This is a genomic window from Tenacibaculum holothuriorum (genome assembly GCF_002120225.1).
In the GTDB taxonomy this organism is placed as follows: Bacteria; Bacteroidota; Bacteroidia; order Flavobacteriales; family Flavobacteriaceae; genus Polaribacter; species Polaribacter holothuriorum.
Map to the genome: position 1 here is coordinate 115343 of NZ_LAPZ01000002.1, position 57671 is coordinate 173013.

At 31.6% G+C, this 57671-nt stretch carries 58 protein-coding genes and 2 tRNA genes (2 of these 60 running past the window's edge); 22 read left to right on the plus strand and 38 right to left on the minus strand.

All coding sequences use genetic code 11. From position 1 onward, the window contains the following. The 3 genes from WH52_RS03335 to WH52_RS03345 all read right to left on the minus strand — a co-directional run. Positions 1–1027, minus strand: partial view of a UvrD-helicase domain-containing protein gene (locus tag WH52_RS03335; RefSeq protein WP_233131512.1) — the start only. The gene continues 2144 nt to the left of window position 1, outside the view; the window shows 1027 of its 3171 coding nt (coding positions 1–1027); the start codon lies at positions 1025–1027; the stop codon falls past the left edge of the window. A gap of 98 nt (positions 1028–1125) precedes the next feature. Then, positions 1126–1962: a ZIP family metal transporter gene (locus WH52_RS03340; protein ID WP_198938367.1), complete on the minus strand. Its 837-nt coding sequence runs from the start codon at positions 1960–1962 to the stop codon at positions 1126–1128. Positions 1963–1990: 28 nt separating this feature from the next. Then, positions 1991–2647 carry a metal-dependent transcriptional regulator gene (locus WH52_RS03345; RefSeq protein WP_086029522.1) on the minus strand — a complete coding sequence of 219 codons (657 nt, stop codon included), beginning with the start codon at positions 2645–2647 and terminating at the stop codon, positions 1991–1993. 159 nt (positions 2648–2806) lie between these two features. Here WH52_RS03345 and WH52_RS03350 point away from each other — a divergent pair, with 159 nt between their 5' ends. The 6 genes from WH52_RS03350 to dusB all read left to right on the plus strand — a co-directional run bounded on the left by WH52_RS03350 (position 2807) and on the right by dusB (position 11516). Further along, positions 2807–5161, plus strand: coding sequence for a TonB-dependent receptor (locus WH52_RS03350; RefSeq protein ID WP_086029523.1), 2355 nt, complete (start codon positions 2807–2809; stop codon positions 5159–5161). Continuing rightward, the gene (locus WH52_RS03355) at positions 5162–5647 is read left to right on the plus strand and encodes a thioredoxin family protein (RefSeq protein ID WP_086029524.1); all 486 of its coding nucleotides are present in this window, start codon (positions 5162–5164) and stop codon (positions 5645–5647) included. Positions 5648–5944: 297 nt separating this feature from the next. Further along, entirely contained in the window at positions 5945–8725 is a 2781-nt protein-coding gene (locus WH52_RS03360; protein WP_086029525.1) for a TonB-dependent receptor, read from the plus strand. A gap of 27 nt (positions 8726–8752) precedes the next feature. Beyond that, positions 8753–9925 carry a multidrug transporter gene (locus WH52_RS03365; protein ID WP_086029526.1) on the plus strand — a complete coding sequence of 391 codons (1173 nt, stop codon included), beginning with the start codon at positions 8753–8755 and terminating at the stop codon, positions 9923–9925. Positions 9926–10042: 117 nt separating this feature from the next. After that, positions 10043–10420 carry a hypothetical protein gene (locus tag WH52_RS03370; protein WP_143592035.1) on the plus strand — a complete coding sequence of 126 codons (378 nt, stop codon included), beginning with the start codon at positions 10043–10045 and terminating at the stop codon, positions 10418–10420. A gap of 94 nt (positions 10421–10514) precedes the next feature. Next, the gene (gene dusB / locus WH52_RS03375; protein WP_086029528.1) at positions 10515–11516 is read left to right on the plus strand and encodes a tRNA dihydrouridine synthase DusB; all 1002 of its coding nucleotides are present in this window, start codon (positions 10515–10517) and stop codon (positions 11514–11516) included. A 4-nt stretch (positions 11517–11520) separates the two neighbouring features. Here the strand turns inward: dusB and WH52_RS03380 are convergent, their stop codons facing one another. From WH52_RS03380 to WH52_RS03405, 6 genes are read right to left on the minus strand one after another with little or no spacing between them, the layout of a single operon-like run. After that, the gene (locus tag WH52_RS03380; protein ID WP_086029529.1) at positions 11521–12720 is read right to left on the minus strand and encodes an ABC transporter permease; all 1200 of its coding nucleotides are present in this window, start codon (positions 12718–12720) and stop codon (positions 11521–11523) included. Positions 12721–12748: 28 nt separating this feature from the next. Then, a complete protein-coding gene (gene rbfA, locus WH52_RS03385) occupies positions 12749–13144 on the minus strand; it encodes a 30S ribosome-binding factor RbfA (RefSeq protein WP_086029530.1) in 396 nt (131 codons plus the stop codon). A gap of 27 nt (positions 13145–13171) precedes the next feature. After that, the gene (locus WH52_RS03390; RefSeq protein ID WP_086029531.1) at positions 13172–13828 is read right to left on the minus strand and encodes a response regulator transcription factor; all 657 of its coding nucleotides are present in this window, start codon (positions 13826–13828) and stop codon (positions 13172–13174) included. 60 nt (positions 13829–13888) lie between these two features. Then, positions 13889–14638, minus strand: a complete 750-nt coding sequence (locus WH52_RS03395) for a sensor histidine kinase (protein WP_086029532.1) — start codon at positions 14636–14638, stop codon at positions 13889–13891. Beyond that, positions 14611–15228: a hypothetical protein gene (locus WH52_RS03400; protein WP_086029533.1), complete on the minus strand. Its 618-nt coding sequence runs from the start codon at positions 15226–15228 to the stop codon at positions 14611–14613. Before WH52_RS03400 ends, WH52_RS03395 begins: the two co-directional genes overlap by 28 nt. A gap of 9 nt (positions 15229–15237) precedes the next feature. Next, positions 15238–15921 carry a hypothetical protein gene (locus tag WH52_RS03405; protein ID WP_086029534.1) on the minus strand — a complete coding sequence of 228 codons (684 nt, stop codon included), beginning with the start codon at positions 15919–15921 and terminating at the stop codon, positions 15238–15240. A gap of 230 nt (positions 15922–16151) precedes the next feature. On the opposite strand from WH52_RS03405, the gene mce reads away from it, so the two are divergent. From mce to truB, 5 genes are all read left to right on the plus strand, one after another. After that, positions 16152–16559 carry a methylmalonyl-CoA epimerase gene (gene mce, locus WH52_RS03410; protein ID WP_086029535.1) on the plus strand — a complete coding sequence of 136 codons (408 nt, stop codon included), beginning with the start codon at positions 16152–16154 and terminating at the stop codon, positions 16557–16559. Positions 16560–16681: 122 nt separating this feature from the next. Continuing rightward, positions 16682–17563 carry a cell division protein FtsX gene (locus tag WH52_RS03415; protein WP_086029536.1) on the plus strand — a complete coding sequence of 294 codons (882 nt, stop codon included), beginning with the start codon at positions 16682–16684 and terminating at the stop codon, positions 17561–17563. Between the two features lies 1 nt (position 17564). After that, positions 17565–17813: a DUF3098 domain-containing protein gene (locus tag WH52_RS03420; protein WP_086029537.1), complete on the plus strand. Its 249-nt coding sequence runs from the start codon at positions 17565–17567 to the stop codon at positions 17811–17813. A 2-nt stretch (positions 17814–17815) separates the two neighbouring features. Then, on the plus strand, positions 17816–18610 hold the full coding sequence (locus WH52_RS03425; RefSeq protein WP_086029538.1) for an undecaprenyl-diphosphate phosphatase: 795 nt from the start codon (positions 17816–17818) through the stop codon (positions 18608–18610). Positions 18611–18638: 28 nt separating this feature from the next. Continuing rightward, positions 18639–19331 (plus strand): tRNA pseudouridine(55) synthase TruB, encoded by a 693-nt coding sequence (truB, locus tag WH52_RS03430; RefSeq protein WP_086029539.1) that lies wholly within the window; start codon positions 18639–18641, stop codon positions 19329–19331. Position 19332: 1 nt separating this feature from the next. Here truB and WH52_RS03435 read toward each other — a convergent pair whose 3' ends face one another. From WH52_RS03435 to WH52_RS03450, 4 genes are all read right to left on the minus strand, one after another. Beyond that, the gene (locus WH52_RS03435; RefSeq protein WP_086029540.1) at positions 19333–20307 is read right to left on the minus strand and encodes a SprB repeat-containing protein; all 975 of its coding nucleotides are present in this window, start codon (positions 20305–20307) and stop codon (positions 19333–19335) included. A 27-nt stretch (positions 20308–20334) separates the two neighbouring features. Then, a complete protein-coding gene (locus tag WH52_RS03440) occupies positions 20335–20814 on the minus strand; it encodes an ABC transporter ATPase (RefSeq protein WP_086029541.1) in 480 nt (159 codons plus the stop codon). A 43-nt stretch (positions 20815–20857) separates the two neighbouring features. Continuing rightward, complete coding sequence (locus tag WH52_RS03445; protein WP_086029542.1) at positions 20858–21451, minus strand: thioredoxin family protein; 594 nt, start codon at positions 21449–21451, stop codon at positions 20858–20860. A gap of 139 nt (positions 21452–21590) precedes the next feature. After that, on the minus strand, positions 21591–22556 hold the full coding sequence (locus tag WH52_RS03450; RefSeq protein WP_086029543.1) for an NAD-dependent epimerase/dehydratase family protein: 966 nt from the start codon (positions 22554–22556) through the stop codon (positions 21591–21593). A gap of 181 nt (positions 22557–22737) precedes the next feature. Here WH52_RS03450 and WH52_RS03455 point away from each other — a divergent pair, with 181 nt between their 5' ends. Beyond that, positions 22738–23373 carry a hypothetical protein gene (locus tag WH52_RS03455; RefSeq protein WP_086029544.1) on the plus strand — a complete coding sequence of 212 codons (636 nt, stop codon included), beginning with the start codon at positions 22738–22740 and terminating at the stop codon, positions 23371–23373. Here the strand turns inward: WH52_RS03455 and WH52_RS03460 are convergent. From WH52_RS03460 to WH52_RS03470, 3 genes are all read right to left on the minus strand, one after another. Then, positions 23370–23798, minus strand: coding sequence for a hypothetical protein (locus WH52_RS03460; protein ID WP_086029545.1), 429 nt, complete (start codon positions 23796–23798; stop codon positions 23370–23372). The two genes, WH52_RS03455 and WH52_RS03460, sit on opposite strands and share 4 nt — an antisense overlap. A 65-nt stretch (positions 23799–23863) precedes the next feature. Further along, positions 23864–24913 carry a zinc metalloprotease gene (locus WH52_RS03465; protein WP_086029880.1) on the minus strand — a complete coding sequence of 350 codons (1050 nt, stop codon included), beginning with the start codon at positions 24911–24913 and terminating at the stop codon, positions 23864–23866. A gap of 393 nt (positions 24914–25306) precedes the next feature. Beyond that, complete coding sequence (locus WH52_RS03470) at positions 25307–26518, minus strand: aminotransferase class V-fold PLP-dependent enzyme (protein ID WP_086029546.1); 1212 nt, start codon at positions 26516–26518, stop codon at positions 25307–25309. 137 nt (positions 26519–26655) lie between these two features. On the opposite strand from WH52_RS03470, the gene WH52_RS03475 reads away from it, so the two are divergent. Continuing rightward, positions 26656–27993: a serine hydrolase domain-containing protein gene (locus tag WH52_RS03475; protein WP_086029547.1), complete on the plus strand. Its 1338-nt coding sequence runs from the start codon at positions 26656–26658 to the stop codon at positions 27991–27993. A 2-nt stretch (positions 27994–27995) separates the two neighbouring features. Then, complete coding sequence (locus tag WH52_RS03480) at positions 27996–28340, plus strand: SdpI family protein (protein WP_086029548.1); 345 nt, start codon at positions 27996–27998, stop codon at positions 28338–28340. Between the two features lies 1 nt (position 28341). Here WH52_RS03480 and WH52_RS03485 read toward each other — a convergent pair whose 3' ends face one another. Continuing rightward, a complete protein-coding gene (locus WH52_RS03485) occupies positions 28342–29019 on the minus strand; it encodes an SCO family protein (RefSeq protein WP_086029549.1) in 678 nt (225 codons plus the stop codon). A gap of 159 nt (positions 29020–29178) precedes the next feature. Between WH52_RS03485 and rseP the strand changes: the two genes are divergently transcribed. Then, positions 29179–30525 (plus strand): RIP metalloprotease RseP, encoded by a 1347-nt coding sequence (gene rseP / locus WH52_RS03490; protein WP_086029550.1) that lies wholly within the window; start codon positions 29179–29181, stop codon positions 30523–30525. Between the two features lie 73 nt (positions 30526–30598). Here rseP and WH52_RS14855 read toward each other — a convergent pair whose 3' ends face one another. From WH52_RS14855 to WH52_RS03505, 4 genes are read right to left on the minus strand one after another with little or no spacing between them, the layout of a single operon-like run. Further along, positions 30599–30775 (minus strand): hypothetical protein, encoded by a 177-nt coding sequence (locus WH52_RS14855; RefSeq protein WP_158091350.1) that lies wholly within the window; start codon positions 30773–30775, stop codon positions 30599–30601. A gap of 12 nt (positions 30776–30787) precedes the next feature. Next, the gene (locus WH52_RS03495) at positions 30788–32596 is read right to left on the minus strand and encodes a GNAT family N-acyltransferase (RefSeq protein WP_086029551.1); all 1809 of its coding nucleotides are present in this window, start codon (positions 32594–32596) and stop codon (positions 30788–30790) included. A 47-nt stretch (positions 32597–32643) separates the two neighbouring features. After that, on the minus strand, positions 32644–33903 hold the full coding sequence (locus WH52_RS03500) for an aspartate kinase (protein ID WP_086029552.1): 1260 nt from the start codon (positions 33901–33903) through the stop codon (positions 32644–32646). Next, positions 33890–34372, minus strand: coding sequence for a GNAT family N-acetyltransferase (locus WH52_RS03505; protein ID WP_086029553.1), 483 nt, complete (start codon positions 34370–34372; stop codon positions 33890–33892). Before WH52_RS03505 ends, WH52_RS03500 begins: the two co-directional genes overlap by 14 nt. 158 nt (positions 34373–34530) lie before the next feature. Between WH52_RS03505 and fbp the strand changes: the two genes are divergently transcribed. Further along, on the plus strand, positions 34531–35568 hold the full coding sequence (gene fbp, locus WH52_RS03510; protein ID WP_086029554.1) for a class 1 fructose-bisphosphatase: 1038 nt from the start codon (positions 34531–34533) through the stop codon (positions 35566–35568). A 119-nt stretch (positions 35569–35687) separates the two neighbouring features. After that, the gene (locus WH52_RS03515) at positions 35688–36296 is read left to right on the plus strand and encodes a superoxide dismutase (protein WP_086029555.1); all 609 of its coding nucleotides are present in this window, start codon (positions 35688–35690) and stop codon (positions 36294–36296) included. Between the two features lie 83 nt (positions 36297–36379). Here WH52_RS03515 and WH52_RS03520 read toward each other — a convergent pair whose 3' ends face one another. From WH52_RS03520 to WH52_RS03530, 3 genes are all read right to left on the minus strand, one after another. Next, complete coding sequence (locus tag WH52_RS03520; RefSeq protein ID WP_086029556.1) at positions 36380–37528, minus strand: cystathionine gamma-synthase; 1149 nt, start codon at positions 37526–37528, stop codon at positions 36380–36382. Between the two features lie 30 nt (positions 37529–37558). Further along, positions 37559–38059, minus strand: coding sequence for a hypothetical protein (locus WH52_RS03525; protein WP_158091351.1), 501 nt, complete (start codon positions 38057–38059; stop codon positions 37559–37561). A gap of 76 nt (positions 38060–38135) precedes the next feature. Continuing rightward, positions 38136–38591 (minus strand): DinB family protein, encoded by a 456-nt coding sequence (locus tag WH52_RS03530; protein ID WP_086029558.1) that lies wholly within the window; start codon positions 38589–38591, stop codon positions 38136–38138. A gap of 42 nt (positions 38592–38633) precedes the next feature. Between WH52_RS03530 and WH52_RS03535 the strand changes: the two genes are divergently transcribed. Beyond that, complete coding sequence (locus WH52_RS03535) at positions 38634–38981, plus strand: arsenate reductase family protein (RefSeq protein WP_086029559.1); 348 nt, start codon at positions 38634–38636, stop codon at positions 38979–38981. 32 nt (positions 38982–39013) lie between these two features. Here WH52_RS03535 and WH52_RS03540 read toward each other — a convergent pair whose 3' ends face one another. From WH52_RS03540 to WH52_RS03550, 3 genes are all read right to left on the minus strand, one after another. Then, positions 39014–39490 (minus strand): DUF4252 domain-containing protein, encoded by a 477-nt coding sequence (locus WH52_RS03540; protein ID WP_086029881.1) that lies wholly within the window; start codon positions 39488–39490, stop codon positions 39014–39016. A 95-nt stretch (positions 39491–39585) separates the two neighbouring features. After that, positions 39586–39656 (minus strand) — tRNA-Gln (locus tag WH52_RS03545). Positions 39657–39747: 91 nt separating this feature from the next. Next, a tRNA-Gln gene (locus tag WH52_RS03550) sits at positions 39748–39818 on the minus strand. Positions 39819–39997: 179 nt separating this feature from the next. On the opposite strand from WH52_RS03550, the gene WH52_RS03555 reads away from it, so the two are divergent. Together WH52_RS03555 and WH52_RS03560 are read left to right on the plus strand one after the other, a co-directional pair. After that, positions 39998–43111 (plus strand): glycosyltransferase family 117 protein, encoded by a 3114-nt coding sequence (locus tag WH52_RS03555; RefSeq protein ID WP_086029560.1) that lies wholly within the window; start codon positions 39998–40000, stop codon positions 43109–43111. Positions 43112–43114: 3 nt separating this feature from the next. After that, positions 43115–43753: a polysaccharide deacetylase family protein gene (locus tag WH52_RS03560; protein ID WP_086029561.1), complete on the plus strand. Its 639-nt coding sequence runs from the start codon at positions 43115–43117 to the stop codon at positions 43751–43753. On the opposite strand, the gene WH52_RS03565 is transcribed toward WH52_RS03560, so the two are convergent. From WH52_RS03565 to WH52_RS03575, 3 genes are all read right to left on the minus strand, one after another. After that, complete coding sequence (locus WH52_RS03565) at positions 43750–44043, minus strand: thioredoxin family protein (RefSeq protein WP_086029562.1); 294 nt, start codon at positions 44041–44043, stop codon at positions 43750–43752. The genes WH52_RS03560 and WH52_RS03565 overlap by 4 nt on opposite strands. A gap of 87 nt (positions 44044–44130) precedes the next feature. Beyond that, on the minus strand, positions 44131–45354 hold the full coding sequence (locus tag WH52_RS03570) for a metallophosphoesterase (RefSeq protein WP_086029563.1): 1224 nt from the start codon (positions 45352–45354) through the stop codon (positions 44131–44133). 69 nt (positions 45355–45423) lie between these two features. Beyond that, on the minus strand, positions 45424–46557 hold the full coding sequence (locus WH52_RS03575) for a serine hydrolase domain-containing protein (RefSeq protein ID WP_086029564.1): 1134 nt from the start codon (positions 46555–46557) through the stop codon (positions 45424–45426). Positions 46558–46720: 163 nt separating this feature from the next. Here WH52_RS03575 and polA point away from each other — a divergent pair, with 163 nt between their 5' ends. After that, positions 46721–49549, plus strand: coding sequence for a DNA polymerase I (gene polA / locus WH52_RS03580; protein ID WP_086029565.1), 2829 nt, complete (start codon positions 46721–46723; stop codon positions 49547–49549). A gap of 318 nt (positions 49550–49867) precedes the next feature. On the opposite strand, the gene WH52_RS03590 is transcribed toward polA, so the two are convergent. The 3 genes from WH52_RS03590 to WH52_RS03600 all read right to left on the minus strand — a co-directional run bounded on the left by WH52_RS03590 (position 49868) and on the right by WH52_RS03600 (position 52483). Beyond that, positions 49868–50446 carry a uracil-DNA glycosylase family protein gene (locus tag WH52_RS03590; RefSeq protein WP_086029567.1) on the minus strand — a complete coding sequence of 193 codons (579 nt, stop codon included), beginning with the start codon at positions 50444–50446 and terminating at the stop codon, positions 49868–49870. A 319-nt stretch (positions 50447–50765) separates the two neighbouring features. Next, complete coding sequence (locus WH52_RS03595; RefSeq protein ID WP_086029568.1) at positions 50766–51128, minus strand: Na(+)-translocating NADH-quinone reductase subunit F; 363 nt, start codon at positions 51126–51128, stop codon at positions 50766–50768. After that, positions 51128–52483 (minus strand): DEAD/DEAH box helicase, encoded by a 1356-nt coding sequence (locus WH52_RS03600; protein ID WP_086029882.1) that lies wholly within the window; start codon positions 52481–52483, stop codon positions 51128–51130. Before WH52_RS03600 ends, WH52_RS03595 begins: the two co-directional genes overlap by 1 nt. A 60-nt stretch (positions 52484–52543) precedes the next feature. Between WH52_RS03600 and WH52_RS03605 the strand changes: the two genes are divergently transcribed. Continuing rightward, a complete protein-coding gene (locus tag WH52_RS03605; protein WP_086029883.1) occupies positions 52544–53002 on the plus strand; it encodes a Na(+)-translocating NADH-quinone reductase subunit F in 459 nt (152 codons plus the stop codon). A 560-nt stretch (positions 53003–53562) separates the two neighbouring features. Here the strand turns inward: WH52_RS03605 and nqrF are convergent. The 5 genes in view from nqrF to WH52_RS03630 are tightly spaced (at most 52 nt apart) and all read right to left on the minus strand, a layout consistent with a single transcriptional unit that may run on beyond the window. After that, a complete protein-coding gene (nqrF, locus tag WH52_RS03610; protein WP_086029569.1) occupies positions 53563–54870 on the minus strand; it encodes an NADH:ubiquinone reductase (Na(+)-transporting) subunit F in 1308 nt (435 codons plus the stop codon). 1 nt (position 54871) lies between these two features. Continuing rightward, positions 54872–55609: an NADH:ubiquinone reductase (Na(+)-transporting) subunit E gene (gene nqrE / locus WH52_RS03615; RefSeq protein WP_086029570.1), complete on the minus strand. Its 738-nt coding sequence runs from the start codon at positions 55607–55609 to the stop codon at positions 54872–54874. A gap of 52 nt (positions 55610–55661) precedes the next feature. Next, entirely contained in the window at positions 55662–56306 is a 645-nt protein-coding gene (locus WH52_RS03620; RefSeq protein WP_086029571.1) for an NADH:ubiquinone reductase (Na(+)-transporting) subunit D, read from the minus strand. 2 nt (positions 56307–56308) lie between these two features. Continuing rightward, positions 56309–57049 (minus strand): Na(+)-translocating NADH-quinone reductase subunit C, encoded by a 741-nt coding sequence (locus WH52_RS03625; protein ID WP_086029572.1) that lies wholly within the window; start codon positions 57047–57049, stop codon positions 56309–56311. Positions 57050–57051: 2 nt separating this feature from the next. Beyond that, positions 57052–57671, minus strand: the 3' portion of a protein-coding gene (locus tag WH52_RS03630; RefSeq protein WP_086029573.1) for an NADH:ubiquinone reductase (Na(+)-transporting) subunit B. It continues 586 nt past the right edge of the window; 620 of the gene's 1206 nt are visible here — the last part of the coding sequence; its start codon lies beyond the right edge, outside the window; its stop codon occupies positions 57052–57054.

Sequence of the window (57671 nt, forward strand, 5' to 3'; positions counted from 1 at the left end):
TTTTTAGCGTTAACTTATTCAATGTATAAACTCCAATAGTTTTTTCACACAACGTTTTTGAAGCTATATATAATTCTTTTAGCTTGTCATAAACATCGTCAATAGTAACCTTTGCTTCAGCACTTGCTTTAGCAGCATATAGCTTTTTATTTTCGTTGAAATTTTTATCTATTCTTCCTTCAAATTTTAAACTATCCGTTTTTAATGAATTAAAGGTTAATAGCTTTTGGAAGTGTTTTGGACATTCTCCGCTATAGGCAAAATCAGATACTTTTAGGTTATTATTTTCTAGTAATCCAAGAGCCTCTTCTCCTATTTTCTTAAAAGATTCATCAATCGTTTTGTTTGCCTGATAGATTTTTTCTTTTAAACTTAAAAATTCTTGTAATGATTTTTCCGAAAGACTTCGAAAGCGCAATGCATCTTCTTCATTCAATAAAATTCTAGAAAACTCATTTAACTCTCTTGAAATATCCCATGACTTATCATCATCAGCCTTATCTAAAGAAAAGTTTACTAATAGCTTGGTGATTTCTTTATCTGTTCCAACTTTTGAAATTAAAACATCTACCGCTTCTCCCAATAAAGAAACCGCATCCATTTCTACTTCAAAATTCAGTGATAACCCTAAATCATATGCAAAACTTTTGATGATTTTATGCGTAAAACTATCAATCGTAGTAATTGAAAATGCTGAATAATTTTGAAGTATCGCGTCTAAAATTTTCTTACTTCTTTCTTGTGCTACTATTCTATCAATTGATGTTTCTTGTAATACCAATTGTAAAATATCGGTAGTTTCTCCTTCTGCAATTGCATTGAGATTTTCTAACACACGCTCTTTCATTTCACCAGCAGCTTTGTTGGTAAACGTAATAGCCAGTATTTTTTGAAAACGAAAAATATCTTCAGATTGTAATAAAACCTTTAGATATTCTTTAACTAAGGTAAACGTTTTTCCGCTACCCGCCGAAGCGTTATAAACTTGAAAAGTGGATGGTTGTTGCACAGAATAAATTTGATGCAAAATACTGTATTTAGATTCAAGAGACAAGAATCTAAAAAATAGAAAAGCAGAATTTCTACAAAGAAACTCTGCTTTTATTTATTTCGACAAATTACTTTCTAACCTAGTCCGACGTCCAAGGTCATCATTACAATAAATCCTCCAATAAAACCCAATGTTGCTATATCGGTATATTTATCTCGTTGTGTTTCTGGAATCACTTCTTCTACCACTACAAAAATCATTGCTCCAGCAGCAAACGCTAAAGCGTACGGTAAAATTGGCGTAAAGAAAGAAACTGCTAATGCTCCTAATACAGCTGCAAATGGTTCTACAATTGCTGATAATTGTCCATACCAAAAACTCTTTCTTCTACTCACTCCTTGTCTACGCAAAGGCATTGCTACCGCAAATCCTTCAGGAAAATTCTGAATCCCAATTCCGATAGCTAAGGAAATTGCAGCAATAATCATTTCAGTTTGCTCTACCCCTACTAAAGTCGAAGCTGCTCCAAACAACACCCCAACAGCTAATCCTTCAGGAATATTGTGTAAGGTAATTGCTAATACCAATAATGTAGTTTTATGCCAATTTGTTTTCACTCCTTCTGCTTCATCTTCCTTAAAATTAATATGCAAGTGAGGTAGCCATTTGTCCATTCCAAATAATGCTAACGCTCCAAGCGCAAAACCAACTGCAGATGGAATTACTTTTACGAACCCTTCTCCTGGGCTATTATCAATTGCTGGTGATAGTAAACTCCAAAAACTTGCCGCTACCATTACTCCTCCCGTAAATCCTAACATACCATCTAACACAGCTCTGTTCATTTTCTTAAAAAAGAAAACCAACGATGCTCCTAAAGCAGTTAATCCCCATGTAAATATAGTAGCATATAAAGCTCCTTGAATTGGATGCTCTTTACAAAACTCCACTATTTGATCAAACAAACTCATTCTTTTATTTTATAATTTAAATTATTTGTTAGCTTTTTTGAATGTATAAATTACTTGCAATCTTTTGAGAGATTGATATTTCTTTATCATCCAATTTTATTTGTAGCGAACCATCAAAAGGCTCAATATTTATTACCTTAATTTTCTTTCCTAAGGCGATTTGTTGTTTGTCTAAAAACTGTAAAAATTCTGAAGAACTATCTTCAACTCCCACACAAATTCCTTCTTCATTAATTCCTAAAGTAGACAATAAGCTTTTTTCTATAATATGTAAGTTCCCTTCTTTATCTGGAATTGGATCTCCATGCGGATCTCTTTTAGGAAAACCTAAAAAAGCATCTAACTCATCAATTAATTTTGGTGACTTAATATGTTCTAATTGTTCAGCAACCTCATGTACTTCATCCCAAAAAAAGTTTAGTTTTTCTACCAAAAAAACTTCCCATAAACGATGTTTCCGAATAATGCCTATCGCGGTTTTTTTACCGAACTCAGTTAAAGTCACCCCCTGGTACTTCTTATAAACCACCACTTCCTTTTCAGAAAGTTTCTTTATCATATCTGTTACAGAAGAAGCTTTTGTTGCTAACTTTTTAGCAATAGCATTCGTGCTAATTCCTTTAGCCACCTCTCTTTCTAAATGATAAATTGCTTTTATATAATTTTCTTCTGACTGACTAAACATCTTTTATTTTTAGACAAGCAAACTTACAAAATTTGTTTCATATAAATAAATTTTTAGTCTTGTCTAAAAATTTATTTACCTTTGTAAAAAATAAAATAATCTTTATATATTATTGCAACTTAGTTGCGATAATATATATTTGTCAGAAAACTTCAAATAATGAGAAAGCAACTAGCTATTTTCACATTTTTATTATTACAAATAACTTATTCTACTTTTAGTCAAACTATCTCTGGAAAAGTCACCTCAAATAACGAACCTGTTCCATTTGCTTTTGTGTATATAAAAGGTGGAACCGATGGATCAACTACCAATGAAGAAGGGGATTATGAGCTAAACATCTCTTCAGGTAAAATTACTATTGAAGTTAGCTCGCAAGGATTTAGAAAAACATCTAAAGAAATTATCGCGAAAGCCGATGAAAAAATCAAACTAAACTTTGAGCTATTCGAAGATGTTTTAGGCTTAGACGAAGTTGTAATTAGCGCAACAAGAAACAGAGTAGAACGTAAAGAAACTCCCGTAGTAGTTTCCACTATAAAACCAAGATTATTAACAGCAACACAATCTGCTTCTATGGCAGACGGATTAAATTATGCTCCTGGTGTTCGCGTGGAAACCAATTGTCAAAATTGTGGATTCACACAAGTTCGTTTAAATGGATTAGACGGTGGTTATACTCAAGTTTTATTAAATAGCAGACCTGTTTTCACTTCCTTAATTGGTGTATATGGTTTGGAGCAAATTCCAACAAATATTATAGAACGCATTGAAGTTGTTCGTAGCGGAGGTTCTGCTTTATATGGTTCAAGCGCTATTGCAGGTACTGTTAACGTTATTACCAAAGACCCAGTTTTAAACACTTGGGAAATTGGCTCAAACTTTGCTTTTGTTGATGGTAAAACTCTTGACAGAACTCTAACTTTCAACACCTCAGTAGTAGCTGATGATTTAAAAAGCGGAATCTCGTTATTTGGAATGAACAGAAACAGAGAAAGTTTTGATGCTAACGGAGATGGTTTTACCGAACTAGTAAAATTAAAAAATACAACTGTTGGTGCTAAAGCCTTTGTAAAGCCAACTGAGAAAAGTAGAATTTCGGTAAACTTAAATTCTATTAAAGAATACAGACGCGGCGGAAACAAATTAAACCTTGCTCCTCAATTTACTGACATTACTGAAGAATTAGACCACGATACATTTATTGGTGGTGCAGACTATGAAGTGTATAGCAAAGATGATTCTAGTAAATTTCAAATTTACACTTCTGCTTCGTACACAGATAGAGGTAGTTATTATGGTGGACTCGGTGGTGGAAGAACCAAACAAGATAGCGTCATAGCTAACAATGCTTTTGGCACCACTAAAGATTTAGCTTGGATAAATGGTTTACAATACACAAAATCATTTAAAAACAAAGACATTTTAACTGTTGGAGCAGAATACAACTATACTTCAACCGAAGATAAAATAGAAGGTTACAACCGTTTAGTTGATCAATCTGTAAAATCATTAGGTATTTACGGGCAATATGAATGGAAACCTTCTGAAAAATTTACTGCTTTAATTGGAGCACGTTTAGACAATGTGAATGTAGACGGAAGTTACACAATCGGTACAATTGCAAGAAATGCCGATGTAAGTCAAACGACTTTATCTCCAAGATTAACGATTTCTTATCAATTTACGGATGCCTTAAAGTTTAGAGGGGGTTACGCAAGAGGTTTTAGAGCACCGCAAGCATTTAATGAAGATGTTCATATTTCTAGTGTAGGTGGTGAACCTCAATTTGTAATTCTTTCGGAAAATTTAAAAACAGAGTTTTCTAATGCTTATACAGGTTCATTAAACTATTCTAAAAACATTAATTTATTACAGTTAGATTTCTTGCTTGAAGGTTTCTATACCACATTAGAAAATCCTTTTACATTAGTAAGTACTGGTTCAACATTACCGAATGGTTCTATTGTTGAAGAAGTAAGAAATGGTTCTGGAGCAAAAGTTTATGGAGCTAATTTTGAATTTGGGATTTCTCCAAATCCGAAGTGGCAATTCCAATTAGGAGGAACACTGCAAACATCTAAATACGACGAGCCTCAGGTTTTATTTGAAACTGATGGAACTCCAGGAGAATCTGACGTTATAGTAAATGAATTTGTTAGAAACCCTAATTTTTACGGCTACCTAAATACTGCATGGATTCCAAGTGAAAAATTCAATGTTGATCTTACGGGAACATATACTGGTGGAATGACCGTTCCTAGAGTAATTAGCGACACTGGATTTCTACAATTAAACGAAGTAGGGAGCTTTTTTGACTTGAATTTAAAACTAGAATCTCATATCGATTTTAATGATAACTTTATGACAACCATTTCTTTGGGTGTAAAAAACATGTTTAATGCTTATCAGGACGATTTTGACACTGGAGCAACAAGAGATTCAGATTACATTTATGGTCCAAGTGCACCAAGAACATTTTTTATTGGTATAAAATTTGGTAAATTTCATTAGATGAAACCTTTTAAAGCGAACATATTATTTCTTTTTTTCTTCGGAAATTTTGCCTTTACAACTATTGCACAGCAAAAACAAAAAGTTAATTGGATTTCCTTTGAACAATTAGACGATTCTTTGGCAGTAAAACCTAAGAAAGTATTCATTTCGTTTTATGCAGATTGGTGTGTTTATTGTAAAAAAATGGATAAGGTAACTTTTAAAAACCCAGATGTAATCAGTGTTTTAAATTCAGAATATTACGCTGTTAAAATGGATTCTGAAACCCAAAAAACTATAGCGTTTGAAGGAAGAACATATACCAATAAACAAATAGGCAAGAGTAGAAATCCAACACACCAAATCCCGTTGTTATTGGCTTCCAGAAAAAACAGAACATTTTCACTACCCGCAACAGTGATTTTAGACAAAACCTTTAAAGTTACGCAACGTCACTTTGAATATTTATCTTCAAAAAAAATGTTGAAAATTTTAAAAAAATAAAACCTCAACATCTAGTTATAGAAATTGTATCTATTTTAAGCTTTTCAGAATTCATTAATGGTTTTCATCATATTAAAGTTCCTTTTCCACTATTAACTTTAATCTCTTTAAACCAAAGCTTAAACACTATAAAACAACAACTAACACGCACTCAATTAACATAAAGTAAACATTGTAATTCTTTGCTTAACACTAAGAAAACACTCTAATAAATTAAGAATAACTTAGCTCTAACATTAGCTTTACAAAGTAATTTGATTTTTGTCACGAATTTAAACAGGAACTCAAATTACAGTAATGAAACAATTATTTTTAATTACTTTTTTATTTATAAGCAGCTTCATATTAGCTCAAAATAAAGGTACAGTTACAGGAATCGTTACCGATAAAGAATTAGACAACGAACCTTTACCTTTTGCCAATGTTTTTATAAAAGGAACTACTATTGGAGGTACAACCGATATGGACGGTAAATATACCTTAGCTGTTCCAGCAGGAACTCACACTATTGTATTTAGTTTTGTGGGTTATCAAACTGTAGAAAAAGCTATCACTGTTACTTCTTCTCAAACACTAACAATAAATCAAGCAATGGGAGCTAACCAAGGTGTAGCCCTAGATGAAGTAGAAATTAAAGCTACTACAAGCAAAGAAAAATCAAGCGCTTTATTACTAGAGCAAAAGAAAGCTACAGTAATTAAAGAAAGTATTGGAGCCGAAGAATTAGCTAAAAAAGGAGTTAGCGATGCAGCTGGAGCAGTAGCAAAAATATCAGGAGTTTCTAAACAAGAAGGCTCAAGCAATGTTTATGTTCGTGGTTTAGGTGACAGATATCTAAACACTACCATGAATGGTTTAACACTACCATCTAATGATGTTAATAAAAAGAATATTGATTTAAATCTATTTCCTTCAGACATTATTCAAAATGTATCAATCAGTAAAACTTATGGCGCTAATTTCTATGGTGACTTTTCTGCTGGTAACGTAAACATAACTTCTAAAGAATACAAAGGAGATGGATTTTTCGACGCTTTTATTTCTACTGGAATAAACTCTAGAGCTGCTGATAAAACCTTTTTAAAGAGTGAAGGCACTGGTCACGTAGGTTTTTATAGAAGATATGAACACAACCCATATGCAGTTATATTATCTCATGGGGTAGACCCAGAAAAAGGAGGCCAACCAATTAACTTAGGTGTTGGGATTGTTGGAGGAAAATCATTTGATTTTAAAGATGATTCTAGATTAAGTCTTTTTTTCACAGCTTCATTTGAAAACAATTACGAATACAGAAAAGGGCAAGCTTTAGATTTCGGTACAGTTATCAACAAAATATTCCCAAATGCCGAAGAGTTTGAGTATTCTACATTAACCACTGTAATGGGAAATGCCTATTATAAAATTAACCAAAACAACAATATAAAATACACATCATTATTTATTAATAGTTCAAAAGACCAAGTTGGAAATTACTTAACTCCTGTTGGAGGCTTTAGAAATGCCCCTAATGATGAAAGCTTGTTTCAAAGAAACATTCAATTCAATCAAGATTTAATTTTCGTAAACCAACTTTTAGGTAACCATACATTAAATGATGATTGGAAATTAAACTGGGGAGTTGGTTTAAACAATGTATTTGCTCACGAACCAGATAGGAAAAGAATTAGTGTTTTAAACTATGAAAACTTGTTAGACAACGACCCAAACACTAATGCTGTTTTCTGGAACAACAATCGCTTCGATAACCAACGTTATTTTCAAAAAATTAGAGATGTTGAGTTCAGTAATTTCATAACAGCTTCTAACTCAATTTCAGAAAATATTAAATTAAACTTCGGTTACAATGCACGTTTAAAGCGCCGTAAGTTTGAAAATATTCGATATGGTTACGATATGTTTAGCAACCCAACAATTACTGACATTAACAACCTAAACTCTATTATTAATACTCAAAATTTAGGTACTGTATTTAACACTTTTGTTTTCAGACCAATTAATCCATCTATTGGATTAAACCAAACTAATTTACCTGGATTATTAGAAAACACTTATACTGGTGATTTATCGGTTATTGCTGGTTTTGTTGATGCACAAATTACACTTAACGATAAATGGACATTTATCCCTGGATTAAGAGTAGAAAACGTTAATCAAAAAATTAATTGGGATGCTATCAACCTTCCACCTAATGAAAACCCAGGAAAAAGAGAAGTTAAAGAAACCTTATTCTTACCAAGTTTAAATGTTAAATATGCTTTAAACGATGATCAAAACCTACGTTTCTCTTTCAGTAAAACAGTTTCTTTTCCTGAATTTAAAGAAATGGCTCCTTTTGTATATGAAGGAGTAACACAAAGAATTGGTGGTAATCCAGATGTACTTGGAGGTAACGGTGGAGCAACTTACTCAGACATCTTCAATATCGATTTAAAATATGAATGGTTTATGAGCAGAGGAGAATTATTAGCTCTTTCAGTTTTCGGAAAACAAATAAACAACCCTATAAACTTAGTTACTGCAAACGATGCTACTGGTACAAAAAGATACTTTAGAACTGGTGATAAAGCTCGTGTCTTAGGAGTTGAATTAGAAGCAAGAAAAGATTTAATTAAAAATGAAGATGAAGAAACGATTCTTTCTGCAAACTTAAACGCTTCTTATATGCATACTGAACAAGATTTAAAAAGTTCATCAGGAATTTATACGACAACACTTAACAGAACAGATAAATTACAAGGAGCTTCACCTTATTTAGTTAATGCCAGCATTAATTATAGTCCGTTACATTTCAAAAACTATAAACCAACTGCTAACCTAGTTTTCTCTTATTTTTCTGACAGAATAGATGCTTTAGGCTCTGGACAATTAGGCAATAATATTGAAAAAAGCGTATCGACTTTAGATTTTGTAATGAAAAATAAGATTGGAGAAAAATTTGAAGTAAACTTTAGCGCAAAAAATATTTTAGACCCAAATATTACTATAGTTAGAGAAATGCAAAATACAACTGATCTTATTTTGTCTCAATACAAAAGAGGCATCAATTTAAACTTACAATTCAAATATAATTTTTAAAAAATAACACCTTAAACAATACTAAAAATGAAAAAGCAATTTTTAATTTTATCTTTAATCACCTTATTCTTTGCTTCTTGCGGAAGCGACGATACTCAAGACATTGTTATTAACATAGATGGAAGTGGAGGAAACAACAACAATGGAGCACAACGAATCTCTGGAACTTACACTACAGATTTAACATTACAAGCAAATAAAGAATATCTATTAAACGGTTCTTTAATCATGGCAGCTGGTACCACTTTAACCATTCAACAAGGTGTTACCGTAAAAGCTTTAGCTGCTGGTTCAGATGTGTATATTGCAATATCTCAAGGAGCAAAAATTGATGCTCAAGGAACATCATCAAGTCCAATTGTATTTACATCAAATGCTTCAACACCTAAAGCAGGAGATTGGGGAGGTTTAATCATTTTAGGAAAAGCTCCTATAAACTCAGTATCTGGAGGAACAGCAACATCTACTTCAGAAATTGCTAGCTTACCATATGGGGGTAATATTGCCAATGATAATTCGGGAACTTTAAAGTATGTTCGAGTTGAATATTCTGGTGGTTCTGCAGATGGTCAATCTGAAAACAATGGATTTTCTTTCTATGGAGTTGGAAACGGAACTACTGTAGAATACATTCAAATGTTTGAAGGAAAAGACGACGGGATTGAATTTTTTGGAGGAACAGTAAACGTGAGCTATGTATCTGTTGTAAATGCTCAAGACGACTCAATCGATTGGACTGAAGGATATACTGGAACAATAAAAGATGCTTATGTTAAACATGGAGCAGATCATGACAAAGGGATTGAAGCTGATGGGTATAATACAGACATAGGTAATAATTCAAACCCAATATTTTTCTCTAAGCCTACAGTAACAAACTTAACCATTATTGGATTAGGTTCTAATTCAGATAATGAAGCTGTACGTTTAAGAGCTGGAACTCAAGGTATATTTGACAATATCTTAATTAAAGGTTTCAAAGAAGGTTTCGATATCGATGGTAACAACACTGCTAACCCAACTGCAACTGGAGTTTTATCTGACGACTTACAAGCTACTAATGTAAAGCTAGATGACGTTACAACAAAAGTTAAAAAAGAATCTGGAGTATCTTACACAGATGCAGATTTCTTAACTGAAAATGCGAATGCTACTGGAACTGAATACGCTACTTGGGGAGCAAATTGGACAAGACAATAAGCAGTTTATAAATTAATTTTTAAAAGCATCTTATAAAATTATTAGATGCTTTTTTGTTTTCATAAGTAATCAACCGTAAACTTTTACGACTTAAAAAACTACAAAAACTACACACTTATGAAAAAATTATCCTTATCACTACTTTTTAGCGTTTCATTCTTGTTGTTTTACAGTTGTTCTACAAGCGAAACAATAGAACCAACTCCAGACCCTGATAATGGAAATGGCAACGGAAATGCAAAAACCACTTATGTAGCAAACGTAAAAACTATTATAGATAATAGTTGTGCTACTGCCAGTTGTCACGATGCAACAAATCCTACAGCAGGCTTACCTTTAACCAACTATACTCAAGTTAAAAATGCAGCTCAAAACGGAAATTTAATTGCTAGAATGAATAGTACCGCTAATCCAATGCCTCAATCAGGACTATTACCCACTGCTACTAGAGCAATTATTGATAAATGGAAAACTGATGGTTTTTTAGAAAATTAATAACATAGCTTCGATTTATTCGAAGCTTTTTTGTTACACAACCCTATGTGTAAACTTTTAAATAAAAAAACTACCTTTGCAGCGAATTTGAGTTATGGTAAAAATAGACAACATAGAACTTCCTGATTTTCCGCTATTATTAGCACCAATGGAAGACGTTAGCGACCCTCCTTTTAGAGCGTTATGTAAAGAAAATGGTGCCGATGTGGTATATACTGAATTTATTTCTTCTGAAGGATTAATTCGTGACGCCGCAAAAAGTGTTATCAAATTAGATATATACGAGCAAGAACGTCCTGTTGGAATTCAAATATTTGGAGCCAACTTAGATTCTATGTTGAAATCGGTAGAAATTGTTGAAAAAACAAATCCAGATATTATCGATATCAATTTTGGATGTCCTGTAAAAAAAGTAGTTTCTAAAGGAGCTGGAGCAGGAATCTTAAAAGATATCGACTTAATGGTTAAGCTTACCGAAGCTATGGTTAAGCACACCAAATTACCAATTACTGTTAAAACTCGTTTAGGTTGGGATCATAACAGTATTCGCATTGTTGAAGTAGCAGAACGTTTACAAGATGTAGGCTGCAAAGCTATTTCTATTCACGGTCGCACAAGAGCTCAAATGTATAAAGGAAATGCCGACTGGAAACCAATTGCTGATGTTAAAAACAATCCAAGAATGCACATTCCTGTTTTTGGAAATGGAGATGTAGACACACCAGAAAAGGCAATGGAAATGCGTAATAAATACGGATTAGATGGTGCTATGATCGGTAGAGCTTCAATCGGATATCCTTGGTTTTTTAACGAAGTAAAGCATTACTTTAAAACAGGTGAAAAACTTCAAAAACCAACTATTGCTGAACGTGTAAATATAGCACGTCGTCATTTAGAAATGTCAATCGACTGGAAAGGTGAACATTTAGGAGTTGTTGAAACAAGAAGACATTATACAAACTATTTTAAAGGCATTCCTCATTTTAAAGAGTATCGTTTAAAGTTAGTTACTTCAGACGATCCAAAAGATGTTTTTGCTGCTTTTAATGAAATTGAAGCTAAATTTGGTAATAGCTTAATTCCTGAAATAGGATAGTAGTTTATTTTTCTATAAAATTTATTGAAATTCTTGAACTTGCAATTTTAGATGCAATGTAACCTAGTACGATTAATGTTCCTGTAACCACAAGCACATTAAAAAATCTAAACTCTACAGGGTACGGAAGATCTACTGCAATTTTAAACCACCCAAATTTTAATTGGAGTAATACTGCTATTATTCCTATGAACAAACCAACCAACATTCCAACAACACTCAACAAAAAACCTTGAAGCACAAATATTTTTTTGATATCTTTTAATGTTGTGCCTAAATTATAAAGCGTTTTTAGGTTTTGTTTTTTATCAATAATCATCATAATTATTGACCCAATTACATTAAACAATGCTATAATTACAATAAGTGTAAATATTAAATACGATATAAAATTTTCTGTATTTACAACTTTAAAGTATAATGCATTTAACTGTGCTCTAGTTTTTACAGTAAACTTATCTCCTAGTTTTTGTTGTAATGAATTAGTAAAATTATCAGCATCTATGCCTTCTTTCAATTTAAGCTCTATGGCGGTAACTTGATTTTCCTTATACTTTAAAAGTTCTTGTGCTAATTCAAGATTTGTAAACACAAATTTGTTTTGAAATTCATCTGAACCTTGATACAAACCAAGAATTTGAGTATTCACTGATCGATAAGCACTTGCAGGATTTATAAATCCCTTTCCTGGTTTTGGAACTAAAATTTGTAATGGTTCGCCATAATTTAGAACTCCAACCGATAATTTATAGGAAAGTCCTCTACCCAAAACCACTGCATTAGAAAACTCTTTATCTAACCAAGTTCCAACACGCAAAGTAGAATCAATAGGAACTACTTCATTATAAAAAGTATCTACTCCTTTTATTTCTGCTATTTGTTGTTTGTCTTTATAACGTAGAAAAACGCGTTCTTCTATAACTTTAGAAGCTGCTACAACATCTTTATTATTAAAAACAACTTGTAAACTATCGGTAACAAAAAATGATTTTCCTTTTGAAGCAGTGATTTTTACATCTGGGTCAGAATTTTCTAACAATGATGCGCTAAACGTTTGTAATCCAGAAAAGCCAGATAATACAATAAACAATGCTAGAGAGCCTACTACAACTCCAAACATAGCTATCATGGTAATTATATTGATAGCATTCGTACTGCTTTTAGAAAACAGGTAACGTTTAGCTATGTATAAAGGAAAATTCAATAGTTAATGAATAAGGTTTTAAAACTCATTAACGTTTTTGTCGTCTTGGTAAAACATCAGGATTTTTTATAGGATCTACATCTCCTCCTTTTAAAGATTTGTCTATTTCTTCGATATAATCTAAGCTATCATCACCAAAAAACAACAACTCTGGCATTCTTCTTAACTGATTACGTGTTCGTTGTGCTAATTCGTGACGAATTAAAGGAGTATTTGATTTTACACCTTCTATTATTTCTTCTCTTTTTTCTGACGGAAAAACACTTAAATATACTTTAGCAACACCTAAATCGGCAGTTACCGATACTTTAGATACTGATATAATTATCCCCTTCATTCCATCTTGTGCAGCACGTTGTAAAACATCAACTAAATCTTGTTGCAATACTCCTGCAATCTTTCTTTGTCTATTCGTTTCTTCCATGCTGCAAATTTAGCAATTATTTTATTGCTAAGCATAGGAATCTAAGGTAACTATCTTGTTCTTTATTGCATACATTACCAAGCCTACTCTATTTCGAACATCGAGCTTTGTAAATAAGCTATCTCGATATCCATCAATTGTTTTAGGACTTAGAAACATTTTCTCTGCAATCTCCTTATAAGTAAGCTCAGAACACGCTAATCGCATAAATTTCAACTCATTATCTTTGAAATGAATATTGTTTCTTCCGTTTTTTCCGGAAACTGAATCTAGCAACAATGTAGTTACATCTCTTGTGTGATAGAAACCATTTTCAATCATTTCTAATAAAGCTTGTTCTAAAACTTCTTTTTTGGTATCTTTTAATAGATAGCCACCAGCTCCTGCTTTGAGCATTTTTAAAATGGTTCCGTCTGCATCTTCTACAGACAGTGCCATAACATGTACATTCGGATAGTTTTCAACAATCCATTCGGTAGTTTCAATACCATTCATTACAGGCATATTTACATCTACCAAAACAATATCTGGGATATTCCTTGGAGAAGCTTTAAACTTCTCTGCAACTTCTTTACCGTTTTTACAGGTATATAAAACTTTAAATTTGTTAAAGGTATTTACCATACCTTCAATGGCTTGAGACAATAAAGTGTGATCATCTACAACAACAACTGAATACTTCATCTTCGTAGGTTTTGGTTAGGTTATTTGTTGTAGGGGTGCGTAAAAGGGCTATTTTAGATTTTAAAAATAATAATTTATTGTTAAAGTTGTACCTTTTTCTGGAAAAGATTTTAGTTCTGCTTCTGCATTAATCAATTTTGCTCTTGTTTTAATATTCTGCAAACCAATACCTTTCAACAGTACTTTTTTCATTTCGAACCCTACTCCATTATCTTGAGCAGTGATTTTCAAACTATCTTCTAAATAATGTAAAGACACGCATAAATTATGGGCTCTTGAGTGCTTAATTGTATTGGAAAAAAATTCTTGAAGAATTCTAAAAATTATAATTCCATGTTTTTGATTTATCTCTTGTTCTTTTCCTTTAATCTCTAAAGATGCTTCAATATAATTAAGCCTATTAAATCGTTCTATTTCCAATTCTAACGCTTCTTTTAACTTAATCTGCTTAATAAACTCCGGATTTATTAATTTAGATAATGCTCTAATTTCTGTAAGACTTTTGGTAATTGTATGAGATATTTCATCGATATTTTCTGGAGAAGCATGTTGGAGTTGAATTTTAGCTAAAGTTAGGAGTTGCCCAATATTGTCGTGCAACTCCCAACTAATATTTCTGAGTGTTTCTTCTCTAATTTCTATTTGTGTTTCTGCAAGCTCTCTTTCATATCTTTTTTTTGCAATGGCTCGCTCTAGTAGTAATTTATTTTTCCTTCGTTGAAACACAACAAAAAGTAATATTAGGAAAGTAATTACTAATATTAAAACTAGAGTGGTTATGATTAGTATTCTGCCTTCTTGTTGCTCCATATTAAACCAAAAGAAATGATAATATTCATCAATATTATTAATGACTCTAATATTGGCACTAAAGACCTGTCTTTCATAAAATTCCAAAAGCTAAAAAAAGGAATTGATGGTAAATAAAAAACAATGAATCCCACTGACACCCAAAATGGCAATAACTTTTTAAAATTTATTAATTTATCTGAAAGCAATAATTCTCTCAGATATAAAAAAATTAAAATCCCAACATTAAAAGCACCTATAACCATTGTAGTAAATAAATACTTTTTATTAAAAAAAGTCAATACCCAAAACACTAAAAAAAACATTAAAATGACATATGATACTGTAAGATATTTTTTCTCTTTGATAATCCCTCTATACAATATTAGGATTAAAGAAAACTCTACAAGTGTATAACCATGATATAATGAAAAGTTATACTGTTTATGAACACTAAAATAAGTTCCTAAACACTCCACCAAAAAAGTAATACATAGTAGTACTGCCAATGCCTTTCCAAAAAAAGAATTTCTTTTAAAAAACCATAGTGCTAGAAACGCAGAAGCAAACTGAAAATACAAAAAGAGTGGAATATCAGACAAATCGATCATAATTTAATATTAAAATGGAGGTGCCAAACTACCTCTATTTCCTGCTCCACTTAATTCTTCTTGCACAGAATAAATACCAAACCCAGCTTCATTTTTAATTACTCTTTTTACTGTGTAATTATAATCATTTCTTTTATTATTTTCAAAATCTTCTTTAGTATTGTAAATCCATTTATACCCATTTTTAGCTAACATTTCTTTAAATGTTACTAGTTTACCTTGTTGGACAGATTGAACTGGATCAAATGGAATTTGTTTTCCATCAATTGTGGTAGTAGGAATATAAATTAAATCTTGATAACTCTTTCCTGTTCCACTATAGTTATCTTTTGCTGCGGAAATAAAACTGATACCAGTAATTGGAATTTTTGCTTTTTCACTCAAGCTTTCAATTCTTCCTAAGTATTTTTTAAATTGTTCGAAATTGTAATTATTAATTCGAGTGTCTTCATACCCCAATGCTTTCTTAAGAGGAGCAATTCTCGTTGTATCATAATTCTTTAACATATTCACTATTTCAGAATAGTTCAACATCTCATCTGTTCTCCCTACATCAGAATAACAATATGTCCCTTCTGGAATTTGAGATTGCCAATCTTCATCTTCACATTTGCACTTTTTGTTTCCACAAGAAACTAATAAAGTAACACTTAAAATAATGGTAAATAATTGTAGTAGATTAGTTTTTTTCATAACCAAGTAAGTTTAGTTTTAGTTTCATTAAATATAGACTCTTATTTTTTAAGATAAAAACACACAAAACCAAACAACCCTAAAAATCAAACATTTACCTTACATTAACTTTAAAAAAACAGGAAAAACACCCTTTTTACAAAAGGAGATTATCAATCTGTCAAAAGAGAAAACCTTATTTAAGTTTTTCAAAAACAAATATTCCTATCATATTTTTCTATTTTTACTTTATGAATAAAATAGAACACATAGGTATTGCTGTAAAAGATTTAGATAAATCGAACCAACTTTTTGCTTCTTTGTTTGGAGAAACTCATTATAAAATAGAGGAAGTTGCTAGTGAAGGTGTAAAAACATCGTTCTTTAAAACCGGCCCAAATAAAATAGAGTTACTAGAAGCGACTAAGCCGGATAGCCCAATTGCAAAATTTATTGAAAAGAAAGGAGAAGGAATTCACCATATTGCTTTTGCTGTAGAGGATATTTACAGTGAAATTAAACGTCTAAAAGAAGAAGGTTTTACCGTTTTAAATGAAACTCCTAAAGAAGGTGCCGATAATAAACTAGTAGCTTTTTTACATCCAAAAACAACAAACAGTGTATTAATTGAACTTTGCCAAGAGAAACCTAAGAATTAACAAAATTACTAGATTTCAATATTTGAAAACCTAGTAATTTTAGAGCTTTAAATCCTCAATAATTACTCAGAGAATAAAATCAAAAATTACTATCTTGCAAAGCTGAAAAAACACCTCGAAAAATGACAACATCTTCTTACGATTCTTTCCAAAAAAGGCGCTTACAGTCTTCGTATGTTTCGGTAGTAGTTAGTATTTCATTAGTACTTTTTATGATTGGTGTTTTAGGTTTAGTTTTATTAAAATCTACTAGAGTTGCCAATCACTTCAAAGAAAAAGTGGTAATGACACTGTTTTTAAAAGATGACGTTACCAAAAAGCAAGTTACCGATTTACAAAAACATATTCAAAAACAAGGTTTTACTAAACGAATAACTTACGTAACAAAAGAGCAAGCAGCCAAAATTTACAAGAGAGATTTAGGAGAAGACTTTTTAAAATTTTTAGGAGACAATCCTTTAAAAAACGGATTAGACATTTATTTAAAAGCCGAATATGTAACTCCAGAAAAAATGACTCAAATTGAAAAAGATTTCAATAAAAATAATTTTGTTGCCGAAGTGAATTACGACAAACCTTTGGTTGAGTTACTTACAAAAAACATTCAACGAATGAGCTTTTGGTTACTGGTTTTAAGCGGATTTTTCGGCTTAGTTGCTATTATATTAATTAACAGTTCAATTCGACTATCCATCTATTCAAAAAGGTTTAACATTAAAACAATGCAAATGGTAGGTGCTACCAAGAGTTTTATTAGAAAACCTTTTATATGGCAAAGTATAAAACTAGGTTTATTAGGAGCAGTAATTGCTATGATATGCTTAGGATTTTTAATTTATTATGTTGATAAATACATTCCAACACTAGCGCTTTTAAAAGATTATATTACTTTAGGATATGTTGCTGGAGGAATTATTTTTGTCGCTTTCTTTATTACTTGGATTAGTACATTTTTTGCAACACAACGATTCTTGAATTTACAAACCAACGATTTGTATTATTAACATGGAAAAAGACAACAAAAAAACAGAAAATACTAGTTTCTTATTCGGAAAAAGAAACTACATAATTATGCTAATTGGATTGGCGGTAATTGCTTTAGGATTTATTCTTATGGCTGGTGGCGGTAGTGACGACCCAAATGTTTTTAACCCAGAAATTTATAGTTGGCGACGTATTCGTTTAGCGCCAACACTAGTAATTATTGGTTTAGGAATTGAAATTTATGCTATTTTAGCCAACCCAAAAAAATAAGCATGGATATTTTTGAAGCTATCATCCTTGGAATTATTCAAGGACTTACCGAATTTTTACCTGTTTCATCTAGTGGTCATTTAGAATTAGCCAAAGCTATTTTAGGAGACAATTCTGTACCAGAAGAAAGTTTAACATTTACAGTTGTTTTACATTTTGCAACTGCATTAAGTACTTTGGTAATTTTCAGAAAAGAAGTTACCGAAATATTCAAAGGACTCTTTCAATTCAAATGGAACGAAGAAACTCAATTCTCTTTAAAAATTATTCTCTCAATGATTCCTGCTGTAATTATCGGATTATTGTTTGAAGAGCAGTTAGAATCGTTTTTTGGAGGAAAAATTCTTTTCGTTGGTGCAATGTTATTAGTTACAGCCTTGTTACTTCTTTTAGCAGACAGAGCAAAAAACACCGATAAAAGTGTATCATTCAGTAGTGCTTTAATCGTTGGTATTTCTCAAGCAATTGCTATGTTACCAGGAATTTCAAGATCGGGTGCTACGATATCGACCTCAGTATTACTAGGAATTGATCGCACTAAAGCAGCTCGTTTTTCTTTTTTAATGGTAGTTCCATTAATTTTTGGTAAAATAGCCAAAGACCTTTTAAGTGGAGATCTTAACTTTCATTCTTCAGAAATCGTTCCTATTTCAGCAGGATTTATTGCCGCTTTCGTTTCTGGTCTTTTAGCTTGCACTTGGATGATTGCTCTTGTAAAGAAAAGTAAACTATCATATTTTTCTATTTACTGTGCGGTAGTGGGTATAATTGCCATTGCTTTTTCTTTAATAAACTAACTTACTTTTCTTTTAAACTTTGATATTGATGACTGCGGAAGATTATAAAAACGGACAAGTACTATTGATTGACAAACCTTTAGAATGGACATCTTTCCAAGTAGTAAATAAGCTTCGTTGGCATATTAGAAAGCGCTTTGATATTAAAAAAATTAAAGTTGGGCATGCAGGAACTTTAGACCCGTTAGCTACAGGTTTATTAATTATTTGTACAGGAAAACAAACTAAAAGTATAGAAACATATCAAGGTCAAATTAAAGAATATACGGGTGAATTCACCTTGGGTTCAACCACACCTAGTTACGATTTAGAAACTGAAATTAACGAAACGTTTCCTACCGATCATATTACTCCAGAATTGATTAATGAAACATTAACTCAATTTATTGGAGAAATAGATCAAAAACCACCTATTTTTTCTGCAATAAAGAAAGACGGAAAGCGATTATATGAATTAGCTCGTCAAGGAAAAACTACCGAAATCAAGTCGAGAAAAGTAACTGTTTCAGAATTTGAAATCACAAAAATCAATGGCAACAAATTTGAGTTTAGAGTAGTTTGCAGCAAAGGAACTTACATTCGTTCACTAGCCAACGACTTTGGAAAAGCCTTAAACTCTGGTGCTCACTTAAGTGTTTTACGCAGAACTAAAATTGGCGATTTTTCGGTTGAAAACGCAGTTAGTATTGATGGATTTATAGAATCTTTAAAAGAAGATTAAATTACTTCTTCACAAACTTAAAAGCCTTATGTTTTTTAACTTTTAAAAAGAAAATTCCTTTAGATAAATCCTCAATATTTATTTGTTCTTGAGTTATTTTTCCTGATAAAACTTGTTTTCCTAAAACAGACACTATAGTAAATTCTTCTCCAATTAATTCTGTAGGTACTTTAATTAATTTAGAAGTTGGATTTGGATATACTTTTAAACTCTTTAAAGAAACATTATCTACCCCTAAAGTAGTTACTTCAAAAGTTTCTGAAGAAATTCTTTGCCCGTTCTTTTCCATTTCTACTCTATACTTTCCTACCTCGGTAACTTTATATGTTTTTTGATTTGCACCAGAAATAGAGGTTTGATTTGCTGCATTTATCCATTGATAAGAATCCGCATCTATCTTAGCAGAAAGTTCATCTCCTGTATTTTCTACCGATGTATCATTAGTAGTTTGCGCTATGGTAACATTACTCTTTTGCACTAAGCATCCATTTTGATCTTGTGCAGAAACTGTATAATCTCCAGGAGCTAAATCAGAAAAAACATTGGTCGAAATATATTGCGTTCCTGTTAAATTATACACATAAGGTGGTACACCTCCAGTAACATTCATTATAATGACTCCACTTGATACTGTACCAGAATCTATTACCTCAACTGTCATATTTAAAGCAGCTGGCTCTACTATAGTTACAGTATTTGAATCGGTTTGAGTATTATTACTATCTATTACTCTAACATAAAATTCACCTGCACATAACCCACTAAAAGTATTAGATGTAGCTGTAGCTACCGACACATTAGAAGCATTGAACAATTCATAATTATAATTTCCAGAACCTCCTGAAGCATTTACCGTTATTAGTCCGTCACAAGTTCCATTACAAGTCACGTTACTAGCTGTAATTGTAACAGTAAGGTTTTGAGCTATTAATTGTGTAGATAGAATTATAAAAAGTAAAATGAATACTTTTCTCATAGCGTAAAATATTTAATATAATTTAAATTATAAGAATCTATTGTACCAACTTTCGGTAATTGGTACTTCCCAATAGTTTTCTAATTCTTCTTTAGTTTGAATTAGATTATCGAAAACAACCGTTTTAGCTGACACCGATTTATTCTTTAGCAATTTCTTAAACTCTTTTAACTCTTTGTATTGAACATGTTCTCCTTGCTTAAAACATACATTCATTTTGTCTAACAATTCAATATCGTATTCTTGCTGTAGTTGTAAAACAAAAGCTACTTTTTTGTCAATATCAGCATTTACAATTTCTGAATTTTCTTCAACAGCAAAGACAACAAACCTGTTATATAACAACGAAAAAGAAGCTAAAAAACCTTCGTCTTCTAACTTCCATGTGTTAATAAACTCTTCTATTTTTTGTTGTAAACCTTCTATTTCTTGCGGATAGAATTTTCTACTCGAAGGATATACCCAAACTTTGGCTTGACTCGATAAATCTTTAAATGCTGTAAACATGCCGCAAATATAAGCACATGAATCTTAGCTTATTGAAAACTTTTTACTTTTTTAAAATAGCCACAATATCTTCTTGTACATTTACTCCTTTGTCTTTGTTATACCAAACTTGTAAATCTTTTTTGAAGTCAGCATCTAAGCTTCCATTAGCTTCTTTGTAGTCTTTCACCATCTTAGTTGCAACAGTAGGTCTTGGTCCCCAAGTATCAACAACATTTGTCTCTTCATCGAGAATAATTACTTTAGGAATAGATCTACCTCCGTTGGTTAAAAACTCATCCATAAGTGGTAAGTTTTCATCTCTTAAAACTAATTTTAAAGAAATATTTTTATTGATTTCAGCTATTTTATTTAAAACAGGAATGTTCTGAGCTGCATCACCACACCAACCTTCTGTTAATACTAAAAATGTTTGTGGTGTATCTACACTCTCTACAAAAGATTTGGTTTCTTCAGATAATTTAATCGTCTTGTCCAAACGCTTCATACGCTTGTCATTTAATTTACTATAATTAAGTAAAGCATCTGATTGGTTTGGTCCTGTAGATTTTCCTTCAGCTAGTAAATTACTTACCAACTCTCTATATTCTGTATAATTAATTGCTTTTGTTAACGACTTATTGATAAGCTCTTTCATTTACCTTATATTTTTAAGAGTCATAAAAACTTATGACATTTTACAACATATTGCAAAAGTATATCGAATACTTAATTTAATATGTAACACGAGTTACATTAAACTTTTGCAAAAGTATAGTCGTAAAAAAAGCGTGTACTTACACGCTTAATTCTTTAGATATTTTTGTTCTTAAATTGGTTAACATTTCGGTTGTCATGCTTTCTAAATCAAACTCGTGTTGCCATTTCCAATCATCTCTTGCTGCGGTATCATCAATAATTTGAGGCCAGCTATCGGCAATATCTTGTCTAAAATCTGGATTGTATGAAATAGTAAATTCTGGAATGTGCTTTTGAATTTCAGCAGTAATTTCTTCTGGAGTAAAACTTATTGCTGCTAAATTATAAGAAGTTCTTACTTTAATACTTTCTTCTGGTGCTTGCATTAGTTGAATTGTTGCATTTACAGCATCGTTCATATACATCATTGGCAAACGAGTTTTAGCACTTAAAAAACATTCGTACGTTCCTTTTTGTAATGCGTCAATATAAATGTCTACCGCATAATCTGTAGTTCCTCCTCCTGGTAAAGTTTTCCAACTAATAATTCCTGGGTAACGAATACTTCTTACATCTACTCCATATTTTGCATGGTAATAATTACACCAATGCTCTCCAGATATTTTACTAATACCATAAACCGTAGAAGGTTCCATAACCGTTTGTTGTGGTGTATTAATTTTTGGAGAAGTAGGTCCGAAAGCAGCCATAGAACTTGGCCAATATATTTTTTGAATATGTTTTTCTCTTGCTAGTTCTAAAACAGCTAATAAAGAAGTCATATTTAAGTCCCAGGCTTTTTGAGGATGCTTTTCTGCTGTTGCAGATAACATTGCCGCCATTAAATATACCTGAGTAACCTCATACTTTTTTATAACAGCTAAAATCCCTTCTTTATCGGTTGCATCTAAAATTTCAAACGGACCTTCATTTAACATCTCTTCTGAGCCTTTTCTAATATCTGAAGCTATTACATTATTACCTCCATATACGGTTCTTAACTTTTGTGTTAATTCTGTACCTATTTGCCCACAAGCTCCTATTATTAAAATCGTGTCACTCATTTTTAAAATGTCAAAAAATTATATTTACAAAAGTATTAAATTTCATTTTTCGTAAAAATGTTTTATCAAAATTTAACTATACATAATTATCACACTTCAATCCATTGAAAATTAAGGTTTAACTTTTTATTAAAAACTTACGAATTAAAAAGTGTAATTTTACCCCGTTAATTTTTACAGTATGTTAAAGCATTTTTTAGGATATATTTTACTTGTTCTGTTATTGATTTCTTGTGGTGACAACAATGATAAAAAGAAAGAGACTGTAGTTGCAGATAGATCTGACATGAATGTTACTAAACAATATACTGTACCTTCTAAACTTTCTTCTATTTCTGAAAAGGAAATGAAAAAATGGAAAGAATATCATCAATTGGTTGACTTTATAAAAAGATATGAAAAAATTTCTCCTAGCAAAGCTTTAAGTAATGTTTTAGAACTTAAAGACATTACCAAAAAGTTTAAAGACACCATTAGAGTTAACGATTTAAAAACTAGAGCTTTTAGAGCTCGACTAAACGTATTTAACAATGAAGTTTTACGTTTAGCAGACATGAGTTATATCGGAGTTATTTCTGCAAAACAAATTAACGAACAAGTTGCTAAAGTAAATTTAATTTATAGTAGTATTAATGACAAGGTAAATGCCGTTTATGCTAAAAAAGAATTTGATAAAACTATAAATCTTGATAACTTTTTTCAGTTAGATTCCACCAAACCTAGAAAGAGAAAAACTGTAAATCCATCTGCTTTAAAAGATACCAAACAGTTACAGAAAGACTCTAAACTTGAACTAAAAGAAATGAATATCCCTTAATTTTTAAGTTTAGACAACTTAAAAATTTCATCTACAAGTGCTTTAAGTTCTTTTGGCGGATTTCCATCATCAAAAGTACAAGATGTATATACATCGTTATTTTTCTTTACTTGTATCTCTGCGTGTAAAGCACCATCTGTATTTCTTTTATTACTTGGAGCCTGTAAATCTTTCATAGTAACCAGATTCACCTCCTTTAACATACTTAACAAATACTGTTTTTGTTTATCAGTTAATCTGATCTCTTTCTTCTTTGAATTTACAGATGTATAAATCACATTATCTTTTACTAGAATTTCTTTACTACTCCCTCTTGTGTGCGCTTTATAAACAATTTCTTTTATCGATGATACTTGTTGTTGAGCCGAACAGCTACTAAACACCGTAGTAAAAATCAATATGATTATAGTTAAATATTTTCTCATAATACTAAAATAAAAAGGCGTTAAAGAAATACCTTAACGCCTAAATATACTTATAAAATTTGATTTTAGTTAATCATTGAAGCTCTAGCACCTCCTGTTTGGAAGATAGCTCTCATTCTTGTTTTCTGACCTTCAGAGAACATAGACATACAAGCATCGTTAGTATAATCCATATAGTTCATAGTCATATCATTTGAACGACAGTTAACTGTTGGGTAAGAAGGACATCCATAGTTTGGAGCATCTGAAGAAGGAGTGTCTGCTACGAAATCGTCTTGACGACATCTTCCGTCTCCCCAAATATGACGTAAGTTTAAGTAGTGACCTACCTCATGAGTCATAGTACGACCTCCGTTAAATGGAGCCTCTACATAACCAGTTGTTCCAAAATATTGTGGAGCACACACAACACCATCAGTAGATAAAGCACCTCCTGGGAATTGAGCATATCCTAAAATTCCTCCTCCAATATTAGCTACCCAAATATTTAAGTGAGTTTGTGGAGTTACTGGAGGATACGCTTGCTTTACAGCGTTATTAGTTCCCCATTCTGCTCTTGAATTAGAATGCCTAAATGTTCCTGCTAAAGTGAATGTAATTTCAGAATCAGCTGCTCTACCAGCAAATTCAGATGGAGTATTACTTGCATCAGAATTTTGTTTTCTAAAATCATCGTTTAAAACTTTCATTTGAGAAGCAATTTGAGCATCGCTAATATTTTGTTGAGAATTACTATACACAACGTGAACATATACAGGAATATTAATAACTCCTAAATTATCGGTAGTTCCACCACCGTTATCTCCACCGTCGCCACCATTGTTTCCTCCATTTCCATTTCCTTTTCCTTTTTTTGCTGCAAATTGACGAGTAGCATATTCAATATCATACATTTTCTTATATAAACCAGGATTGTCTTTTAATTGCTGATTTAATACTCTCATAGATTGGCATTTTTCACCAGCTCCACCTCTTGAATGATCTTCGTCTGTATGAACATAAAAGTCACTCATATCAATCGTTTCTTGAGCTGCTAAGGCATCATCTTTTGAATTCTGCTGACAACCAATTAGCATTGAAGCAGCTACTGCTAGTGTTAGTAAAGATTTTTTCATTGTTAAAAAATTAAATTTTGTAAAATAATTATTTTGTAGAAAAACCATTTTGTAAACAATATCGTAATAAAACTACTTTAAAAATAGTAATACAACAATAACGGAAGGGTTTTTTTAACGATTTCAAATATTTGCTTTTTATTTTTAAACACCAAATATTTTTAAACACCCTAGTCATTCAATAGGAAAGCCTCTAAAAATCACTACGGAATTAATATTAGTACAAAAGAACAAAATGTTAAAGTTTTAACACAACACCCAAAAAAACATCAAATAATTATCCGTTTCACATAAAAATTAAACATTATTTAAGTTTTTGTTAATTTTAAAACAACAAAAATCTCAACCATATAATGATTGAGATTTTTATTTATAATTAAGTTTATTTTGTAATTAACTCAACATCATTTGAGCTTTCGTAACTGCAGCTACTAATAAATCAACTTCTTCTTTAGTATTATAAAAAGAGAAAGACGCTCGTACTGTACCGGGTATTTTATAATAATCCATTATAGGTTGTGCGCAATGATGTCCTGTTCTTACTGCTACACCTAACTTATCTAAAATTGCTCCAACATCGTAAGGATGTATTCCTTCTAAATTAAAAGAAATAACCGATGTTTTATTAGAAGTTCCATAAATTCTTAATCCGTCAACTTTTTGTAACTCTTCAGTTGCATAAGCTAGCAATTCGTTCTCTTGCATCGCAATTGCATTGAAACCAATGTTATTCATATAATCTATAGCAACACCAAAAGCTATACCTCCGCAAATATTTGGTGTACCAGCTTCAAACTTATGTGGTAAACCTGCATAAGTAGTTTGTTCAAAAGTTACGGTTTCTATCATTTCTCCTCCTCCTTGATATGGTGGCAACAGCTTCAACAATTCTTCTTTACCATACAACATTCCAACACCAGTAGGACCACACATTTTATGAGCAGACGCTACATAAAAATCTACATCTAACTCTTGTACATCTGGTTTTATATGTGGACAAGACTGCGCTCCATCAATTAAAACATAAGCACCGAATTTATGAGCTGCATGAATAATTTCTTCAATAGGATTTATAGTTCCTAAAGCATTTGAAACATGATTACAGAAAACCAATTTAGTTTTTCCGTTTAGTAGCTCATGGTAAATATCCATTCGTAAACTTCCGTCTTCATCCATCGGAATTACACGTAAAACTGCTCCTGTCTTTTCACATAACATTTGCCAAGGCACAATATTAGAGTGATGTTCTAAAGCAGAAACAATTACCTCATCTCCTTCATTTAACAAAGCAGAAAAACCAGACGCCACAATATTAATACTGTGCGTTGTTCCTGAAGTTAAAATGATTTCGTATGATTTCTTTGCATTAAAATGTTTTTGAATTTTAATACGTGCTTCTTCATATTTATCAGTCGCTTCTTGACTTAATGTATGCACACCTCTATGAATATTTGCATTGTAGTTCGAGTAATAATCTACAATTGCATCAATAACTATTTGAGGAGTTTGAGAAGTTGCTCCATTATCTAAATACACTAATTGCTTTCCGTGAACTTTTCTGTTTAAAATCGGAAAATCAGCACGAATTTTATCTATAGAAAACATATAAATATTCAAAATTTTAAACAAAGGTACTGCTTGTTAACTAAACCAACAATCAAACCAAGAGATAAATCCTACTTAGCTAATAGTCTTATCATTATGTTAACTTTTAAATAATTACATTTGTTAAAAAATAAAGAATGAAAATTTTAAAAAAGTCCCTCCTTTTAGTTTTAGTACTACTAATTGCTGCATTTATTTACAATTACCCGAAACTTAATATTCTTGCTGGGTATTCTGCAAAAAACACAGCCTCTTCGGTATTTTTAGCAGATAGAAGTTTGGAATTTACTGATGAAAACGACAATAACTTCTCTCCTATTAATTTAACTACTGATGAAATTAATAAAGAAAAAAAATACGCTACAGGTTCTGCTTTTGGTTTATTAACTCGAAAAGCAGTTTATAGAAAAGAGCTTGGAGCGGTTTTAATTAATGATGATTATGATGTTAATCAAAAGTTATTAGTTCCTAAGAGAACTATTCCTAATAACACAACTCCGTATCCTTATGGAAATGCACCTCAAAAAGACACTGTATTTTCTAATGTAGATTATGACAAGTTAAACCAAACTGTTAAATCAATCTTTAACGATGTAAACAAAACCAGAGCTGTAGTTGTTTTGTACAAAGATCAAATTATTGCTGAACATTACGGACAAGGAATTAACAAAAACTCAAAGCTTTTAGGTTGGTCTATGACTAAGAGTATTACTAGTACTTTGTTTGGAATTTTACAATGTAAAGGAAAAATAGATGTTCATGCAAAAGCACCTATTGAAGAATGGCAAAACGATGAACGTAAAAACATAACTATTCATAATTTATTACAAATGAATTGTGGTTTAGAATGGTTAGAAGATTACAATACCATTTCTGATGCTACTAGAATGTTGTTTTTGGACAAAAACATGACTACAACGCAAGTTAAAAAACCGCTTATTTCGAAACCTAATGAATCTTTCAATTATTCATCGGGAGTAACAAATGTACTTTCGGGTATTTTACGAAAGCAGTTTGATACTCATCAAGAATATCTTGATTTTTGGTACAGTTCTTTAATTGATAAAATTGGAATGAACTCTATGACTATTGAAACCGATATGAGTGGAAACTATGTTGGTTCTTCATATGCTTGGGCAACTCCAAGAGATTGGGCTAAACTTGGTTTATTATACTTACACAATGGTGAGTGGAACGGAGAAAACTTATTCGATAAAGATTGGGTTACTTATGCCACTACTCCAACTCCAACATCTAACACTAAAAAAGATGGTGGTTACGGTGCACAAATTTGGTTGAATACAGGTAATCGTTATCCTGATGTTTCTAAAAAAATGTTCTCTTTTAATGGGTATCAAGGTCAAAATGTATTTATTTTGCCTGACGAAAATCTAGTTGTTGTTCGTATGGGGCTTACAAAAAATGCCGATATGAATACATTTTTAAAAGAAATTACAGCAGCTGTTAAACACTAAGCATGAATCCGTATTACTACGTTTTATCTATAAATGGTTTATTATTTTTATTGAGTATCGTATTCTATTTTTTTCCGCCAAAGAAAATAAATTCTCTTTATGGTTATCGCACCAATAGAACAATGCTAAATGAAACTATTTGGAATTTTGCGAATACATTTTTCACCAAAGAGTTATTAAAATATGCAGGATTTTCTTTTGTCGCAGCTTTACTATTAGTGGTATTTAATAAAAGTATAAGCTGGCAACCTATGGCTATTATGCTATTATCTTTAGCTGTAAGTGTTATAAAAACTGAACAAGAATTGACTAAAAATTTTGATAAAGAAGGGAAGAGAAAAAAGTAAACTACTTTACATATTCTTCTTTCAATAGCGTAATATCATCAATAATTTTTTGCATATTTTCTTTTTTTGTTCCGTCGTACATACCTCTAATACGACCTTCTTTATCAATTAAAATAAAGTTTTCGGTATGTACCCAATCGTTTTCACCACCATCACCTTCATCTAAGACAGCAAAATATTGTTTACGTGCTAAACTGTAAATATGCTTTTTTGCACCCGTAGTAACGTTCCATTTTCCATCAATTACTCCTTTAGCATCTGCATATTTTCGTAATTGAGGAACACTATCCATTACTGGAGTTACTGAATGTGATAAAAACATAATATCATCGTCATTCTTATAGTGTTCTTGTAATTCTCCCATATTATACGCCATAGGAATACAAATACTCTGGCAGCGAGTAAAAAAGAAATCGGCTATATAAATTTTGTCTTTGTAATTAGCATTCGTAATTACCTCTCCGTTTTGATTAATCAATTCAAAACTTCCTACTCTATGATGCTTCTTTTGGTTTCTTACAGACTCATCTACCAACTTCGGATTAATATCAGCAGGATTATAAATAGGTAATCTATCTTCAACCTTCAATAAATGATAAAAAACAGGAATTCCAATAGCAGAAAACACTAATAGAAATATAAGCGTACTTTTTGATTTTTTGAAGAATTTAAGATCCATCTCGTGATATTTTTTGCAAAAATACGATGAAAAAAATGCTAATTAAAAGTAGTACGTAAAAACTTTGTTAAATCCCGTACTCTACGTAAATCAATACTTTTAGAACTCTTATTAAAAACGTACATTTGTCAGATTTTAAATTTTAGACAAAACCCTTTTATGGAAATTTTAATAAAAGCATCTCAATTTATTTTAAGCTTATCGCTTTTAATAGTGCTACATGAGTTAGGACATTTTATTCCTGCTAAACTTTTTAAAACTAAAGTTGAAAAATTTTACCTTTTCTTTGATTATAAATTTTCATTATTTAAAAAGAAAATTGGCGAAACTGTTTACGGTATTGGTTGGATTCCATTAGGAGGTTACGTAAAAATTGCAGGTATGATAGACGAAAGTATGGATACTGAGCAAATGAAAGAAGAACCTAAACCATGGGAATTTCGTTCTAAACCCGCATGGCAACGTTTAATTATTATGTTAGGTGGTGTTTTTGTAAACTTTGTGTTAGGTATTTTAATTTACATCTGCCTAATGTGGGCGTACGGAGAGCGATTTTTACCAAACGACAACGTAAAAGATGGTGTTTGGGTTCAAGATCAATTAGCGGTAGATTTAGGTTTAGAAACTGGAGATAAAATCTTAACTATTGATGGTGAAAAAATTAGAATGTTTAGAGAATTACCTATTTCTTTTATTAATGGTAACGAATATACTATTGAAAGAAATGGTGAAGTAATTACTAAAAAGATTCCTACTGACTTTATCTCAAAATTAGTAGATCGTGGTAAAGAGGCTGGTTCTTTCTTATATCCAAGATTTCCGTTTGCAATTAGTGCAGTTTCTAAAGATTCTCCTAATGTAAATTCAGGATTACAAAAGAAGGATATTATTACTGCTGTTAATGATACTCCTATAAAATATTATGATGAAGCTGAACAAAAACTAGCTTTATTCAAAAATCAAAACGTAACACTTACCGTAAATCGTAATGATGAAGTTTTAAAAATTCCTGCTACTATTACTAACGAAGGTAAATTAGGTGTTGTTTTTGGAACTTTAGGAAGTAAAGATTTAGAAAAATTAGGGTATTATCAATTAGCTGAAAAGTCTTATACCTTAAGGCAAGCGATTCCTGCTGGAACAAAAAAAGCGTGGAATACCTTAACTAACTACGTAAAACAAATAAAAAAAATTATTAACCCAAGCACAGGAGCTTATAAAGGTTTAGGTGGTTTTATTTCTATAGGTAGCATTTTCCCATCTGAATGGAGCGCAGAAAGCTTTTGGAATATTACTGCTTTCTTATCAATCATGTTAGGGTTTATGAACTTATTACCAATTCCTGCTTTAGATGGTGGACATGTTATGTTTACTCTTTGGGAAATGATTACTGGAAAAAAACCTAGTGATAAGTTTCTAGAGTACGCACAAGTTGTTGGTTTTGTATTATTATTAACCTTATTATTATTTGCCAACGGTAACGATATATTTAGGCTGTTTAAATAATAAAGCATAAACTCAAAATAAAAAACCACTAGTAATTACTAGTGGTTTTTTATTTTATATAATAGTTAAAGCGCTATTCTTCTTTCTTTTGATTTCTATTAATTATTACCGTTCCTACTAAAGAAGCTCCAATAACAATTCCGCTTAAAGCATCTAAAAACTCTCCTTCCCTTATTACAACTCCATAAAGAGCAAATAAAACAGATGCTAAACCTAAACCGATAATTAAGTATTCAAGCGATTTACTCATAACAAACATCTATTATTTGTTGTTAGCCTCAGCAGCTTTTCTTTCTAATTCTGCTTGAAATTCTTCCATTACAGGTTTTACGGTACTCTCAGGAATATCAGCAACTTTAATATACATTAATCCGTCTACAGCATTATTAAACTTAGGATCTACATTAAAAGCTACTAAACGCGCATTTTGTTTTACGTACTTCTTAATAAGCACAGGAATACGTAATGCTCCAGGTTCTATTTCATCAATAATCTTATCGAACTTTTGCATATCTGCTTCCGTAGCATCAAAAACAAAATCTTTATCGGCATCTTTAAGACTTACCTTAAATTCCTTTTTTGGATGGATATATTGCGCCACATACGGATCGTAATAGTGAGATTTCATAAACTCAATCATTAACGATTTTGAGAATTCAGAAAATTGATTACTAATACTCACACCACCCATTAAATATTTGTACTTAGGATAACGAAGCGTTACATGTACAATACCTTTCCAAAGTAAAAATAACGGCATTGGTTTTTGTTGGTAATTTTTAGAAATAAAAGCTCTACCTAACTCAATAGTACTTTGCATCATTGAATATAACTCAGGCTCAATTCTAAACAGTGTGTGAATGTAAAATCCGTTTATCCCATATTTTTTATAAATGTCTTTTCCAAGTCCCATTCTGTATGCTCCAACCAACTCATTTTGCACGTTATCCCACAAAAATAAATGGTGATAATACTTATCGAACTTATCTAAATCGATAGACTTATTTGTTCCTTCACCAACATCTCTAAAGGTAACTTCACGTAACCTTCCTATTTCATGTAAAAGATTTGGTATTTCTTTAGCATTAGCAAAAAACACTTCATAGTTTTTACTTTCTAATAATCTCTTCCCTTGATCTCTTAACTCATCTACTTCTTTAACAAAAAGATCTACAGGTTTTTGAGAAGTGATTTTTTTAGCTTTTTTAGGGATTTTTAGATTTTGTGTTGATAAAATCTTTTGAGGTGTTTTCTCAAAAGGATTTGCCAACATATAGGTTTTCTTACGTAAAAACTGATAGAAATCTGGAATTTCAGGATACGCATCTTGGTCTTTAACGGATATAGGTTTACCTATTCTTACTTTAATAGTTCTACTTTTTTGAGACAACAATTCTGAAGGTAATTTAGCTGTACGTAAAGTGTCACTTATTTTAGATAAAAAGTAAAACAGTCTACTATTTTTTGCATGGAAATAAATAGGAATAACTGGCACTTTTGCTTTCTTAATCAAACGAACAGCTCCTTCTTCCCATTCTTTATCAACCATTAACTTTCCATCTCTGTATGTAGAAACTTCTCCTGCTGGAAAAATACCTAAGGGTTTCCCTTCTCTTAAATGCAACAATGCGTTTTTAATCCCAGCAACACTCGATTTTGCATCCTTGTGATTTTCAAAAGGATTCACAGGCATCACATAAGGCTTTAATGGCTCTATTCTGTGCAATAAAAAATTCGCTATAATCTTATAGTCTGCTCTATGTTCTACCAACAACTTCAATAGTAAAATACCATCAATACCGCCTAAAGGATGGTTTGAAATCGTGATAAAAGGACCGTCTTTTGGAATACGTTTTAAATCTTCTTCAGGGATTTCAAAATCTATTTGAAACTCCTCCAAAAGACCATTTAAAAAAGGTAAATCTTTTTTATGCTTGTGTTTATTGTAAACTTTATTTGCAGTAGAAATTCGCAAAATCTTCATTAACAACCAACCTGAAAATGTTCCAAATACTCCAAGTTTATCGGTTCCAATTGCTTTTGCAACTTCCTTCGGTGTTACTAATCCCATAAATAAAAATAGTGGTTAGGCGTAACTGCAAATATAACAGAAATTTATTAGCCCTGCACGTTTTCTTGTATGACAAACTGGGCTGTTTCTGTATTTATTTGTCGGATAATTGATTTTCCTTTTCTTTCGATACTTTCTAAGGATTCATTATCAAAATGACGAATTGTAAACAACGTAACATTATGGTACGTTTGTAAATTAAATGTTGTTTGTAAATCATTACAAAAACGTTGAAAATTTTCATATTTATCTTCTATACAAACCGAAAAACTAATGGCTGAATTCTGAATTAAATTAACCTTTAACTTGTACTCATGAAGTTTACTAAATACATGACTGATATTGTTTTCAACCATAAACGAAAAATCTTTAGCTGCTACGGATACTAAAATCTGATTTTTCTTTACAATAAAACAAGGTATATTAGGTTCTATTCCAACTCCTTTACTAACGCAAGTTCCTTGTTTATTTAAATCGTCAAATGAACGCACATATAACGGAATTCTCTTTTGTTCTAAAGGTTGCAAAGTTTTTGGGTGTATTACAGAAGCGCCATAAAAAGCCATTTCGATAGCTTCGGTATATGATATTTTTTTCAATAATTCTGTCTCATAAAAAACTCTAGGATCTGCATTTAAAACTCCATCTACATCTTTCCAAATCGTAACACTTTTAGCATTTAAGCAATATGCAAAAATACCAGCGGTATAATCAGAACCTTCTCTTCCTAATGTTGTGGTTACATTTCCATTTCCTCCTAAAAAACCTTGAGTAATATTTAAGGTTGTTGTATCAACTTTTTGTTGGATATTTTCCTCTGTTAAACTCCAATTTATTTTAGCATCTCTATAATTCGCATCAGTTTTAATGCAATCTCTAACATCTAACCAAACATTATTGATGTTAATTTCTTGTAGGTAAGCACTTACAATAGTGGTTGACAATAATTCTCCATAACTTACTATTTGATCGTATATATAGTTGTAGTTTGGTTCTTTATTTTGTGCCATGAACCCACTTAACTCACCAAATAAAAGGTTTACTTTATTGTAAATTTCATGGTCAGTTTGAAATAACCCATCCAACATATTACTATGAAACTCTTGCACAAAACCTAAAGCTTCTTTTAACTTGTTTTTATCGTTACAATATGCATCAACAATTTTCTCAAAAGCATTCGTCATTTTTCCCATTGCAGAAATTACCACCAAGGTATTTTCTGTTCCTTCATGTTGTAAAACTCTTGCTACATTTTTTACTGCTTCCGGATTTTTTACCGAAGCTCCTCCAAACTTAAAAATTCTCATTGATAAAGTTTTTTAAATTTTGTTCGTTCATATGGCATACTCTCCATTCATCGTATACAGTTGCACCTGTACTTTTATAAAAGTTAACTGCTCCTGTATTCCAATCTAACACTTCCCAAGCTACACGTTTGCAATTGTTATCATACGCGTATTTTAATACACTTGTATACAATGCTTTTCCTGCTCCAATTCCTCTTTTGGTTTGGGTAACCATTAAATCTTCTAAATGGATTGCTTTTCCTTTCCAAGTAGAATAACGCTCATAAAAAAGTGCCATTCCAATTACAATTCCATTTTCTTCAGCAACAAACGTTTTAAATTTAGGCTGGTTAAAAAATCCGTCTTGCAACAAATCTTCAACAGTAACCTCAACAGCTTCAGGTTCTTTTTCAAACACTGCTAATTCAACAATTAAATTATGAATTGCTGCTGCATCTTTAGCTTCACCAGGTCTAATTATAAAACTCATTTACTTTTTTTTAGCAAAGATACTTTTTATATTACTCAAGAAAAGCAAATGAAAAATTAAAACACATCAATTCAAATTGTTAAAATTTTAATTTATCGAAATCGTTGTAGTTACATAAAAAAGTTGGCATATTTGCAAATAAAACAACACGCTATATCATGAACAATAAACATATGACTCTTGGTGAGTTTATTATTGATAATCAAAAACATTTTAAATACTCTTCGGGTGAATTATCGCGCTTAATTAACTCTATTCGTTTAGCTGCTAAAGTGGTAAACCACGAAATTAGAAAAGCTGGATTGGTAGATATAACTGGTGCTGCAGGTGATATTAATGCACAAGGAGAAGCACAACAAAAGTTAGATGTTTTAGCCAACGATTTATTTAAACAAACCTTAATAAACAGAGAAATTGTTTGTGGTATTGCAAGTGAAGAAGAAGACGATTTTGTAATTGTTGAAGGAAAAAACAAAACAAACGATAATAAGTATGTTTTATTAATGGATCCTTTAGATGGTTCGTCTAACATTGATGTTAATGTTTCTGTAGGGACTATTTTCTCTATTTACAGAAGAATTTCTCCTGAAGGAACTCCAGTTACAAAAGAAGATTTCTTACAAAAAGGAAGTGAGCAAGTAGCTGCTGGTTATGTAGTTTACGGAACTTCGACAATGTTAGTTTTTACAACTGGTAAAGGCGTAAACGGATTCACATTAAATCCTGCAATCGGAACTTTCTACCTTTCGCATCCTAATATGACCTATCCAGAAATTGGAAAAATTTACTCAGTTAGCGAAGGATATTTTACACATTTTCAAGAAGGAATGAAGCGCTACTTAGTGTATTGTAAAGAATTAAACAAAAAAGATAATCGTCCATACACAGCTCGTTATATCGGTTCATTGGTTTCAGACTTCCATAGGAATATGATTAAAGGAGGGATTTATATTTATCCTGCAACTGAAATTACACCTAACGGAAAGTTACGTTTATTATACGAATGTAATCCTATGGCATTTATATGTGAGCAGGCAGGTGGTAAGGCTACTGACGGATTTACTAGAATCATGGACATTAAACCAACCGAGTTACATCAACGTGTTCCGTTTTTCTGCGGAAGTAAACAAATGGTTGAAAAAGCTGAAGAATTTATGAGTGAATATTCTTTAGACGAAAAACCAAAATATCAATAATAACATTTATTTATACCAAAATAAATTTTGAATAAGGCAAACGGTTGTTTGCCTTATTTTTTTATGGTAAATTTACAGTGCAAAAATTGAAAAATTAATCACATAAAAATCAAATAATTATGGCTTTTAAGTTACCAGAATTAGGATATGCTTACGACGCATTAGAACCACATATAGATGCTAGAACTATGGAAATTCACCATAGCAAGCACCACAACGGATATACAACTAAGTTAAACGCTGCTATCGAAGGAACAGATTTAGAAGGAAAATCTATCGAAGATATTTTAACAAACTTAGACATGAGCAATGGAGCTGTTCGTAATAATGGAGGTGGATTTTACAACCACTCTTTATTCTGGACAGTTATGAACCCAGAAGATAGAGGATATTTATCTGGAGAATTAAAAGACGCTATCGAAGCTGAATTTGGTTCGAAAGAAGCTTTTATCGATGCTTTTTCTAAAGCTGCTGCTACTCAGTTTGGTTCAGGATGGGCATGGTTATGTGTTCACAAAGGAGGAAAAGTAGAAGTTTGTTCTACTCCTAACCAAGACAACCCATTAATGCCAGGTGTTACTTGTGGAGGAACTCCAATCTTAGGTTTAGATGTTTGGGAGCACGCTTACTACTTAAATTACCAAAACCGTCGTCCAGATTATATTGATGCTTTCTTTAAAGTAATCAACTGGAATGAAGTTGAAAGAAGATATGCTGAAGCTAAATAATTTTAGCTTTCTAAAAATAAAAACCGAAGTTCAACTACTTCGGTTTTTTTATGTCTTGATTCTTGACTCTAAAAATCCTTTTTCTAAACAGACAAAGCTTGTTCTAAATCTTTCAATAGATCCTCTATATCCTCAATCCCCACACTTAAACGGATTAAAGAATCTGTAATTCCAATTTTTAAACGTTCTTCTTCAGGAATTGAAGCATGTGTCATTGTAACAGGATGACTCACTAAGCTTTCTACACCTCCTAATGATTCTGCCAACGTAAATACCTGTAAGTTTTCTAAAAATGAAAAAGCAGTTTGTTTACTTTCGTCTTTTAATCGGAAAGAAACCATTCCGCCAAAATCTTTCATTTGTTTTTTAGCTATCTCATGATTCGGGTGCGATGAAAAACCTGGATAATATACTTCTCCTACTTTAGAATGATTTGCTAAAAATTCAGCCACAGTTTTTCCATTTTCGCAATGACGTTGCATACGAACATGTAAGGTCTTTATACCTCTTAATGCTAAAAATGAATCCATCGGTCCTGCAATTGCTCCTGCTGCAAATTGTATAAAATGGATTTCTTTTGCTAAATCTGCATTATTAACTATTAAAGCACCCATTACCAAATCGGAATGTCCTCCTAAATATTTGGTTGCCGAATGCATTACTATATCTGCTCCTAAGTTTAGCGGTAGTTGCAAATACGGAGTCGCGAAAGTATTATCAACAGCTACCAAAATAGTAGAATCAATACTTTTTACTGTTTTAGTGATAGCTTCAATATCTGCAATTTTCATTAACGGATTCGTTGGAGTTTCTATCCAAATTAATTTGGTGTTTTCAGAAACCGCATTGGCTACACTTTCAACTTCATCCATATTTACATATTGAAACTTCAAACCATATTTCTGAAATAGTCTTGTAAACATTCTGTAAGTTCCGCCATAAATATCATCTCCAGCAATAACCTCGTCTCCTGGATTCAATGTTCTTAACACACAATCGATAGCTGCTAAACCTGAAGCAAATGCGAATCCGTGAGTCCCGTTTTCTAAAGAAGCAAATGCATTTTCTAAAGCTGTTCGTGTTGGATTTGCTGCTCGAGAATATTCATATCCTTTATTTACACCTGGGCTAGTTTGTGCATACGTTGAGGTTTGAAATATCGGAGTCATAACCGAACCTGTAGCTTCTTCGTGTTTTTGACCTCCGTGTATGGTTTTGGTATTGAATTTCATTTTAATTTATTCTAATTAGTATAGTATTACTTAGTCAATAATATCTTCAAATACTAGCTTATTATCTAATTTAGAAATACTAATAATTCTATATGTTGGAGCTATCCCTTTTCCGTTTGGTTTAAAATATTCTATTTTAAATTCACGAGGTTTTTCATAGTTTATTGTACTCAGTTTTCCTATAAATCTCTCCTTTTCTTGTGGAAAATAAAAATGACCAGAAATAGTATCTGTAAAATTATCTGCCGATTTAATTTGCTCTATTAACCTTTCTTTATCTAAATCTGAGATTTCTATTTCAAACTTATGGTAGTAGTCTCTAACACCTCCATTTTCATTATGTAATATTTTAAAATCATCATTCAGCTCAATTTTATGTTCTGAAAGATATTTCTTCACATCTGACTTAAAGAATAGATAATCATCAAACACAAATGATAAAATCAAAAGAACTACAACTAAAGTCAGTATTCTTGAGATTATTATTCCCAGTTTTCTATTTCCTAATTTCTTAGGAATCCAAAAACTCAAATAAATAATTCCAAATAATATTAGAAGTATAACTATTAAAATCAGCACATATGAGAGAAGAATATTCATTTAATTCTTACACCAACTTTACCAAAGCCATAATAATTCCTAAATGGATTCCTTCATGCAAATTATTGAATGCTATGGCACGTTCTATTGAGGTTAATTCGAATCCCATACTTGTCATATAAGGCGTGTATTCTGTAAAGATTCCTGCTTCGAAATCTTCTTTTAACGTATCTGGTAATCCTAGTAATAACTCTTTTACTTCCTCAAATTCTTCTTCAGTAAATGTTTTAGAAGGCGAAGTTCCTTTTCTATACTTTTCAATTAAATCATCAGGAACTAAACATTGATTTCCTGATAGATTATATTGCAACAATTGTTGAGTTACTACCAAGTGTGCAACATTCCATGCAATATTATTTTTAAATCCTTCAGGAATTGTATGTAATTGCTCTAACGATAATCCTTCAATCTTTTGTAAAACAATTTCTCTCGATTTTTTTAAAACCTCAAATTCTGTATTCATTTTTCTGACTATTTTAGCGAAATCAAAGATACTTATTTAAAGATGAAGAAAGTTTATTTTTTACAAACCTGCGATACTTGTAGAAGAATTTTAAAAGAGGTAAATCTTGACGGATTTGAAAAGCAAGAAATAAAAACCAATCCAATCACTGTTGCTCAATTAGAAGAAATGAGAGCGATGACAACCGACTATGAGAGCTTATTTAATAAAAGAGCGAAGTTGTATAGAGAAATGGATTTGAAAAATCAGAATTTATCTGACAAAGATTATAAGCAATATATTTTAGATGAATACACTTTTTTAAAGCGTCCAGTTTTTATTGTTGATAACGAAATATTTATTGGTAATAGTAAAAAAGTGGTAGAAACTTTAAAAAGTAAATTAGTATAAAAAAAGCAGAAGTTAAACTTCTGCTTTTTTATTTAGTTAGATGCAACTTTATCTTTTGTTGAGGCTAACAAAGAAGCTAACTCATCTTTTGTTATCTTGGTTTTAATTCCTAATAGAACCATTTTATCACTTTTACCACTAGCTCTTACTACAATTTCTCTTACATAACCTGCTTTTTCAATAAATAAAACTTCAGCTTTTCCTCCTTTTTCTTTGGCTCTTACCAACGTTTTTAAATTGTTTTTTCTTGAAAAGCGATTAAAATCTTTTGACACTGAGCTATCTTCATTATCAAAAATCATTACTTTAAAGTCACTTGATTTTTTCAAAAGATTCTTTATCTCTTCATTATCTTCTTCATCAAAAAAAGAACCCGCAAAAGAACTTGATAAGTTTATAGAAAACGCCGATTTATCTTTATGGTTCTTATAAAATTGTTTGAACTTTGCTTCTTGAGCAGTAATCGTTAATAAAAAGAAGCAGAATAATGCTGTTAAAATTCGTTTCATAATATGGTTTGTTTTAGTTATATCATGAAGACGAGCAGCAATAAAATTTGTTACAAACAAAAAAGTCTTAACTAAAATAGCTAAGACTTTTTAAGTTGTCCCACTAGGACTCGAACCTAGAATAACGGCACCAAAAACCGGTGTGTTACCATTACACCATGGGACAGTGTACTGCAAATATAAAAACAAACTTTTATATTTAAAACTGCAATAAACATTTTTTAGAAAAAAATCCTTACGAGTTCGTAAGGATTTAGTTGGCCTACAAGGACTCGAACCTTGAATATCGGTACCAAAAACCGGTGTGTTACCATTACACCATAGGCCAATTGCTTATTGCGGGTGCAAATATAAAACAAACTTTTAATTCGACAAATTTTTTGTGTTTTTTTTCATTTAACACAACTTTATCGCCTTGTAGTTCTTTATAAGTTAATCAAAGTTATATTTTTGTTTCGCTTAAAATATCTAGCACTTAATACATTTGCATAAATTTTCAACAAAACTATGAGCAATTTTAGCTATAAAAAGTGGAATACAATTTTAGGGTGGGTTTCTTTTGCTATTGCATTAATTACCTACACACTAACTCTTGAACCTACAGTGAGTTCTTGGGATTGTGGTGAGTATATATCTACCGCAGTAAAGTTAGAGGTAGGACATCCACCGGGTGCACCATTATTCCAAATGTTAGGAGCATTCTTTGCAATGTTTACTAACGATCCTACACAATGGGCAAAAATGGTAAACTTTATGTCTGCCCTAGCTAGTGCTTTTACTATTTTATTTATGTTTTGGAGTATTACCAATTTGGCTAAAAAAATGGCTACTCAAAACGACAAGTTTAGTAATGGAGAAAAAATTGCTGTTCTAGGTAGTGGTTTAGTTGGAGCTTTAGCTTATACTTTTTCTGATAGCTTTTGGTTTAGTGCTGTTGAAGGTGAAGTATATGCAATGTCATCATTCTTAATGGCTTTATTATTTTGGTTAGGATTGAAATGGGAGAGTGAAATCCACGAACCTAGAGGACATAAGTGGCTTGTATTAATAAGTTTTGTTGTTGGTTTATCTTTCGGAGTACACATCTTATCATTATTGGTAATTCCATCAATCGTAATGTTGTATTTCTTTAAAACTTATAAAGACATCAACTTAAAAACTACTGCTATAGCTACGGTAATTTCTATTCTTGTTTTAGCTGGTGTATTCAAGTTTTTATTTCCTTTTACTTTAAAATTCTTTAGTATTTCTGAATTATTTTTCATCAATCAAATAGGATTACCTTATAACTCAGGAACTATTATTGCTGGAATCATTTTAATAGGTTTATTTATTTACGGATTAAAAGTTACTCGTAAGAAAAACTTAGTAGGAGCAAACACGTTAATCTTATCGGTACTATTTATTATGATAGGATTTTCTTCATGGTTAATGCTTCCTATTCGCGCAAATGCCGATACTGTTATTAATGAAAATAATCCATCAAGTGCACGAGAATTATTAGCATACTATAATCGTGAACAATATGGTGATGCCAATGTTTTTTACGATAAGTACTACTCTTTTAATTACGATAGAGATCAAGACGAATCGAACCCGTATAAAGACGATAAGCCTAAATACGAAAAACGTAATGGTAAATACGAAATCGTAAACAACTATAAAAACGTATTACCAAATTACTCTAGCAAACACAAAGGGTTTATACCAAGAATGGTAAATCCTGCTTCAGAACAACATTACAAACAAATAGCCGGAATACCAGCTCGTAGTAAAAGAAGACCTACATTTTTAGAGAACATGAAATTTATGGTCGACTATCAGTTCGGATATATGTACGGTCGTTATTTTATGTGGAATTTTGTAGGTCGCCAAAACGATGCTCAAGGTCATTTGGATTTTGAAAACGGAAACTGGTTAAGTGGAATAGATTTTATTGATGAAATGCGTTTAGGTCCACAAAACAATCTTCCTGAAGAAATTAAAAACAACAAAGGGCGTAATAAATACTATTTCTTACCATTAATCTTAGGGCTAATTGGTTTGTTATATCAAGCTCAAAAAGACAAAAAGAATGTATATGTACTAACATTATTCTTTGTCTTTACTGGTTTTGCAATTATATTTTACACCAACCCAAAACCTTTTGAACCTCGTGAACGTGATTATGCTGTTGTAGGTTCTTTCTATGTATTCGCTATGTGGATTGGTTTTGGAGTACTCGCTTTATACGATTTTTTAAAATCTTATGCAGACAAAAAAGTGGTAGCAACCGCAGTATCAACCGTATCTCTGTTAGCAGTTCCTACATTAATGGGATTCCAAAATTGGGATGATCATGATAGAGCAGATCGTTATACTGCTCAATTAAATGCACAAACGTATTTAGAGAGTTGTGATCCGAATGCAATTATTTTTACCATAGGAGATAATGATACGTTCCCGCTTTGGTATATGCAGCAAATGGAAGGTGTTAGAACCGATATTAAACTTGTTAACACTAGTTTATTTGCTACCGATTGGTATATCGATCAAATGAAAAAGAAAACCTATGAAGCAGACCCAATACCATCTAGATTAAAACATGATCAGTATAAATACGGTACACTTGATGTAGCATATCATTACCCACTTCCTCAATTAAAAGATTCTATCATTTCATTAAATGATTTTATGAGATGGATTGAAAGTGACAATGATGCAACTTACCTTGAAGTTAGAGAAGGTATTAAAGAAAAGTTTTACCCAACTAATAAAATTAGAATTCCTGTTAACAAGAAAAATGCCATAGAATCTGGTATTGTTGATCCTAAAGACGCTGATAAAATCGTAGATTATATCGATGTAACTATTGATGAACAAGGATTAACTAAAAATCGAATTTTAATGTTAGACATCTTAAATAATTTTGATTGGAAACGCCCTATATATTTTACTGGTGGTGCTAATGCCGATGAAGAATACATCTGGTTAAAAGATTATTTACAATTAGATGGAATGGCGTATAAACTAGTTCCTATAAAAACTTCAAACAAAGGAAAATCTATGTTTGATATGGGAAGAATCGACCCTGAAAAAATGTATGCTAATATTAAAAAATGGGATTGGAAAACAATTAACAACGGTAAAATTTATTTAGACGAACAAAGTAAAAGAAACGCTATTTCTATGCGAAATAACTTAATGCGCTTGTCTGAAGAATTCTTAATGAAAGGAGATTCTGTTAAAGCAAAAGATGTTCTTGATTTATCGTTATACAAAATGCCAATTAAAGATTTTGGTCACTATAGTATTTCTTTAGGCTACCCTGAATTATATTATAGAATCGGAGATATAGAAAAAGCAAGAGAAACTGCTGAGACTTTAATTGACATCTTTCAACAAAGGCTTAAGTATTATAGTACGTTTAGAGGTAGAGATACAGATTTAATTTTAGATAATTTAGAAACTAATTTATATATGTATCAAAACCTGTTAACTCAAATAATGAGGTATGACAAGGACAAAGATTATAAAAACAAACAAGAAAATAATTTTATAGAGCATTATCGTTTATTTAAACATTTAATGCCGGAAGAGGAAAGGCAACCTATACAACAGCTAGATACTATAAAACCTTAATAAATGAGGTTGTACCCTATAAGAACACCACGTATAATTCAACGAATATTTTCAAATTATACGTGGTGTTTTCAGTCTATAAAAAAGGAGTTATTTTTAACTTTTGATGATGGTCCAACTCCAGAAGTAACAGAGTTCGTTTTAGACACCTTGGATAAATACAACGCCAAAGCTACCTTCTTCTGTATTGGTAAAAATGTGGTAAATCATCCTGAAATATTTCAACGAATTCACAATGCAGGTCACTCAATAGGTAACCATACTCATAATCATTACAACGGATGGAAACATTCCACTAAAGAATATATCTCTAATATAAAACTCACGGAGAATCATATTCAGAAAGAATATGATTTTAAGACTACATTGTTTAGACCTCCCTACGGAAGAATAACTTCTAAGCAAACTAAAGAACTGCTTAAAAACGGTTATAAAATTATAATGTGGAGTGTTCTTTCTGCAGACTTTGACAAAAACATATCGAAAGAAAAATGTTTAGAGAACGTACTAAAAAACACTAAAAACGGAGATCTTATTGTTTTTCACGATAGTTTAAAAGCTAGTGAAAAGCTAAACTATGTGTTACCAAAAATATTGACTTATTATTCAGAAAAAGGATTTGAATTTAAATCAATAGTTTAAACGTATTGCTGCACCAAACCAATTAAAGTATTAGCATCTTGATTTCCTGTTTGACGCCACATCATTTCTCCATTTTTATAAATCATAAAAGTAGGATTTCCTTTTACACGTAATGCTTCAGCAAGAATTTCATTCTTCCTAATATCTATCTTAATCACTTTTGCTTTATCACCTAAAGCAGCAGCAACATCACGAAGTGTATCTAAACTTGGTTCGAATTCATCCCAATCAGCATAAAAATCAATTAACACTGGTTTGTTAATACTAATGATTTCACCAAACTTTGTCATTTTTATGTACGTTTTATTTAGTAAAGTGCCTAAAAATACTATTTTTTTATAAGCCAACCATTAAGATTGACTTAATTTTACTGAAAATCAAGCTTTTTTAAGTTCTATTACGGTAATTTCTGGCCAAATTCCTACTCTACCAGGAAAAGCATGATACCCAAAGCCTCTATTTACGTTTATATAACGACCGAACTCTTCATACAAACCGGCCCATTGTTTATACACATATTTTGCAGGACTCCATTTTATGAATCCAGGTATTTCAATACCAAATTGTAAACCATGAGTATGCCCACTTAAGGTTAATTGATAGTTAAAATCATCTTCTTTCACCTTATATTCCCAGTGACTTGGATCGTGGCTCATTAGCACTTTAAAATCGTCTTTTTTAATGCCCGCAGCGGCTCGCTGTAGATCTCCAGCTTGGTTAAATCCTTTTCCCCAGTTCTCTACTCCTACCAGAGCTATTTTTTGTCCATCTTTTTCAAGATATCTGTTTTCATTCAACAATAACTCGAAACCAATCTTCGGGTGAATCTCTTTAATTGCATCAAAATTCGCCTTCTTTTCTTCTTTAGAATTCCATTTTGAATAATCTCCATAATCGTGGTTTCCTAAAATAGAATACTTCCCCATAGGAGCTTCTAACTGAGAAAAAACAGGAATCCATTCATCCATTTCTTTAGCGAAATTATTTACAATATCTCCTGTAAATAAAATCACATCAGACTTTTGCTCGTTGATTAAATCTACTCCGTATTGAATTTTTTCTTTATTATCAAAACTCCCAGAGTGAATATCAGTAATATGTGAAATGGTAAATCCATCAAACGCTTCTGGTAAGTCTTTAAATGCAAGTTGATACTTGATTACTTTGTAGTTGAACTTTCCTCTAAAAATCCCGTACAACAAACTTGCTAGTGGTATAGCTGCTAAACCTAAAGCTAGCTGAGAGATAAACTTTCTTCTTCCATCTAAAGCCTTTGTATCTTCTTGAGAGAAATACGATATTCCTTTTTTAACCCAACGTACCACATCTTCACCCAACATAACTATTAAAATAATTAACTTAGGTAACAAGGCTACCAACAATAAAGCAAAAGCATATTGAAACTGACGTGTTTGTCCTGAACTTCTATCTGAAGAAAATATTACATAAAAAAAGTTTATATAAGCTAGCAACCCAAATAGCAACCAGCCATAACGAATAATTTTATTTTTAGTAACTGTTTTAATTGCTTGAAAAGCATAGGTCTCAAAAACGACAATAAGTGTTGCAATTATAAGCAAAGGGAATACCCAACGTGGCATATATTAAATTTTATTAGACGGCAAATATACAAACATAAAACACCTAAGAATCAACAAGAAGAGTTAATATTATTTTAAAACCTTTACTAATTCTCGTGCTATTGTATCAACATTCCAACTATCAGAATTATCTAAAACTACAATACAGTTTTTTAGTTTTTCATTTCTTATAATTATTGTTTTTGCGCCTAACCAAGAACCATTATGCCAGTGTGAGTCTTCATTAATAATTACCCACCCAAATCCGTAATTACTCTCACTCCCATCGTTTAAAATCGGTTTGGTAAAAGCTTCTTTTTTTGTTTCTTCTGAAATCAAAGCGTTTTTATACCAAAACTGATTCCAAATTACAAAATCATCAATCGAACTAAACACCGATCCATCACCTGCAACTCCATCTAAAACTCCAGGTTTTAATTCTATAATCTCCCCTAAAACATTCTCAAACGAAGCGGTTTTATTTGAAAAATCTTTAGTTTTAGAAACTAAATTCCAAATTCGAGTATTTTTCATTTGTAGTTTATCAAACAACTCAACCTTCATAAAATCTTCAAAAGATTTACCTGATACTTTTTCAATAATTCCTGCTAACAAAACATAGCCTGTATTATTGTATACGTGTTTTTCATTCGGTTGATTCTTTAATGGTAAATTCTCTTTTGCTAACAACTCAATCATTTTAGAAACAGTTAATACTTCTCCTATTTCTTCTTTATATTTTTTAGGAAAATCCATATATACATCTGGAATTCCAGAAGTATGATGTAATAAATTTCTTACAGTTACATTTTTGTACGGCAGCTCTGGTAAAAACTTTGTAATTGAATCATCAAAACTGAGTTTCCCTTGTTCTTTTAATAGCATAATTCCTAAAGCAGTAAACTGTTTAGAAACTGAAGCCAAACGAAATGACGACTGATTTGTTAGTTTTTCTTTTCTCGAAGCGTCAGTAAAACCATAGGTGTTTTTGAGTAATACACTATCGTTTTTCACAAGCAAAACAGCTCCATTAAATTTATCATCTTCTTGAAGTTGTGCTAACCATTTATTTGCTTTTTCAACTTTTTCTATCTGTGAATCACTTGTTATAATATCTAAAGGTTCAATCGTAGTCATTGAATTGTATGCCCAATATACTGCGATTCCAAATCCGATAATTGATAGCACTATAACGGCAATAACTATTTTCCATATTAATTTCATAAGCTTGATTTTTTTAGTTGCCTTATACGACGGAAATTAGGTTGCTTTGTTTCATTTTTTATTGATTTTTTTTCAATCAGCTTTTATATTTCGTAGTTTTACTGCGGTGTCTAAAGTTGTAAAACTTAAGACATTTTCAATACTTTCTAGCATATTTTATTCAATGGAAAATAAAAAAAGACTTTTTTTACTAGATGCTTTTGCTCTTATTTTTAGAGGATATTACGCATTTATAAAAAACCCACGTATCAACTCAAAAGGAATAGACACTTCTGCTGTATTAGGTTTCACTAACTCTTTATTAGATGTTATAAAACGTGAAAAACCCGATTATTTAGCTGTTTGTTTTGATAAAGGCGGAAGCGTAGATCGTGTAGAAATGTTTGAAGCTTATAAAGCAAACCGACAAGAAACTCCGGAGGCTATTAAAATTGCTATTCCTTATATTGAAAAAATATTGGAAGCAATGAATATTCCTGCCATTGTAAAAGAAGGTTATGAAGCTGATGATATTATAGGAACATTAGCCAAAAAAGCTGAAAAAATTGGACTAGAAACCTATATGGTTACTCCCGATAAAGATTATGCGCAATTGGTTTCTGATAATATTTTTATGTACCGCCCTCCACGAATGGGTAACGGTTATGAAAAATGGGGAGTTGAAGAAGTACAAGCCAAGTTTGGTGTAGAACGTCCTGAACAAGTAATTGATTTCTTAGGGATGATGGGAGATTCAGTAGATAATATCCCTGGACTTCCTGGTGTTGGAGAAAAAACAGCTAAAAAGTTTTTAGCTGCTTATGGTTCTATGGAAGGCTTGTTTGAAAACATTCATGAGCTAAAAGGAAAAATGAAAGAAAAGGTAGAAGCTAATCAAGAATTAGGATTGTTATCTAAAAAATTAGCTACTATTATGTTAGATGTTCCTGTTGAGTTAGAAACCGACAAACTTATTTTTGAACAACCTAACGTTGAAAAAACCAAAGAAATTTTTACCGACTTAGAGTTTAGAAGACTTACCGATAATTTCTTAAAAACTTTTGGTGTAGCTACTTCAAAAGAAACTAAAACACCAACAGAAGCAAAAACTGAAGCACCTAAAAACACTAATAGTGGTCAGTTTGACTTATTTGCTACCCCAGGGAGTGGAACAATAACAGAAGAACAAACTGTAAATGGTTTTAAAACTATTGACAACACTTCTCATTTTTACCAACATGTAAACACTCCTGTTTCGAGAAAGCTTTTATTACAAAAGTTACAACAACAAAACTCTGTTTGTTTTGATACTGAAACCACAGGACTAAAAGCTTTAGAGGTAGAACTTATTGGAATTGCTTTTTCTTGGGAAGCTGGTAAAGGATATTATGTTTCATTTCCAGAAAATCAGGAAGAAACTCAAGCTATTATTGAAGAGTTTCGTCCGTTTTTTGAAAACTCAACTATCGAGAAAATTGGTCATAATTTAAAATACGACATCAAGGTATTATCGAACTACAATATTTCTGTAAAAGGAAAATTATTCGATACCATGATAGCGCATTATTTGATCAATCCAGACATGCGTCATGGTATGGATGTTCTTTCTGAAACGTATTTAAATTATCAACCCGTTCCTATTACTGAATTGATTGGTAAAAAAGGAAAGAATCAATTGTCTATGCGACAAGTAGATATTCCTCGTCAAACAGAATATGCAGTAGAAGATGCCGATATTACCTATCAATTAAAAGAATACTTTGCTAAAGAATTAGAAGAAGGAAAACTTACACAACTTTTTAATGAAGTTGAAACTCCTTTAGTTTCTGTTCTTACAGCTATGGAAATTGAAGGTATTAATTTAGATACTGAATTTTTAAAATCTCTTTCTGCAGATTTAACCAGCGATATTTCTAGCTTAGAAAAACGTATTTACGAGCAAGCTGATGAAGAGTTTAATATTGCTTCCCCTAAACAATTAGGACCAATTCTTTTTGAAAAATTGAAATTGGTAGACAAGCCTAAGAAAACAAAAACGGGTCAATATTCTACTGCCGAAGATGTTTTATCGTCGTTAAAAGAACATCAAATTGTTTCTGATATTTTAGAATATCGTCAGTATAAAAAATTACAAAGCACTTATGTAGATGCTTTACCGAATGAAATTAATCCAAAAGACCAACGTGTTCATACAGTATACGCTCAAGCGGTTGCTGCTACGGGAAGATTAAGTTCTAACAATCCGAATTTACAGAATATTCCTATTCGTACGAAAAGAGGGCAAGAAGTTCGTAAAGCTTTTATTCCGAAGGATGAAAATCATGTTTTATTAGCTGCCGATTATTCTCAAATAGAATTGAGGATTATTGCTGCTTTAAGTGAAGAAGAAACCATGATTAAAGCTTTCCAAGAAGGAGAAGACATTCATGCTTCTACCGCTGCAAAAGTATTTAACGTTCCTCTTAATGAAATTACTCGCGAACAACGTAGTAATGCTAAAACAGTAAATTTCGGAATTATTTATGGAGTTTCTTCTTTTGGTTTAAGTAATCAAACTTCCTTAACTCGTAAAGAAGCAAAAGCTTTAATTGATACTTATTATGAAACGTATCCAAAGCTTAGAAACTATATCTCTAAACAGGTAGATTTTGCGCGTGAAAACGGATATGTAGAAACGGTTTTAGGTCGTCGTCGTTATTTAAAAGATATAAACTCAAGAAATGCTATTGTTCGTGGTGCAGCAGAACGAAATGCTGTAAATGCCCCAATACAAGGTAGTGCAGCAGATATTATTAAACTTGCCATGATTAATATTCACAAACGATTTGAAGAAGAAAATTTTAAATCGAAAATGTTATTACAAGTGCACGACGAATTGGTTTTTGACGCTCATAAAGACGAATTAGAAACTATTAAACCAATTATTAAACAAGAAATGGAAAATGCTTATAAAATGAGTGTTCCGTTAGATGTTGAAGTTGGTTTAGGTGAAAATTGGTTAGAGGCACATTAAGAAACAAACAATGACTTTAAAAGAAAAAACTACAGAGAATTTAGAGAATAAGCTAAAATTACTTAAAATATCAACAGGGTTTTTAGCAGGAGTTTCATCCATTCTTTTTATAATTTGTCTATATAATTTACTAACTAGGGAAGATAATAGTATTTTTAGATCTTTAATTATAGTTCCAAGTGTTTTGTTTACAATAATTCCAATATATTATGGAAATATTAAAAAAATTAAAAACGAATTAAATTCCAGAAATTAAAACCCTAACTTTCATATAGATATAAATAACAAATAAAGTTAATGCATGTTTTAGTTTACTACTTATATTTTTTTCTTATTTAATAATTTCCTGATTCTTTTTTGTAACTCAGGTATCACTTCTTTTTCAAACCAAGGATTTTTAGTTAACCAAAATCTATTTCTTGGTGATGGATGTGGTAACGTGAAATATTTAGGCAAATATTCAGGATAGTTATTTACTGTTTCAGTAAGTGTTCGTTTTGCTTTATCTTTTAAATAATAATTTTGTGCATACATTCCTATTAATAAAACTAGCTCAACATTGTTAAGTTCTTTAAACAAAGCTGTATGCCATTTAGGAGCGCATTCTTTTCTGGGCGGTAAATCACCACTCTTTCCTTTTCCAGGATAACAAAATCCCATAGGAATTATTCCAAATAAATCGGTGTTATAAAATTGTTCATCGGTAACATTTAACCATTTTCTCAACTGTTTTCCGCTGGCATCATCCCACGGAATTCCAGAAGCATGTACTTTTGTTCCTGGAGCTTGACCTACAATAATTATTTTAGAATTTGGATTTGCAAAAACCACTGGGCGTGGTGTTATATAATCTTTACAAATACGGCAGTTTTTAATTTCTAAAAGTAAATCATCCATATTCATAAAAATACAAATTATCTTATAAAAAAAACACTCGTTACTTTCCTGTAACGAGTGTTTTTTTTCAAAACTTTTTAATCTTAATGATTGATAGCGTAACTTGCTCCTTTCCCAAATTCGGCAAGTGTTACGAAAAGTGATTTTAAAAAGCTTCGAATCCCCTTAAGTAATTGTGATTTCATAAATAATAATTTAAATTCCCCATAACAAATTTAACAATAAGAAGAGGTTATTCAAAAGGGTTTTCACCCTAAATGTATGAATTACACTAAATTATGTATAAACGGCATAATTTTACCCTACTTAAATAATGGGATTATAGGATTTTCACAAAATCTTCGAATGCAACGTAGTAAGGTTGATCTTTAAAAACAGGCAAATCGACACTTTCGGCATTGGCTAAACCTACTCCAGCAAACCATACATTTGCGTTCTGTTTTTTTGCATGTTCTTTAAATGTTTCCATCCATAAAACATCATATTCTTGTGGAGATTGAATGTTATTTGTAGCCTTTACTAAAACAAAAATAGTAGGCTCTCCTTTTTTAAATAAAACAAATTGAGGATGCCTTTTTAATTCACTATTTATAGCAACAAATTCATAGCCCATTTCTTGTAGTTTCTTACCTACAATATTCATTGCTAAATTATGTAACTCTTGCTCTGTTAATGCTCGCATTACCTTTTTTTCTTGTTTCTTTTATTGTAATTTTTATCTCCTCTCGTTTTAGGTTTCTTATACTTTTTTGCTATTTCTCTTCGATAAGCCCCCCCTAAATTAACTTTCTTGTTTTTCTCTTTCTTTTCGTGAAATGCTGGTCCTGGAACATATTCTTGAGAAGTACGATTTTTCGATTGATCTTTATCTTCTCTAGGACGCTCATCTTCTGTTAATTGATTAGAGATTTGAACATGTTCTGGAATTTCTAATAACGGAATCTCATAATCCATCAACTCCTCTATTCTACCTTTTGCTTCTTGTTCTTTTTCTGTAGAAAATAAAATTGATTTCCCTTCGTGTTCTGCACGCCCTGTTCTACCAATTCGATGCATGTAGTTTTCAGGAAAATATGGTGTATTAAAGTTTACAACATGTGTGATTTCTACTAAATCTAATCCACGTGCAATAACGTCAGTAGCTACTAAAATTCGCTTAGTTCCTGTATTAAACTCTTCAATAGCATGCAATCTATAATTCTGTGTTTTATTAGAGTGCAACACACATACTTGACCTGGATATTCTTCTTGCGTTAATTCAAAAATTTTATCAGCAGTTCTTTTGTTTTCTGCAAAGACTAGCACTTTACTAAAATCATTCTTATCGAATAACAATTCGTTTAACAAATTGATTTTCGTATAAAAATTTGGAACATTATATGCCGTTTGCTGAATGTTATCTAACGGAGTTCCACTAACAGCAATGGCAATCTTCTTAGGCGCCACAAAAAAGTCATCAATTAAAGCCGCTACATCTTCCGTCATTGTTGCAGAAAACATTACGTTTTGACGTCTTTCTGGAAGTAAATCGAATATATTTAAGATTTGGAATCTAAATCCTAAATCTAACATTACATCTACTTCATCGATTACTAGTTTTTGAATAGACTTTAACTTTAATACTCTACTTACACCTAAATCATACAAACGCCCTGGAGTTGCTACAAGTATATCGCAACCTTCTGCTACTGCTTGTTTGTGCCTGTTTAAATTTACTCCTCCATAAACCCCTAAAACTCTAAGTGTAATATACTTTGCTAATTTTTCAATCTCTTCAACAACTTGTACTACTAATTCTCTTGTAGGTACTAATATTAACACTCTTGGAGTTAATTGCTTAGAAAATTTTAAATCGCGTAAAATAGGTAACATATACGCAAAGGTTTTTCCTGTACCTGTTTGCGCAATTCCTACAACATCTTTACCCGAACGTACTATTGGAAACGCTTGCTCTTGAATTGGTGTTGGGTTCTCAAAACCAAGATCATCGATAGCATTTCTTAACGGGTTTGATAAGTCTATATCTTGAAAAGTAATCATTCTGCAAAGGTACAACCAATATTTCGTATATTTAAAGGAGTTTTAATTCTGTTTATCATGGAAATACCAAAACGACTAGAAAATGCACTGATTAAGCTTTACAATGCTTTTCATAACGATGAATTGAACCCTGAATGTTGTTCGGCATGCGCAGTAGGGAATATTTTAGACAATCATGATAGTTGGAAACATCTATCGGACAAACACGGTTCTTTAGAACTAAGTTATGTAGGTAGAGTACATCAAAACTTAGGACGCAAGTTTAATGGCTATACTCCGTTAGAATTATTAAAAATTGAAAAGACTTTTTTAGATGCCTGCGGATTTAAGACTCCTCTTTGCCATTATAATATGAAACCAGATAATTCTACTGATAAGGAAATGCTATTTAATGCACTTAGTGAGGTAGTAGCTTTATTATGCTCTTTCGAGAATATTGCTAATGTGATGGATTATTCAAAAATATTTGAATATGAAGAAAATTCTCCTGTATATAAATTCGATGCTATTTTTTAGCAAGTTTATTTAGACTTGACATAAACTCTTTTTTACAACTAAAACATTTGAATTTTTTCTTATTGAAAAACACTATTTTTTCAATAAAACTTCTTCTTTTTCTCTTTACGAAAGTCGATTGGCAATTTGGACAATACATTTTATCTGTTTTTTATACAATTTAAAACTTATTTCAGCTCAATTCTCATCTTTCTTTTAATTGGTGCATTTTAATATATAAATGGTTGTTTTTTCGTTATTTATATCAATTTTGAAACAATAAACACGACTTTTTAATAATTGGAAAATAAATATATTCTGACTTACACTCAAAGCATTTATACTTTTCGCTTAGCATAAAAACTCTATTAATCACTTTTCTTTTTTTAACTTTAATTTTAGAATTACAATTCGGACAGCACATAATTTCTATTTTAATACATAACAGATATAAAAGTATTTACCCTAATATTTTTACCCAAAATAACTTTAACCAATAAATTCATGGATATAAGTTTCTGAAATAAAAAAACCGACACAAAATTGTATCGGTTTTTAAATTATTAGTTTCTCTAAAGATTTTATCCTCCAAAGTCATCAAAACGAATGTTCTCGTCTGGAATACCAAAATCTTCTCCCATTTTTTGTACAGCTTTGTTCATTAATGGTGGTCCACAGAAGTATAATTCAATATCTTCAGGAGCATCATGCTTACTTAAATATTGTTCAATTACACAGTTATGAACGAATCCAACAAACCCATCTCCTTCTGCATCAATATCTTCTTTAACTTTCCAGTTATCTTCCTCTAATGGCTCAGATAAAGCAATATGGAACTTGAAGTTAGGGAATTCTTTCTCTAATGCCCAGAAGTGCTCTAAATAGAATAATTCACGCTTAGAACGACCTCCGTACCAATATGATACTTTACGACCCGTCTTTAATGTTTTGAATAAGTGATATAAGTGAGAACGCATTGGTGCCATACCAGCTCCACCTCCTACATATAACATTTCTGCTTCAGATTCGTTGATGAAGAATTCTCCATAAGGTCCAGAAATAGTTACTTTATCTCCTACTTTTCTTGAGAATACATAAGACGATGCAACCCCTGGATTAACATCCATCCATCCATTTTTAGCTCTATCCCATGGCGGAGTAGCAATACGAACGTTTAACATAATTTCACGTCCTTCTGCTGGATAAGAAGCCATCGAATAAGCTCTTTCTACTAATTCGTCGTTCTTCATTACTAATGGCCATAATCCGAACTTGTCCCATTCTACTTGGAATTTATCTGGAGTTTCATGCTCTTCAGGGTGCGCAGTGATATCCATATCTTTGAACTTGATTTCACAAGGTGGAATTTCAATTTGAATATATCCTCCTGCTTTATAGTCCATATCTTCTGGAATCTCAACTACAAATTCCTTAATGAATGAAGCTACGTTATAATTACGTACAACTGTTGCTTCCCATTTCTTAATTCCAAAAATTTCTTCTGGAATCGAAATGTCCATATCTTGTTTTACCTTAACCTGACATGCTAAACGAATACCATGTGCTAATTCTTTACGAGTAAAGTGTGGTGTTTCTGTTGGTAAAGCTTCACCTCCACCAGAATTTACGTGACATTCACATTGAATACAAGATCCACCTCCACCACATGCCGATGGTAAAAAGATCTTTTCGTTACCTAAAGTAGTTAATAAAGTACTACCTGAAGCAACTTCAATAGTTTTATCACCATTAATGGTAATTTTTACTGGTCCTGACGGAGCCAATTTTTCTTTTACAAATAATAGTAAGGCTACTAATACCAAGATTACCGCTAAAAACGCTAATACCGTGATTAGTACCGTACCACCTGTGCTTGCTTCTAAAAACATATTATTCTGTAATTTCTTTAGTGTTAGTAGCTAATTCTTTTGTAGACTCTTTTACCTCTTCTTTCTTCACTTCTACCTCAACTTGAGCTTTTGGAGTCTCTTCTTTTTTACTTGCATCATCACCACCAGTTAACATTCCACCGAAACTCATAAATCCGATAGCCATTAAACCAGTAATAATAAATGTAATTCCTAAACCTCTTAATGCAGGTGGCACTTGAGAATAACGAATCTTCTCACGAATAGCAGCAATTGCTAAAATTGCTAAGAACCATCCGATACCAGAGCCTATACCATATACAAATGATTGGCTTAAGGTTGGAATTTCACGAGATTGCATGAATAAAGACCCTCCTAAAATTGCACAGTTTACTGCAATAAGTGGTAAGAAAATACCTAAAGAGTTATATAATGCTGGAGCAAATTTTTCAACAATTATTTCTACTAATTGTACCATGGTAGCAATTGTTGCAATAAACATGATAAATGATAAGAAACTTAAATCGTAATCTGCGTATTCTTCACCTAACCAAGATAAAGCTCCTGCTTTTAATATATATTGATCTAATAACCAGTTTACAGGTACTGTTACTGCTAGTACGAAAATAACCGCAGCTCCCATACCTACCGATGTAGATACTTTTTTAGAGATAGCAAGGTAAGAACACATTCCTAAGAATGTAGCGAATACCATGTTATCTATAAATATCGATTTGAAAAATAATTCTAATAATTCCATTTTTCTATTTTTTAATGAGATTCTAAAACTAGTTCAGAATGACACTATGTGCCTAGTCCTCGATTAATGCTTTGTTTCTACTACGTTGTACCCAAATAATAATACCTACTACGATTAACGCCATTGGAGGCATAATCATAAATCCATTATTCTCGTAACCGAATGCATATAATCCTGTTTTCTCAACAGAGTCACCTAATACTGGGAAACCAAATAAAGTTCCAGATCCTAATAACTCTCTAAAGAATGCTACGATTATTAAAATTACACCGTATCCTAATGCGTTACCTACACCATCTAAGAACGATTTCCATGGCCCATTACCTAAAGCAAATGCTTCAAAACGTCCCATAATAATACAGTTGGTAATAATAAGACCAATAAAAGCTCCTAATGTTTTACTTAATTCATAAGCAAAGGCTTTTAATACTTGATCTACAATAATTACTAATGTTGCAACAACAATTAACTGAACAATAATTCTAATTTTAGAAGGAATAATATTTCTCATTAAAGAAATAACCACGTTACCTGCTCCTAAAACAAACAATACAGAAATTGCCATTACAACTGCAGCTTTAAGCTCTGCTGTAATTGCTAATGCTGAACAGATACCTAATACCTGAATGGTAATTGGGTTATTATCTGCTAATGGATCTTTAATTAATCCTGCGTCTTTCTTTGATAAAAGTCCCATAATTATTTTAATGTTTTAAAGTAAGGCACGTATTGTCTTAACTCAGACTTAATCATTGCAGACACACCGTCTCCAGTAATTGTAGCCCCAGCAATAGCGTCAACCTCGTTATCTTTTTTGTCTTCGTTCTTTGGGTCGTTATTTCCCTTTGCTACTCTGATTCCAGCAAAAACTCCATCTTTCATTAAATCTTCACCAGCAAAATCATCCATAAAATAACGTTGTTTAATATTTGAACCTAAACCAGCAGTTTCACCGGCATGGTCAAAATAAACTCCTTGAACAACCATATTTTTATCCATAGCTACATAACCCCAAATAGCATCCCATAAACCTTTACCTCTAATTGGAGCGATGTAAAATGTTTTCCCATCTTTTTCTCCAACAAATAAAGGAAGCTTACGAGTTTTACCATCTTTAGCTAAAGTTTGTTGCTTTTTAATATCAATTAAATAAGCTTTAGCATCTTCAGAAACATTTGTTCCTTCAATAACTAATTGCTTCTTAATGTATTTTGCAAACTCCTCTGCTACTTTATCTTTAGCAACAAATGCAACGCTTGTTTCATCGTTATCGTTTACGCCCATAGCGTATAAAATATTTTGTTGCTTTTCTATACGTTTGTTAGCGTCTATCGTAGGTCTTAATGATGATGCTGTGAAAGCTAATAAAGCACCTACTACTAGTACCATTCCTATTGCGAATACTACCGTATATACATTACTATCTGTCTTCTTACTCATAATTAGGCAGTTTTAGCTTTTAAACGTTTTAATCTTCTTTTTACATTTCCTTGAACCACATAGTGATCGATTGTTGGAGCAAATACATTCATTAATAAGATTGCTAACATTACTCCTTCTGGATATGCTGGGTTGAATACACGAATCATAATTGAAATAAAACCAATTAAGAATCCGTAAATCCATTTACCTTTATTCGTTTGAGAAGCTGTTACAGGATCAGTAGCCATGTACACAGCACCAAATGCAAAACCTCCAATTAATAAATGTTTCCAGAAATCTAAACTCATTAATCCGTAGAACTTACTAGTTTCTCCAATAACTCCAGCGTCAACAACTAAGTTAAAGATGTACCCCATTGCTAAAGCTCCGATTACTGAAGACAACATGATTCTCCAACTACCAATCTTAGTGAAGATTAAGAATAATGCTCCTAATAAGATTAATAATGTTGACGTTTCTCCTACTGAACCTGGAATAAATCCGAAGAACATATCAGAAACTGAATAACTTAATGGTTGTGATTGTGCTAAACTACCTAATACAGTTTCTCCTGAAATAGCGTCTGCACTTCCAGCTCTTTCTACTGCATCGTACACCCATACTTTATCTCCCGACATCC

Bases quoted from the DNA above. Each gene is read 5' to 3' on its own strand.
- WH52_RS03340 (WP_198938367.1), bottom strand. From the start codon at position 1,962: ATGAGTTTGTTTGATCAAATAGTGGAGTTTTGTAAAGAGCATCCAATT.
- WH52_RS03345 (WP_086029522.1), bottom strand. From the start codon at position 2,647: ATGTTTAGTCAGTCAGAAGAAAATTATATAAAAGCAATTTATCATTTA.
- WH52_RS03350 (WP_086029523.1), top strand. From the start codon at position 2,807: ATGAGAAAGCAACTAGCTATTTTCACATTTTTATTATTACAAATAACT.
- WH52_RS03355 (WP_086029524.1), top strand. From the start codon at position 5,162: ATGAAACCTTTTAAAGCGAACATATTATTTCTTTTTTTCTTCGGAAAT.
- WH52_RS03360 (WP_086029525.1), top strand. From the start codon at position 5,945: ATGAAACAATTATTTTTAATTACTTTTTTATTTATAAGCAGCTTCATA.
- WH52_RS03365 (WP_086029526.1), top strand. From the start codon at position 8,753: ATGAAAAAGCAATTTTTAATTTTATCTTTAATCACCTTATTCTTTGCT.
- WH52_RS03370 (WP_143592035.1), top strand. From the start codon at position 10,043: ATGAAAAAATTATCCTTATCACTACTTTTTAGCGTTTCATTCTTGTTG.
- dusB (WP_086029528.1), top strand. From the start codon at position 10,515: ATGGTAAAAATAGACAACATAGAACTTCCTGATTTTCCGCTATTATTA.
- rbfA (WP_086029530.1), bottom strand. From the start codon at position 13,144: ATGGAAGAAACGAATAGACAAAGAAAGATTGCAGGAGTATTGCAACAA.
- WH52_RS03390 (WP_086029531.1), bottom strand. From the start codon at position 13,828: ATGAAGTATTCAGTTGTTGTTGTAGATGATCACACTTTATTGTCTCAA.
- WH52_RS03395 (WP_086029532.1), bottom strand. From the start codon at position 14,638: ATGGAGCAACAAGAAGGCAGAATACTAATCATAACCACTCTAGTTTTA.
- WH52_RS03400 (WP_086029533.1), bottom strand. From the start codon at position 15,228: ATGATCGATTTGTCTGATATTCCACTCTTTTTGTATTTTCAGTTTGCT.
- WH52_RS03405 (WP_086029534.1), bottom strand. From the start codon at position 15,921: ATGAAAAAAACTAATCTACTACAATTATTTACCATTATTTTAAGTGTT.
- mce (WP_086029535.1), top strand. From the start codon at position 16,152: ATGAATAAAATAGAACACATAGGTATTGCTGTAAAAGATTTAGATAAA.
- WH52_RS03415 (WP_086029536.1), top strand. From the start codon at position 16,682: ATGACAACATCTTCTTACGATTCTTTCCAAAAAAGGCGCTTACAGTCT.
- WH52_RS03420 (WP_086029537.1), top strand. From the start codon at position 17,565: ATGGAAAAAGACAACAAAAAAACAGAAAATACTAGTTTCTTATTCGGA.
- WH52_RS03425 (WP_086029538.1), top strand. From the start codon at position 17,816: ATGGATATTTTTGAAGCTATCATCCTTGGAATTATTCAAGGACTTACC.
- truB (WP_086029539.1), top strand. From the start codon at position 18,639: ATGACTGCGGAAGATTATAAAAACGGACAAGTACTATTGATTGACAAA.
- WH52_RS03435 (WP_086029540.1), bottom strand. From the start codon at position 20,307: ATGAGAAAAGTATTCATTTTACTTTTTATAATTCTATCTACACAATTA.
- WH52_RS03440 (WP_086029541.1), bottom strand. From the start codon at position 20,814: ATGTTTACAGCATTTAAAGATTTATCGAGTCAAGCCAAAGTTTGGGTA.
- WH52_RS03445 (WP_086029542.1), bottom strand. From the start codon at position 21,451: ATGAAAGAGCTTATCAATAAGTCGTTAACAAAAGCAATTAATTATACA.
- WH52_RS03450 (WP_086029543.1), bottom strand. From the start codon at position 22,556: ATGAGTGACACGATTTTAATAATAGGAGCTTGTGGGCAAATAGGTACA.
- WH52_RS03455 (WP_086029544.1), top strand. From the start codon at position 22,738: ATGTTAAAGCATTTTTTAGGATATATTTTACTTGTTCTGTTATTGATT.
- WH52_RS03460 (WP_086029545.1), bottom strand. From the start codon at position 23,798: ATGAGAAAATATTTAACTATAATCATATTGATTTTTACTACGGTGTTT.
- WH52_RS03465 (WP_086029880.1), bottom strand. From the start codon at position 24,913: ATGAAAAAATCTTTACTAACACTAGCAGTAGCTGCTTCAATGCTAATT.
- WH52_RS03470 (WP_086029546.1), bottom strand. From the start codon at position 26,518: ATGTTTTCTATAGATAAAATTCGTGCTGATTTTCCGATTTTAAACAGA.
- WH52_RS03475 (WP_086029547.1), top strand. From the start codon at position 26,656: ATGAAAATTTTAAAAAAGTCCCTCCTTTTAGTTTTAGTACTACTAATT.
- WH52_RS03480 (WP_086029548.1), top strand. From the start codon at position 27,996: ATGAATCCGTATTACTACGTTTTATCTATAAATGGTTTATTATTTTTA.
- WH52_RS03485 (WP_086029549.1), bottom strand. From the start codon at position 29,019: ATGGATCTTAAATTCTTCAAAAAATCAAAAAGTACGCTTATATTTCTA.
- rseP (WP_086029550.1), top strand. From the start codon at position 29,179: ATGGAAATTTTAATAAAAGCATCTCAATTTATTTTAAGCTTATCGCTT.
- WH52_RS14855 (WP_158091350.1), bottom strand. From the start codon at position 30,775: ATGAGTAAATCGCTTGAATACTTAATTATCGGTTTAGGTTTAGCATCT.
- WH52_RS03495 (WP_086029551.1), bottom strand. From the start codon at position 32,596: ATGGGATTAGTAACACCGAAGGAAGTTGCAAAAGCAATTGGAACCGAT.
- WH52_RS03500 (WP_086029552.1), bottom strand. From the start codon at position 33,903: ATGAGAATTTTTAAGTTTGGAGGAGCTTCGGTAAAAAATCCGGAAGCA.
- WH52_RS03505 (WP_086029553.1), bottom strand. From the start codon at position 34,372: ATGAGTTTTATAATTAGACCTGGTGAAGCTAAAGATGCAGCAGCAATT.
- fbp (WP_086029554.1), top strand. From the start codon at position 34,531: ATGAACAATAAACATATGACTCTTGGTGAGTTTATTATTGATAATCAA.
- WH52_RS03515 (WP_086029555.1), top strand. From the start codon at position 35,688: ATGGCTTTTAAGTTACCAGAATTAGGATATGCTTACGACGCATTAGAA.
- WH52_RS03520 (WP_086029556.1), bottom strand. From the start codon at position 37,528: ATGAAATTCAATACCAAAACCATACACGGAGGTCAAAAACACGAAGAA.
- WH52_RS03530 (WP_086029558.1), bottom strand. From the start codon at position 38,591: ATGAATACAGAATTTGAGGTTTTAAAAAAATCGAGAGAAATTGTTTTA.
- WH52_RS03535 (WP_086029559.1), top strand. From the start codon at position 38,634: ATGAAGAAAGTTTATTTTTTACAAACCTGCGATACTTGTAGAAGAATT.
- WH52_RS03540 (WP_086029881.1), bottom strand. From the start codon at position 39,490: ATGAAACGAATTTTAACAGCATTATTCTGCTTCTTTTTATTAACGATT.
- WH52_RS03555 (WP_086029560.1), top strand. From the start codon at position 39,998: ATGAGCAATTTTAGCTATAAAAAGTGGAATACAATTTTAGGGTGGGTT.
- WH52_RS03560 (WP_086029561.1), top strand. From the start codon at position 43,115: ATGAGGTTGTACCCTATAAGAACACCACGTATAATTCAACGAATATTT.
- WH52_RS03565 (WP_086029562.1), bottom strand. From the start codon at position 44,043: ATGACAAAGTTTGGTGAAATCATTAGTATTAACAAACCAGTGTTAATT.
- WH52_RS03570 (WP_086029563.1), bottom strand. From the start codon at position 45,354: ATGCCACGTTGGGTATTCCCTTTGCTTATAATTGCAACACTTATTGTC.
- WH52_RS03575 (WP_086029564.1), bottom strand. From the start codon at position 46,557: ATGAAATTAATATGGAAAATAGTTATTGCCGTTATAGTGCTATCAATT.
- polA (WP_086029565.1), top strand. From the start codon at position 46,721: ATGGAAAATAAAAAAAGACTTTTTTTACTAGATGCTTTTGCTCTTATT.
- WH52_RS03590 (WP_086029567.1), bottom strand. From the start codon at position 50,446: ATGGATGATTTACTTTTAGAAATTAAAAACTGCCGTATTTGTAAAGAT.
- WH52_RS03595 (WP_086029568.1), bottom strand. From the start codon at position 51,128: ATGCGAGCATTAACAGAGCAAGAGTTACATAATTTAGCAATGAATATT.
- WH52_RS03605 (WP_086029883.1), top strand. From the start codon at position 52,544: ATGGAAATACCAAAACGACTAGAAAATGCACTGATTAAGCTTTACAAT.
- nqrF (WP_086029569.1), bottom strand. From the start codon at position 54,870: ATGTTTTTAGAAGCAAGCACAGGTGGTACGGTACTAATCACGGTATTA.
- nqrE (WP_086029570.1), bottom strand. From the start codon at position 55,609: ATGGAATTATTAGAATTATTTTTCAAATCGATATTTATAGATAACATG.
- WH52_RS03620 (WP_086029571.1), bottom strand. From the start codon at position 56,306: ATGGGACTTTTATCAAAGAAAGACGCAGGATTAATTAAAGATCCATTA.
- WH52_RS03625 (WP_086029572.1), bottom strand. From the start codon at position 57,049: ATGAGTAAGAAGACAGATAGTAATGTATATACGGTAGTATTCGCAATA.